Raw genomic sequence first — 45,864 nt, 5'->3', positions numbered from 1 at the left:
CGAGAAGCGGGAGTCGCCGCCTGAGCAAGAAGCGTGATCCGATCGCAGATCCGTAGATCTGCAGAGGGTCGCGCGACGCAGCGCAGGCGGATGCATCGCGCTTCGCAGCCGCAGCCTCCCTGTGCAGAGGTTCCCTAGCCCTGACGGCGGTGAGCGTCTCAGGCGGCGCGGTGGTCGGTATCCGCCCTCACCGGCGCAGCCTCGGCAGCGGCGCTATCGGACGGCACCGCGGCGGAATTTCGCCGGATCAGAGCGCTGCTCCCCAACAGCACCAGCAACACGAGGGGCGGGACGAGAGCCTCGTTCTCGCCGTGATTCGCGTGGACGTAGACGGCCCCGCACATGAGCACCATCAGGCAACACGCGGCCAGCGACGAAAGCCTGGGAATCAACAATCCCAAAGCCCCCAACAGTTCGGCCGCACCGATCGCCGTCATGGCCCAGAGGGGGTACTGCCAGCGCTCGAAGTCAGCCAGCAGATCCGAAGCGGCCTCCGCACCGAGCAGACCGGTCTTCGCGCCCCCGGCGATTGCAAACGCAAAAGCGAGAAGGGCACAGAGGAACCAGCCGGCGAGATTCTGAACCGAACTGAGTCGCGACACACCAGCCATTCGCTGTCTCCTTCGATTTCACGGGATAGGATCTCACGCGTTGTTCGGCTTTTCAATGCCGTCTTGCTAGTTCGGCAGGCGGACTGCGGATCGCGCTCGCGAGAGATTCACCTTCTTTAGCGTTCTTCCAGGCGTTGCAAGATGAAGTCGAGCAGAGCACTGGCTTCGTTGACGTGCACCGACTCCTCCAGAGTCACCAGGCGAGGCGGCGCCCAGCTGACGGGAATCTTGACCGCGTCCTTTTCCGTCGTCACCCAGAGCAGAGTCTCGGACAGGCCCGCGAGATCGGAGCGCCGGTAGCGATGATGATCGGGAAATACGCAGCGTTCGAGCACGCGAGCACCGAGTCGTTCCAGACTCGCTGCGAGACGGTCGGGCCGCGCGATCGCGGCGAGCATGCCAACCGATTTCCCTTGCAACTGATCCGTCGATTCTCGGTCTCCGCTCGCGACCCAGCGAATATGGCTGGGTTCGATGGCAACTCGAAACTGCGGCGCCCGGGCCGGTAGCGATGGCACGCTCGGGAGTTCCTGATCTTCGGACACGCGTGTCCAGAGGATCGCGTCGGCGTGGGAAAGCGCTCCGGGGGGTTCCCTCAGTGGACCTCGGGGCAGAACGTGACCGTTGCCAAGCCCCAGGTTGGCGTCGATACAGACCAGCTCGATGTCGCGCTTCAATCGGTGATGCTGAAAGCCGTCGTCGAGGATCAACACCTCGGCGCTGAGCGCCGAGGCCGCGCGCAAACCGAGAGCTATGCGATTGCGTCCGGCGAGCACAGGTACTCCGCGCAGCCGCCCGGCCAACATGACGGGTTCGTCCCCTACGTCGGCGGGGGAGAGCAACACGTGCTCGCCATCTGAAACCACGTTGACTCGTGCGCCGAGACGTCCTCCGACTCCGCGACTCAATACGGCGACCTTGCGGCCGCGGGCGTGCAGTTGCGCGGCGAGCCAACCGACAACTGGCGATTTTCCCGAACCGCCGACACTCAGATTGCCGACCGAGATTACGCAGGGATCGAGCCGGACGGACTTCCACAAACCCCATGCGTACAGCTTGCGGTGCATAACGGCCCCGAGTCGATAGACGCCCTCGAGAAGCAGGAGCGGCGAGAGCGCGGCCTTTCGCGGCGCAGATTCGTCGATCTTCCAGAGGTAATCAGGCACCGTCGGTCTCGGAACCGAGCACGATCTGCAGACAGCGCTCACTGGCGCCGCGATGCGCATCCAAGACCGGACCCGCTGTTTTCGCGAACGCGTGCCGCTCGGGATCCAACCACAATCGCTCCAGCGTTTCGGCCAGTTCGCGCGCGTTCTCGATCGGATTCAAGACCCCCAGCGGGTCGAGGAGAGTTCGTTGGGCGCGTTGATTGCCCGTGTGCGGTCCATGTACAACGACGCGGCCGGCGCGCACGGGTTCCACCAGGTTATGGCCACCGATGCGCGCGAGCGTACCTCCGACGAAAACCAGATCTGCCAGACCGTAGATGGCGCCGAGTTCACCCACGGTGTCGACGACCACGACATCGGCTCGGCCTGCGCCAGCCGAACGCATTTCGGCCTCCGCGCCGTAGCGTTTCGCGGTCTTGAGGACTTCGGGAACGCGTTCGGGATGGCGCGGAACGAGGACCAGACGCATCCCGGGAGCCGCGCGTTCTCGCAATGACTGCCACGCGGACAGCAGGGCCTCCTCTTCGCCCGGATGCGTGCTACCGGCGACGAGTAGCGGTCCCTCGCCCAGCGCGTTGCGCAGTTCTTCGGACGCGGGGGGCGGTGTATCGCGATCGAGCTTCAAGTCCCCGACCACGCGGGTCGTTTCCGGGTTCGCCCCCAGTGCGAGCAGGCGGTCGCGGTCTTCCTCGCTACGGGCTCCGATCCGGGCAATTCGCGCAAGGGCCGGTGCGAACAACCAGCGCATCCGCCGGTAGCGAGGCAGGCTTCGATCGGAGATGCGACCACTCACCATGACCACACGACCGCCCGCAGCGCGGGTTGCGTGAATCAGATTCGGCCAGATCTCGGTCTCGACGAGCACCAGGATCTTGACCCGAACCCGCCGAACCGAAACCTGCACCAGGCCGGGAAAGTCCAGGGGCGCCAGGCGCACGGCGAGTCCGGGAAATAGCGCGCGCATTCGATCGCGCCCGGTCGTCGTGGACGTCGTTGCAACCATCGCCACGCGGCGCTCGAGTAGTGCGGCCACCAGCGGTGCCGCCGCTTCGACTTCACCCACACTCGCCGCATGCAACCAGATGTTCTGCCCCGGCGCGCCGGGCAATGGGTAGAGCCTTTCGAGGAACCCGTGCCGAAGACGCTTCGAGAAAAGCGAAGCGATGAGCGCCAATGGCAACCCGAGTACGAGCACCGGCAGGAGCAGAATATTGTAAACGACGATCACGGTCGCCTCACCCGCGCCCCGCCACCTCGAGTGCGAGGTCTGCCGCCCGATCGGCGGCCCCGCGCTCTCCCAGTTGTGCGGAAACCTTGGCCAACTCCAACTGCATCTGCTGGCGGGTATCCTCGTCGCGCAGCAGTTTCAACACGAGCGGAACCAATGCTGCAGGCCGCGATTGCCACTGAATGCGCTCGGGAACGACTCCGGAACCGGCGAGCAGATTGACCATGCAACTGGAAGGGACCCGCGCCAGCCGGCGTGCTAGTTCGAAACTGAGCGGATTCACGCGATGTGTGACAACCATCGGTGTACCGAGCAACGCGGCTTCGACAGTCACCGTACCGGGCGCGGCGATCACGCAGGTCGACAACGCAATCATCTCGTGTGAATGACCTTCAACGGGCTTCACGTAATCCGGAAGATCGAGACTCTTCGAGTCGATGGTGGGTGCGACGATCAGGCGGATCTGCACCCGTGGCTCGGCCTCGTGGACGATCCGTGAAGTCTCGAGAAAACACGGCAGATTCTCGGCAAACTCGTTGCGGCGGCTGCCTGGCAAAAGGCCGAGAACAGGCCGCACCAGATCGAGCTCGAGTTCTCGCGCAACGACTTCGGGGCGCAATGACTTGCGCACGTCAGCCATGCGATCGACGAGCGGATGGCCCACGAAACTCGCATTGACGCCGGCCCTGCGCAAAAAGCCCTCTTCAAACGGAAAGATCACCCCGACGCGATCGGTCGAGCGCTGCAACTGCCGGACCCGTCCGGAGCGCCACGCCCAGACCTGTGGTGCGATGTAGTACAGAACAGGAATACCGGCGCGCTTCGCAATCGGCGCCAGCCGCAGATTCAGGTCGGGTGAATCGACCAGGACCACCAGATCGGGGCGGTCCGTGCGCAGGCTGCGACGCAGCGAAAGGAAGGCACGCAAGATCGCGGGAACACTGCTGGCGATTTCGAGCAGCCCGGCAACCGCGAGTTCGGATTGCTCCACGACCGGCGTCATACCGGCTGCGCGTAGCGCATCCCCACCGAGCCCCGTGACCTCCAGGTCGGGAACCCGCTCGCGCAGCGCAGCGACCAGCGCAGCACCGTGCAGATCTCCAGAGGCATCGGCCGTCGAAAGGAAGAGCTTCACGTCAGTTCCTCGAGAGGCGGAATGCTGTCTTCGATGCGCAGCGCGAGAGCGAGTGCGCGGTAACCGTCTTCACCCGTGACATCGGGCTCCCCGCGCTCGCTCACGGCCTTTGCGAAGGCGCGATTCTGCAGGAGCAGAGCATCTCCGGAGTCGAGTTCGAGCGTTTCGACATTGATCTTGGGCTGCTCCTCACCACCGGGCAGCCCTTCCCTGCGCACGATCGTGATCTTGCTCGTGCCAAAATCGATCGATACGTAGGCGTCAGACTGGAAGAGTCGCAGCTTGCGAATCTTCTCCTGCGAAACCCGACTTGCAGTCAAATTGAGGATGCAGCCGTTGGCATAACGGACGCGCGCGTTCGCAATATCGACGGTCGTCGAGAGTACCGGCACCCCCACAGCCTCGACGCGCTCGACCTCGGCACCGGCTAACGTGCCGACGATATCGAGATCGTGGATCATCAGATCGAGCACGACGCTCACATCTGTGGCTCGCGCCGGATACGGGCCAAGGCGGTGAACCTCGATGAAGCGCGGCCGATGCAGAACGGGCAGGATCGCGCGAAAGGCGCGTGAGAATCGCTCGATATGCCCCACCTGCAGAATGCGCTGGCGCTGTCCGGCCAGTTCGATCAACTGTCGCGCCTCGTCCAGCGTGGTCGCGATCGGCTTTTCTACCAGAACGTCGAGTCCGCCCTCGAGCAGAGTCCCCGCGACAGAAAAGTGCTCGGTGGTCGGCACCGCAATACACGCCGCATCGGCCGCCGCGATCACCGCGTCGAGGTTGTCGAGCGCGCGGGAGCCGATCTTCGCGGCAACCTCGGCCGCCTGCGCTGAGTTCGCATCGCATACCCCCACGAACTCGACGACTCCTTCGTCTTGTAGTTGCGCGAGTTTCTGCGCGTGAAAAGATCCCATGTGCCCCGAACCCACGACTGCGATTCGGGGCGTGCTCACGAAGCGTCGATCCGCATTCCGATCACGGTGACCTGGGCGGCATCGGCGAGATCCAGTGTCTTTTCGCGCTCGAGCACGAGTGTGCGCCGCGCCTCGAGACCGATCGCCGCCAACGAGCACTCCTGCGCGAGTTCGATGGTCGCCGGACCGATCACGGGCACGTCGAAACGCATGTCCTGGCCGGGCTTGGAAGCCTTTGCGAGTACGGCCCCCTTGCCGAAAGAGGAACCGCGTCGGACCATCGCGTCGGTTCCTTCGATGGCTTCCACCGCGAGCACCGCGCGATCCTTGACCAGCGCGGCTTGCCCCACATCGAGGGGCCCCAGGCTGCGAATGACGCTCATGCCCAGTTGGAGGTCTTCGAGTACTTCGGGCGAAGGTTCGGGTCCCGCCAGGCGACCTTCTGCCGTCATGCGCTCGCCCAGATAACGCGCCGAGTCGACCACCTGCAGGCCGTCCCTTTCAAACTCCCCGGCCAGTGCGCGAAGAATCGCATCGTCGCCGCGTTCGGCCAGTTTCGAAAGCAGGCCCAGAGCGCGCTCGTCGGGCTTGAGAAGGCTGGGGTTTTGCAAGATGCGTCGCTTCGAAACGGCGCCCGCCAGGATCACCTCCCGGACTCCCGAGGTCTTGAAGAAGTCGATCAGCGCACCGAGTTGACCGGCGTTGAACCAGGAAATCGGCCCCGGGATGAGCCGTTCGATTTCGGGATCGGTGTTGTTCTCGATAGCCGCGATCGCGACCTCCATCGCCTGATCGCGAGCCGCTCGGGCAACCTCGAAGGGCAGAGGGCCACTGCCGGCGATGAGTCCTAGGACAGCCACGAATCCGGTGACCTACCGCCTGCGCGCGAAGCCGCGCTCCGACTTTTCCAGGAAAGCGACCATGCGCTCGGCCTCCTGTGAATCCGGAAGATCCTCGCGGACCTTGGCAAAGGCTTCGTGGGCGCGCAGCCCGGAGCGAAAGATCACTCGAAAAGCCGTTTCGGCCCCTTCGATCTGCTCTTTGCTCATGCCACGGCGTTCCATATTGATGCGATTGATCTTGAAGACCCGCGCCGGGTAGCCCTGCACGATCAGAAAAGGTGCGGCGTCGTTCATCAAACCCGACATACCGGCAACCATGGCCGACTCGCCTACCCGCACGAACTGCTGTACGCCCGAAGCACCGGCCAGGTAGGCGTAGTCGCCGACACTGACATGTCCGGCCAGAAGCACGTTATTTGCCATGATCGTGTGACTGCCTACCTGACAGTCGTGCGCTACATGCACGCCCACCATAAGCAGGTTGTCGTCTCCGATCGTCGTCAAGCCACCGGCCTGCTCGATCCCGGCGTGAATCGTCACGTGTTCGCGAATCGTGTTGCGAGCGCCGATCACGACGCGCGTGTCGCCGCCCGCATATTTCAAGTCCTGAGGAATCTCACCGACGCTGGCAAAGGGGAAAATCTGGGTTTCGGCGCCGACCTCGGTGCGCCCGGTGACCACTGCGTGAGAGTGCACCACGACGCCTTCGGCAAGCCGCACCTTCGGACCGATGACCGAAAAAGGACCGACTTCTGCGGCGGGATCGATTTCGGCCTTCGGATCGACGACGGCGGTGGGATGGATACTCATGAGAGCGCCGACCATTCGACGAACGCGGCCATGATGACGGCCTCGGCCACCGGTTCCCCGTCCACGCGCGCGACGCCTTCGACCTTGAGGAGACGACCCCGGGAATTGACGACGTTGGCGTGCAGACGGAGCACGTCCCCGGGTTGGACCGGTTTCCGGAAGCGCGCCTTGTCGATTCCGGCGAGCGCGGTTGCCAGACCCCGGTTCTCGGGCGAATGAGTGATCGCCCAGACTCCTGCAGTCTGTGCCAGAGCTTCGAGAATCAGCACACCGGGCATGATCGGATGATCCGGGAAATGCCCCTGAAAGAAGGGCTCATTCGCCGTGATCAGCTTTTCGGCAATCACATCCTTGTCGCCAATCTCGACCACGCGATCGATCATCAGCATCGGGTAGCGATGCGGGAGCAGTTCCCGGATTTCTTTGGCCGTAAGGACTGTCTTCGACATGCCGCTCAGCTCTTGCCTCCATTTCCAGAATGGCAAACCCGATCACCGGATCCTCAAACGCCATTCAGCGGAAAAAACGGACCTGGCTGTCGACGGACCGGGCTCAGCCCCCGTTGAGTTGCTTGATCACCAGGTCGGTGATGTCGAGTGCGTCGGGAAAGTATAGGACGCCGGGACTGGATCGATCGAGGATCAGGTCAAATTTGTTCTTCTTGCCGATCGAACGGACCGATTCCTCCAACTGCTTGATCAGGGGAGCCATGTACTTCCGCTCCTGGATCGAGAGTTCGTCCTGCGCCGCCTGTACGCTGCGCTCGAGGTCCCGCGTGCAGCGCTGAAACTCGATCCCCCGCTCCTGCAGGACTTCCTTGGACAGCACGAACTTCTGGGCTTCGAGTTCTTCCTGCATGCGCTTGCACTCTTCGCGCAACGGGTTGACCTCGTCCATTTTCGCCTTCTGAAGGCCCGTCAGGGTCTTCTCAGCTTCCTTGCCTGCCGTCGAACTCATCACGGCCCGCTGCTGATCTACGAAACCGATCTTCACCTCGGCGGCTGCGTCCGAAACCGGCGCAAGCAGACCCAGGAAAGTCCCCAGGAGGACCCAGGTTCGGAAATTGAGAATTCTCATGCGATCTCCTTTGCTCAGAACTGTGATCCGCCCAGCGAAAACTCGAAGACAGATGACTTTTCATCCTCGAGGCGGTCGAGGGGTACCCCCAACACAACCATGATGGGCCCAAAGGGGCTGAACCACTGCACTCCAGCCCCCGTACCAAAGCGCAAATCTGCCGGATTGATGGACTCGTTTTCCGAAAACGCATTGCCCATGTCCATGAACAGGATTCCGGTCAGACCGAGATCCTCAGAGATCGGAAACTGGAGCTCGAGATTCAAGAGAAACATCTTGTTTCCGCCGATGACATCCGTCAAATCGAGGTCGGCAAAATCGTCGACGTCGGTCTCGTCGGCATCGTTGCAACCCTTGGCACTGATGCAGGTGGGGGTCTTACTGGTCTTGTCGTTATAGCCCGACGGGATGTAGAGACGTTCGTCGGGATCGGGCGGAAAACCGATCTGGTCGAGGATCGTACGTCGCGGTCCGAGCGAACGCTGCTTGAAACCGCGCACCTGAAATGATCCGAGACCGCCCAGGAAATAGCGCTCTGTCAATGGTAGTTTGAGATCCCGATCGATCGTCTCCAGAGGCCGGTGCACACCAGAAGAACCGGCGAGCCAGGTCTGGCAGTCGTTGGGGCCGGTGCCGGTGCATTGAGGCAGGTCGAAATCACTGAGGTCGTTGAGCGGGATCGCCCAGCCGATGCGACTGTTGATGATGAAGGTGGAGTCGGAGAACAGCCTGTTCCGCAACGGCAGGAACCAGGTCGTGCGCGCTTCCAGGCGCAGGAACTGATTCAGGCCTCCAATACCCGCGTATTCCATCGCCACGGCCGACACCTGTCCGTCCTTGGGAAAGCGGATATCGTCGCGCGTGTCGCGGCGAAGCGAGAACGTGATCATCGACGTCGTCGAGTCACCCTGGAATTCCTCGCGTTGCAAGAGGGACGACGCCTGGAACTGATCGACGCCCTCGACCTCGCGTCCGGTAAACGAGTAGCCGCTTCCGAACACGGTCTGGCTCTCGTCGAGTGGATAGCTGGTATTGAAGTTCAGGCCCCGGATCTGCTCGCGAAAGTCGAGGAACTCGCGCTCGGTCTGCGAGAGCGTGCCGGAAAACGAGGCGGCCGTCCCAAAGATATAGGGCTCGACGAAGCGCAAGAAAAAGCGAGAGTTATTCGATCCGAGATCGGCATTGGTCGTCAATGCGCGTCCGGTCCCGAATAGATTGTCCTGGCGAATCGCCGCATTCAGGACGAAGCCGTCGGTCGAACCCACACCAGCGCCGAAGCTGAAGCTGCCGGTCGGGCGTTCGACCACTTCGACGCCGAGGGCCACCCGGTTCGGTTTGGCGAGACGTTTGGCCTCAATCCCCACTTCTTCGAAGAATCCCAGACGACGAACTCGTGCCCTGCTGCGCTTGACTGCGGCGGCGGAAAAGAGCTCGCCTTCTGCAATCGACATTTCGCGACGAACCACGGGATCGCGCGTACGGGTGTTGCCGTGCACTTCGATACGATCGACGAAGTACAGATCCTTCTTCTCGACCTCGAACGCGCAATCGACCTTGAGTGCCTCATCGTCGACCCGGGTACGAGGAAGGACGTCCGCATCGAAGAAACCCCGGTCCGCGTAGAAACCCTTTACGCGTTCGACATCGTCCGACAGAACGCCGCGACTGAAAATACTGCCCGGAGTCAACCCGACCATGCCCAGGAGTTGCTCCCGATCCATGCTCTCGTCGCCGATCACGTCGACCTGGCCGACAGAAAACTGTGCCCCCTCACTGATGTCCACGATAACGTCGATCCCGTCTTCCGTGATCGACACCTCGGGCTCGCCAACCTTCACGCGAATGAAGCCTTCGTCCATGTAGAGGCGGTTTATGCTATCGAGGTCCTGGTAGAAGATTGGCTCCGCGTACAGTCCGGAATTGTCCCAGTACTGCGTCATATACGAGGTCCAACGCCAGGGTTTGGTCTGAATGACATTCGCCAGATCGTCGGGGTCCAGTTTCTCGGCGCCCCGGAAAACCACGTTGCGCAACCAGAGCTTCTCGCCTTCGACGATCGAGAAGTTGATTCCAGCCGCGCCGTCGGCGAGCGGTTCGATTTCGTGGCTGACCTCGGCCAGGTAGTAGCCCTTCGCCTGATACAGGGCCTTGACGCGTTCCTGGTTCTCGACGATCAAGGGCCGGTCGACGGTCGAACCCACGGTCAGGGTCAGTACATCCGTGACCTCCTCTGCGCCCATCGACGAGTTGCCGGTGACCGTCACCCGGCGAATGACGGGATTCTCTTCGACGACGAAGCTGATGATCTGTCCACCCGGCGCGTCCTTGCTCACAACGGTGACGTTCCGGAAGAAACCCAGCTTGTAGATCTCGCGAACGTCGGCCGCGATCACCGAGCGACTCAGAACGGTATCTGGACGAGTCCCCAGAACGGCGAGAATCGCGTCCGCTTCGATGCGCCGATTGCCCTGGATCTCGACGCCTACGACGGGGATTCCAGGCGCAGTGGCAGGATTATTCCCCGCCAGGTCGGGAAACTGGGCGCCAGCCGTCGTGGGCCCGAAGAGTGCCCCCCCTAGAAAAAGGGCGACCAGCGGTGCGAGCCGGGCGGCCCGCCCTGGGCGGTTTCGCTTGATCACAGCGGGCCCTCCTTCACGGCCGCGAGAATTCCGGGAGTTTCCGGACAGTTGGAGCAATCGCATGGAGGGGCCGGGAGTGTACGAACCCGATGCCGGGGCGGCAATCCACCTCCGGACCCACATCCACCAGACCTCCGGCCAGGAAGCGGCCGGTAGCGGAAAAGCCGGGAGACTGTACAGCGGGGTACTGCCGTGCACTCACTACGACTCCAGGCGTCCCTCCACCAGGTAGCACTTCTTGTCCAGCCGATTCGCGAGTTTCTCGTTGTGGGTTACGAGCACCAGTGCCGTCCCTACCTGAGCGTTCAGACGCAGGAAACCGTCGACGACTTCATCCGCCGTACCTGCATCCAGATTGCCGGTCGGCTCGTCGGCCAGCACGACCGGCGGCGCCATCACGAGCGCGCGAGCGATCGCGACCCGCTGGCGTTCGCCACCGGAGAGCTTCCCAGGACTGTGCTTGCGCCGATCTGCGAGCCCCACGGAATCGAGCAACTCCTCTGCGCGTGCGCGGGCCTTCTTGCGCGGCCAGCCTGCGAGCAGGCACGGCATCATGACGTTCTCGAGCGCATCGAACTCGGGGAGCAGATGGTGGAACTGAAACACGAAACCGAGGCACTCGTTGCGAAAGCGCGCCAGTTCCGGCGAATCCATCGAGTAGATATCGCGCTCGTCGTAGAGCACTCGGCCTTCGGTTGGACGTTCCAGGCCACCCAGGATGTGCAGTAGCGTCGACTTTCCGGCACCGGACACACCGAGAATCGCAACCGACTCTCCGGCTCCAACGGCGAAGTTCACCTTGCCCAGGATCTCGAGTGTCTCCGCGCCCAGCGAAAAACGTTTGATCACGTTCTCGGCGCGCAGCTCACTCATATCGCAGCGCCTCGGCGGGATCGAGCTTGGCGGCTTGCCACGATGGGAACAGTGTCGCGCCTGTAGAAAGCACCATGGCAATCAAGGCGATGTAGGCGAGTTGCTCCCCCTGGATCAGGTAGGGCAACGATTGAAGCTGATACACATTTGCCGGCAGAACGTCGACGCCGATCAAGCGTTCCACTCCGTACTGGATCGCGTCGAGATTGAACGTGATCACAAGACCCATGCCCAGCCCCACGGCCAACCCGGCGATTCCGATCAAAAAGCCCTGGATCGCGAAGACCCGCAGTATGCCGTCATCCGGGCAACCCATCGTCTTGAGGATCGCGATATCGCGGGACTTCTCCATGATCATCATCATCAACGTGGCGATGATGATGAAACCGGCCACCACCATGATGAAACTGAGAAGCACGAACATCATCACGCGCTCGTGTTTGAGTGCTTGAAAGAAGCCCGGATAGAAAGTCTTCCAGTCTCGCGCGACGAACAGCTGGCCCAGTAACGCTTCAGAGGCCCGGGCGACTTCGAGTGAGCGATACGCATCATCCGTGCGCACCTCTATTCCACTCACCACGTTCTCCAGGCGCATGAAATCCTGCACCGCGGCCAGGCTCGAGTAGACATAGCTTTCGTCGAACTGGAAGAAATTCGAACGGAACACACCAGCAATCCTGAAGCGCTCCAGTCGGGGGGCCGGACCCAGCGGCGTGGGTTTGCCGCCGAGTGGAGAGATCAGCACGAGCGGATCGCCGATGCGCAGAAAGAAACGGTCTGCGAGTTCGCCGCCGATGATCACACCGTGCAGAGCGTCGAGACCTTCGGCTCCAGGTACGGGCGCCATGTCGTCGAGCGAACCGAGGCGCATATCCTGTACGAGCTGAGTGACGTCGGCGACAGTGGATGGATCGATCCCTTTCAGGTAGACCGCCTGGATCTGGCCGGAGTCCCCGCGCAGTATCGCCTCGGTTGCGACGTAGGGTGTCGCACCGAGTACGCCCGGCAGTTTCACGACTTCGTCGCGGATCGGGCCGTAGTCGGCAAACTCGCCGAGTCGCGACATGACGGAGAAGTGCGCTCGCGCGCCGATGATCTTCGATTCCCACATATGCGAGAACCCGTTCATCACCGAGAGTACGACCGTGATCACCGCCACACCGAGTGCCACCCCGACTACACAGATCACGCTGATGACGGAAATGAATGCCTGGCGGCGTCGGGCGACCAGGTAGCGCAGCGAAAGGAACCATTCGACCGGGCGCTCGCGCCAGTGCGTGACCATTCCGGCGACGATCAACGGCCACAGCCCGATTGCGACTACGGCCAGGAGCGCCTGGATAGCGGCGGCGGCCTGGAAACCGATTTCGCCCGCGTCGGCGGAAAACAGGGAAACGGCAAACGCGCCCGCACCTATCAGCAACAGGACGCCGAAAGTAATCAAGACGAAGCGATGGGCCCGCCTCCAGCACACCAACCCGTAGAAAACCGTCACCCAGAACGCCTGGATTGTCGGGAGCGCCCAGACGGGCTCGAGACCCGCAGCCAGCGACACGACCCACACCAGCACAACGGCGAGCAGGCCCGCACACAGCGCGACGATCGGTCGGTGCGCAAAGCCCAGGAACTGCCCGAAGACCAGAGCCGCCGAAGCGGAAAAGAAAACGAACATCAGCCCGAACGCGAGCGCGATGAGCGCGACGAGGCTCGCGGAGACCAGGCCGAGCCCAGCCGACAGGACTTCAATCATTGCGTGGCCGGAGGTGCGGGAAGAGCTTGACCTCTCGCAGATGGGCGGCCCCCGTAAGAATCATCACGAGCCGACCGATGCCCAGCCCCATACCTCCGGTAGGCGGCATGCCGTGCTCCATGGCGAGCAGGAAGTCTTCATCGAACGGTTGTGCGTCCTGATCGCCCTGTGCACGCGCGAGTTGCTGTGCTTCGAAACGCACGCGTTGCACATCGGGATCGTTTAGTTCGGAAAAAGCATTGGCGAGCTCCATGCCACCCGCAAACGCTTCGAAACGCTCGACGGTCTGTGTCGAATCTTCCGAACCTTTTGCGAGTGGTGACAGTTCCACCGGGTAGTCGATAACGAAAGTCGGCGACTGCAAGCCGGGCTCGACGGTTTCGGAAAAGATTTCGTCGACCAGCGCGCCCCAGCTCTTGGACTTGTCGGGCTCCACGCCACCCGCCGAGCTTTGCTTGACGGCCGCGCGCAAGCTCTCGAGATCGGTGGCCTGCTCGATGTCGATACCCGACGCTTCGCGGATCAATTGCGCCATTGGGAGACGCGGCCAGGGTGGCGCGAGATCAATCTCGACGCCATTGCGCTCGAGCCGCGTCGTTCCCAGGACCCGCTCCGCCAACTGCGACACGAGCGACTCCAGCAGATCCATCATGTCGCCGTAGTCCGCGTACGCCTGATAGACCTCGAGCATGGAGAACTCCGGATTGTGCTTCTTGGAAATGCCTTCGTTGCGGAAGTCGCGCCCGATCTCGTAGACGCGATCGATGCCTCCGATAATCAAGCGCTTCAGATACAACTCAAAAGAAATGCGCAGATAGAGTTCCTGATCGTAGATATTGTGGCGCGTGGTGAACGGACGGGCGTGGGCGCCGCCGTAGATCGGCTGAAGGATCGGTGTTTCGACCTCGAGGAATCCGCGCTCGTCCAAAAGTTGTCGCAATACGGATACGGCACGGGCTCGAACGAGTGCGAGGTTGCGCGAGTCGGGATTGGCGATCAGGTCGAGGTAGCGCTGGCGGTAACGTGCCTCGACGTCCTGAAGTCCGTGAAACTTCTCGGGCAAGGGACGGTAACTCTTGGCCAGGAAACCAAACTCCACGGCTTCGATCGTGAGCGCGCCGGTCTTTGTGCGAATCAATCGACCCCTGCCCCACATGAAGTCGCCGATCTCGTAGAGCTTGAACTCGTCGTAGCGCTGTTCTTCGACCAGATCGCGCTTCATCCAGATCTGGATGCGCTCCCCGTCGGCTTGCACCGTGACAAAGGCCGCCTTTCCGAACGAGCGCAAGCCGACAATCCGACCCGCGACGCAGAACTTCAGCTCCTCACTTTCAAATTCTTCGGCCGAGGTCTCACCGTATCGCTCAACCAGTTTCGGGACGTTTTCGAGGTCGCGCGGAACGCGTGCGGGAAAGAGATTCACTCCGCGCTCGGTCAGTTTTTCGGCGCGCGTGCGGCGCGCGGCGAGGATTTCGGCTTCGGTCGCCAACTCTATGCCTCCGGTGTGCTCAGAAGATACTCGCGAATCAATCGATCGATCGCCCCGTCGAGCACACCCTGAGCGTTGCCGATTTCGAGATTCGTTCGGTGGTCCTTCACGCGTTGCGTCGGATGTAGCGTATACGAGCGGATCTGACTGCCGAAGTCGATCTTCTTCTTCTCTCCGGCGAGCTTTTCCACCTGCGCGTCGTGCTCAATCCGCGCTCTGGCGAACAGACGGGCCTTCAGCACTTTCATCGCGGACGCCTTGTTCTTGTGCTGGCTGCGTTCGTTCTGGCACTGCACGACGATTCCGGACGGCTCGTGGGTGATGCGCACGGCCGAGTCCGTCCGGTTCACGTGCTGCCCACCCGCACCACCCGCGCGATAGGTATCGATGCGCAGATCCTTCTCGTCGATCTCCACTTCTACGTCATCGCCGATATCCGGCACCATCGAGAACGAAGCGAAGCTCGTGTGCCGACGCTTCTGGGCGTCGAAAGGCGAGATCCGCACGAGACGGTGAATGCCGATCTCACTGCGCAGATAGCCGTAGGCGTAGTCGCCCTCGACGATGAGCGTCACACTCTTGATTCCGGCTTCCTCACCGGCTGCGATATCGAGAATCTCTGCCTTGAAACCGCGTTCTTCGCACCAGCGCAGGTACATGCGTAGCAGCATCTCGGCCCAGTCGCAGGATTCGGTCCCCCCGGCACCCGCGTTGATCGAAACGATCGTCGCGCTCGCGTCGTGGGGCCCCGAGAGCATGTGCCGCAGCTCCGCCTCATCGAGGCGCTGCGTCAACTGGACCAGATTGGTTTCGGCCTCGGCAACGGAATCGGCATCGGCCTCTTCCTCAGCCAGTTCGAGTAGCACGTCGGTTTCGGACAGCAACGTTTCAGCGTCGTCGCTAAAGCCGACTTCGCGTTCCAAAGAACGCTTTTCCTTGAGAACCTTCTCGGCGCGCTCCCGGTTGTTCCACAACTCGGGATCCTCAGAGATCTTCTCCAGCTCTTCTATTCGCGCTCGCTTCGTATCGAGGTCAAAGATGCCTCCGAAGCTCAGCGGCGCGCTTGCCGAGAGCCTCGAGTTCTTCGCGGGACTCCCTCGCCTTCGCGACCGGATCCTGACTGTCTGTTTCGTTGGACAAGACCAATCCCCCCCATTCCGATCAAGAACGACCCGCTCAGCCAGACGACCCAGTCGCCAAGCATCGTGTAGAGGGTCGTTTGTTTGCGAGCCAGAGGGACATCCACGGGCAGTGCCCATTGCTCGAAGATCGGTGTGTGTTTGAGAACCACTCCTCCCGGATCGACCACTGCGCTCACACCCGTATTGGCAGCCCGCAACATCGGGATGCCGTGCTCCGCAGAGCGCGTCGCCGCAATCGCCAGGAACTGGTGCGGCGCGCTGCTGCGACCGTACCAGGCATCATTCGTCAAATTGAGAAAAAGGCGAGCGCCGTCTCGAACCGCAGCGCGAACCAGATCGGGATAGATCACTTCATAACAAATGAGTGCCGCCGGAGCATGGTTTTGCTGCAAGGACGGCAGGTTGTTCAACACGCGGGGGCCCGGGCCCGGTGCCAGGTCGGAGGTCCCGGCCAGGCCCGGAGCGAGCCAGGACAGGAAGTTGAGCACCGCGCGCAGCGGAATGTACTCGCCGAAGGGCACCAATTGGGCCTTGTCGTATCGATCGACGATACCGGCCTCTGGTGTCACGGCGAAGACGCTATTGGAGAAGGAGGGGTCGGCTGGAGGATCGGACCAGTTGATCCCCACACCCCCGATCACCAGTACCGCTCCGGTTTCGCGAGCCAGCGCCTGCAACTCCAGTGCGTAGTGCGGCTGGTTTTCGACCAGGATTCCGGCAGCACTCTCCGGCCACAAAATCAGCTCGACGCCTTCGGCGGCGACCATCCGCGAGGTGGCGAGGTGTAGCTTGAAATGATCCTCGGCGAGCTTCGGATCCCATTTCATATTCTGCGCGATGTTCCCTTGCACCAACGCGGCTTTCAGCAGCGGAGCGTCGGCTTCGGGCAGTTGCCAGAGGCGCAGCCCCAGACCGACGAGATGCGCGACACACAGGAGCGCGATCGCGGCGGTCGCACGAGCGCGGGCGAGCAGGCCGGCGAAGAAGGCCAGCAGGAACGACAGCCCCCAGACACCCCCCAGAGATGCCAGTTCCAGGATCGGCCCATCGGCGTGGGGTGCATAGCCGAGAAACGCCCAGGGGAAACCACCGAACACATCGAAGGTCCGAAGGTATTCACTGGCAACCCAGGCGGCCGGAAGAACCACCAGCCCGAAGCGACCGGCGATCGGTTCCAACCACGCACTCAACGCTCCGGCCAATCCGACGTGCAGCCCGACGTACAGGGCCATGATCAGCACCGCCAGGAACCCGACGAGGCCGGGTGCACCGCCGAACCGATAGACGACGATGTACAGCCAGAACACGATGAAGCAATACGCGGCCGCACCGGATAGCGTGCCCCAGCGAAAAGCAGCCCGCGGCGCGAGGCCGTGGATCATCCAGGCGAAAGGCACGAGCGCGAGCCAGCCCGCGACGCCGCCGATATCGAATTGCACATCGCCCATGCGGAACGGGAACGAGAGCCCGAGCAGCACGGCAAAGGCGATCGCCCAGAGCCAACGCGGTAAACCGTGAACCCGGCCGAGGAACGCCTCCCTCATGATGCTCGTGCGATCTCCCATCTCAGGTGCGCCTCGAGTTCGCGCATGCTCCGCGTGTCCGGGCCGTACTCGTGATCCATCCCGACCAGGTGGAGAGTCCCGTGAATCAGCAGATCGCGCAGTTCGAAAGCCAGGGAGCGCCGGTTTTCGCGCGCCTGGCGCTCCGCTGTCGGCAGTGAAATGACCACGTCCCCGAGGCACTCGGCTCGATGCTCGCTGCCGGGCCCTTCGAGCATCGAAAAAGCCAGGACATCGGTCGGTCGCGGCTGGCGGCCGAAGCGGCCGGCGATCTCGGCCATCTCTGCGTCAGCTACGAGGGTGATCGAGAGTTCGGCGTCAAGGAAGCCCAAGGCGCTTAAGGTCGTCGTCGCGCTTCTCACCAGAGCGCTCCGATCGATCTTTCTGCCTTGGCTCGACCCGTTCAACCAGACCCTCATCCGGGACATCTTCCAGCTTTTTCCCTTCGGCGTCCGTGGCGTCTGGGTAGTCGATACGTTCGTGTCGGATCGCGCTCAGCGTTTCGATGAAGCTGCGCGCAATCGCGTGCAAATCGCGCAGCGTCAGACTGCATTCATCCAGCTGACCATCGCGAAAGTAGTTGTTGATGATCCGTTGGACAAGCTGTTGCACCCGAGATGGAGATGTATCGGCCAGAGTTCGCGATGCCGCCTCGACCGAATCCGAGAGCATCAGGATGCCGGATTCGCGCGTCTGCGGGCGCGGACCCGGGTAGCGGTAATCGTGCTCGGCGACCAGATCACCCTTCTCGGGATCGGCCAGCTCCTTTGCCTTCTCGTAGAAGAAGCGGATGATGCTCGTGCCGTGGTGCTCGCGAATACCGCGCATGATGGGTGGCGCGAGTTTGTTCTTCTCGCCCATTTCTGCGCCATCCTTCACGTGTGCCTGGATGATGCGCGCCGACATCGATGGAGACAGACGGTCGTGGCGATTTTCTCCGTGGTGAATCGTGACGTTCTCCACGAAAAAGTGCGGGCGGCGCATCTTGCCGATGTCATGGTAGTACCCGGCCACTTTGACGAGCAGCGCATTCGCACCGATGGCCTCAGCCGCCTTCTCGGCGAGGTGCCCCACCATCATGCTGTGGTGGTAGGTACCGGGTGCGCGCATCTCGAGTTCCCGCAAGAGCGGTTGCTCGCGATTCGCCATCTCGAGCAACTTCACATCGGTGGTATAGAAAAACACGCTCTCGGCTATTGGAGCGAAGCCTGTGACGAGCACGCCGGACAGCAATCCACCGACCATGCCGAGTGCCATCGAGATCAGCAGCGACACGGGATGAATCTGTCCCTCGAGCAGTCCGAGCGCGACGATCACCAGCGCGTTCGCCATGCCGACGCGAACACCTGCCCGCAGTAGCGTGCCACGTTGCTTGACGTGCGCAGCACCCAGAGCCGCAGTCAAAGATCCCGCCAATGTGTAGAACGCGAAGGGCAGTTCCTGTCTCACCTGAAGCCCGGCCAGAAGCGACACCATGATCGCGAACAGAGCCGCGGTCTCGGCGTTGTGAACCATGCGCACCAGCATCGTTGCTGTGGCCACCGGGATGACGAAGTACATGAGTCCGGGGTTTTCCTCGACCAGAGCCGAGAAGTACGGAGTCTGGCCGGCCGCATCGCATAGAAAGAGCCCCAGGCCGATACCGATGGTGTTGAAGACGAGTGCCGAAAGGATGAAGAGCGCGTCCTTGTTCTGGCGCGGGAAGCGCGGCAGGCTGCGCGTGCCGAAACGCCAGACCACCGCCATCGTGATCATGAGCAGGAGAGCCACGCCCACGAATACCTCGGCGCGACTGCTCGCCCGCATCTGCTCGCGGATTCCGTTGAACACGAGCTCGTGGCGCTTGGTGATTTCAACGCCATCGCGCACGATGATCTCGCCTTTGCGCAGCGAAATCGTCGCCTCCTTCACTCCCTCTTCCGCAGCCTGCTTGCGCCCGTTACTCGCGCGCAGGTTGAAATTGAGATTGGCGTGCAAGAGAACGCGGGCGATCGACAACATCGCCTTGCGCGTCTTGCTGTCGACATCCGCCAGATGCCGCGTGGCAGCCTTTTGCACCAGCTCCTGCGCCGACTCGATCGTGAGTACGGCATCCTGCTCCGTCAACCGGCGCTCGTTCCCAGAACCGAGTTCGCGCACCACGACCAGACGCTTCTCGCGCTGTCTCTTGAACTCGACGGGATCGCCGACGATCATGCGCGAAACGACAGGCTGCACGAGCTGAAGGATCAGGCGCTCGTCTTCTGCGCCGAAGCGGTTCGACATCAGATACTCGAAGGATCGGTCTGGCACCACGATCTCTTCGCCGAGCGCCTCGCGAAACGCGACACCCGGCTCGGCCGCCTGGGCCGACTCCTCCTCGGCTTCCGCGACCAGGCTTGCGCGCCCGGCATTGAATGCCTCGCCAAGCCGGCTTTCGAGCGATTGACGGCGACGTTCGTCGAAATCGTAGACGACCGGTGCGCCCTCGGTCGCCTCGCGGCGCAATTCCGCTGTGGCCTCCTGATCGACGATCGTGATCTCGGCGGGTGCCTTGTAGTCGCGATCCGAAATATCGCCGAGCTGGGGCTGGCGGCCACCAAAACCGACCGCCGAGACGGGCAGTAGATCCAGAGTGAGCAGCGCGGACAGCAGAAGGCTCGCACCCAGAGCCGCACTGATCAGAGCACGTCGCTTCCACAAACTGCGGCCGCGACGCCGTGCCGACCCGGGAAATCCGGTCCTCTTTTCGTTTTTGGCCACGTTTCGTACTGCCCTATTCCGGAGGCTCGTAGCGGTCGTAGGCGCGAATCACTTCCTGCACGAGTGGATGGCGCACGACGTCCTTTTCATCGAATTCGACAAAGGCCAGCCCCTCGATACCGGCCAATACGCTGACCGCCTCGACCAGGCCCGAGGTCGAGCCACGAGGCAGATCGATCTGGGTGGTATCCCCGTTGATCACGGCCTTGGAATCGAAGCCCATCCGGGTCAGGAACATTCGCATCTGCTCGGGTGTCGTATTCTGCGCTTCATCCAGAATGATGAACGCGTCATTGAGGGTGCGGCCGCGCATGTATGCGAGAGGAGCGATCTCGATGCTACCGCGCTCCATGCGCCGCGCGACCTCGTCACCATCGAGCATATCGTGCAGCGCGTCCATCAGCGGGCGGAGGTACGGATCCACTTTCTCGAACACCGTGCCCGGTAGAAAACCGAGTTTCTCGCCAGCTTCAACTGCGGGGCGCGTCAAGATGATGCGGCCGACGTCGCGACGTCGCAGGGCCGACACAGCCATCGCAACCGCCAGATAAGTCTTGCCCGTGCCCGCCGGACCGATTCCGAACGTCAGATCGTGTTCGCGAATCGTTTCGAGATAGATGCGCTGATTCTCGGTACGAGGAACGATGCGCTTGCGTCGACCTACCTCGACCGTGTGCCCATCCACGATCGCCTGTGAGGCCGGTGAGGTGCCCTCTTCGGCGCGACGCGCCACGTGTCGGACATCACCCTCTTCGACCGGCACGCCGGCATTCGCCATGTCGTAGAGATCCTGGAGTACGCGGCGCGCGACCTTGCACTCGAGGTTGGGCCCGTTGACCCGCACGCGATTGCCGCGCGCCTGGATCTGGACCCCAACCAGCTCTTCGAGCGAACGCAGGTTCCTGTCGTTCTGCCCGTAGACGACTTGTGCGACCGCGTTGTCTTCGAATATCAGCGGTTCTTCGCCGGCCAATCGACCCTCGTGCTCGGCCCGATCCTCGGAGCCAGAGGTTGCGTGAGATTCCCCTCGAATTCCGAGACTAGGGCAGAATTCGGCGGAGGCGAAACCCCGTCTCGGAGCGGGCGTAACTGTAGTGATCCAGTTGGACGGTCGCCAAGCTCTGGCGGCCGCGCCCGCGCAAGGCCGTCAACGACTGCGGGTAGGCCCCTTCCGCCCAGCGGTAGGACTCCAGCTCGGCTTCCAGACGCAATGTGGTTGCCGCGATGCGAGCGTTGCGGAGCGAATCCGCCGGTATCGGATGAGTTCGTTCCAGCAGCTCTGGCACGGTCCACAGAATCCCGGCGAGGATGGCCGCGAGGCCCAGAACCGCAACTGTGAGGAGAGGGCGTTCACTCACAGAGTGCTCGACGCGCCCGGCTCGGGCTTTCGCAGAGGTGCTGTCGATACGGATGACCTGCTGGCGCAGGAGCGCCACCAACGCGCGTGCGCCGGTAAACGTCCCGAGTCGCGAAAGATCGATCAGACGCCGCGCAGTGTTCGGCACATTGGCCAGGTTGAAGAGTTTCTCGAGTTGGCCGGCGGTCATGCCGGACGACTGCTCAACACTGGCGCGCTTCAGACGGAATTCATCGATGTCGACGGCTTGCGAAATCCTCACCGAGAGATCGGAAAGCTGACTGCGCACATTCGCCCACTCGTCGCGCATGCGCAGTGCGTCGAGCAGGACCATCTCCGCACCAATCGGGGAATCCCCAGGAGAAGAAGCGACTTCTTCGGGACGGAAGGAGAAGCTGCCTTCGTCCCATAGGAAGAGCTCGAAGATCGACTCGTCGGTCGTCAGGCGTTGGACCTGTTCCAGATCGGACTCTCGTACCAGATTCTTCGAGAGCAGCGCCTGGGCCAACGATTCGAGTGTCTCTTCCTGATGGCTGCGCGCAGTGGCCAGTTCAGCCTCGGACAGAACGCCTGTGCGCAACAAGAAGCCCGCGAGCGCTCCGCCGGGCCGCGCTTCGGCCGGACGCGCCGAGAGTACGGCACCTTCGAGGAAAAGAACCTGGAGTCTCCGATCCCCCTGAGCGACCTCGAGCACACCGGTCTTGCGTTGATGCCCGATCAGCTGGAAGACATCGGCAACCGGGAAGTCGGTCAGGGATCCCTGAAGACTCATCAGATTGCCCTTGCTTCAGCGAGCGATTGGACCGCGCGCAGAACCGAGTTCAGATAGAGCGGCACCAGGACGAGCAATCCGAACCCAGTGGGTAGCCAGAATCCGAGTTCACCCACGTCCCAGGGCGTTGGCAGGAGATCGGCCATCAGGAGCAGGAATGCCGCGACCGCAAGGAACCAGAGCCTTGCGAAACCCGCTCCGAGGCGTCCGTTGTAGACCTCGGGCGTGCCTGGGACCAGCAGACCGGCCAGCGCCAGGCCGTACAACTCGTGTTTCTGTCGGCGACGCTCGTGACGCAATTGCTCACGGTGCACTCGGGGATCCCTGATCGTCGAACGGCCGAACAACGCTTCGCATCGAACACAGGTATCTCGTGTGTTGGACTCGGTCTCACAGGCCGCGCAGATTGCGCGGGAACAGCGTCGGCAGTGCCCGATATCCGAGCGACGCAGGAGTACGCCCAGGATGCCGAGCACGGGCAACGCGATCCAGCCGAGGTCCGAAAAGCGCGGGCCGAGAGCGCGCATGCGCATCTCGCGGGCGAGCGCATTTGAGCTGACATCGCTGCTCGTGGCTTCCTCTAGATAGGTCAAAAGCGGCAGGCGGGCGTGAATCAGATGATCGTGAATAGTGCGCCCATCGAGCGAGGATACGCGACTGATGAGACCGGGATCGAGTGCGCGCGCAGCGCTGAACAACGGTTGCTGTTCCGCTAGACGCAAAGCTCTTCCATAGGCCTGGGATAGATTGAACAGGACCGCAGCAGATTCATGCGCCGAGCGCGCCGATTGAAACTCGTGAATGCCATCCTGCGCCCTGCCCTGAGCGAGCGCGATGATTCCGCGCAGATTGAACATCGCACTCAACATCGACCCGTTCGCATTCGCCGGGGGTCGACCGAGAATCTGGATCGCGCGATCCAGATTTCCCTCGCGTTCGTACAGAGTGGCCAGGGCCAGACGCACCAGGATGTCGTCGGGGCTGCGCTCGTGAGCAGCCGTCAGACGCGCGAGATCCCCCGGTAGAGGCTGTGCGCGTTCCACCCGCCAGGCCGCCAGAACATGCGCGTTGCCTTCCTGGATCGCGGCCACGCGGGACCAGCCGTCGAGCAGGGGTCCGAGGCACAGACCCGAAACGAGCAGCGCGAAACCGACCCCGCAGGCCTCGCGGCGAGACAGGCGCAACGCCGCAAAAGCTCCGGCGACCGCGAGCACCAGAGCGGGACCAAAGCCCGCCAGCGGGAGCAACCCGAGCAGAGCCAGTATCGTGACGAAACCGGGAAGACCGGGCAGGTCCTTCGAGTTTCCCAGGTGTCCGAGTGCGTGGGTGTGCTGGGGCGCGCTGCGCACCAGCGCCACCACGATCATCAATGAGGTGGCCAGCGCGAGGCCGATGCAGAACATGGCACCGACCAACTGCAAGAGCCAGAGCAATCCTGGAAGCCGAGTCATCAACGCCCAGAGAGCCGCGAAAAGATCCATCGGACTATGCGCGAGCCGAGCGGCCTCGAAGCGAACTGCGGGAGAATTCGGGGCGAGTACAACCGCCTTGTCCACGAGGAGCAGATTCGAGCGCTGGCGGGCCTCGTCGAGCAAGGCGAGAGCGAGGACGGGCAGCTGATCGTAGCCGTGTTCCCGATAGCGCTCGGATGCCATCAGGATGCGCCCCGCCACGCTGGACTTGACCACGGCCTCGGGCACCGGGAGAGGTTCCGAAGGAACGAGTAGCGGGTCGGAGTGCTCCGTTGCCGCCTCCGTCGAGCCGACGGACGGGTGTAGCGTCAGCGCCGAAAAGGCGATGAGCGCGAACGTTCCAATTCGTATAAGAGCGCGCAGATGGATCCCCTCATGACACTTCCCGCGCGGGACTCGGTTCCTTCATTTTTCGGCTCCATGTATGGGCCACTGAAGGCATCGTTTCGCAATCGGCGTTCAGGTCGATGAAGTTCGGCGTCGCACGATCGCGAGCAATGCGCGTAGCTCCGGCGCGCGCAGGACGAATAGCGACAGGAGGTAGATCCCGGCACCGAATGCGACGCTCGTGAACAGGAAGAGCACGCCGGACAGAGATGCCGTCTGGGTATCCACCGGGATGCGCTGGGTCAGCATCCAGATGGCGAGAGCCATGAAAGAGCTTGCGACGACCAGACGCAGCCAGTCAAAAACCTGACGCGCATCGACCAGCGCACCGTAACGAGAGCGGGTGGCGACAATCACGTAGAACATGTTCACGAGGGCCGCGATCGACGCTGCGAGAGCCAGACCGGAATACCCCAGATCGGCGACCACGATCGCGTGCTGCCAGCCGATCCACGGCTCCGGCAAGCTGGCCAGCGGCAGCGGACCGATCAACGCCAGCGAGGCAAAGAAATTCACGACGAGGCTGAGCAGCGCTGCGCGCGCCCCGGTCTTCGTGTTCTCGTGGGCAACACACAGGTTCACGTAGATGCGAGAGACCGCAATCGGCACCAGACCCAGAGCTGCCAGCGCCAGGACCGGAGTACACGAACGAACGGCTTCAGCTCCGAATACGGAGGGATTCCAGGCGAAGAGTTGCGAGATCAAGAGTTCGCGCAGGAGGATCAACCCGATCGCGGACGGCAGAGCGAGAGCCAGTGCCATGCCCAGTGTGGAGCAGAACGTCTGACGCAACAGCGCGCGGTCCGCGGACTTCGCCAGGTGCGCGAAGCGGGTGAGCCCGACCATCCCCAGCGCGAAAATAAAGACACCCAACGGGAACTCGATCAAGCGATTCGCGTAGTACAGATACGAGACGGCTCCGTCTCCTTGAAAGGAAGCCAGGAAGCGAGAGACCAGCAGATTCAACTGATAGACCGAAGCCCCGAGCGCGGCCGGGAGCATCAACCCGCCCAGTCGCCGGATCGCCGGATGGCCGGGCGCCATGACTGGTTTCGGTGTCAAGCCTCGACGCGCGAGCGCTGGAATCTGGACCGCGACCTGCAACACACCCGCGACGATAACCGCGTAGCCGAGCACCAGGATCGGCGTGTCGAACCAGGCCACACCGAGAGCGGCTCCAGCAACCAGGCAGACGTTGAGCAGTACCGGCGAGATCGCCGGTGTAAAGAAGTGCCCCAGCGCGTTGAGAGCGCCCATGGCGATGGCCACGAGCGTCAGCATGGCAATGTACGGAAAGCACAACTGGAGCAGTTGCACGGCCAGATCGTGCTTGCCGGGTTCGAGTGCGAAGCCGGGTGCAAACAGGCTGATCAGCTGATCCGAGAACAGCACGCCCAGAACCGCAATGACCAGCCCGGCGATCGCGGCCAGAGTCCAGGTGGCATTGAAGACCCGACGCGCTTCCTCGCGCCCCTCGCGAAGCGAGCCGGTAAAGACCGGCACGAAGCTGATCGTGAGAGAACCCTCGCCCACCAGCCGGCGGAAGAGATTGGGAATCATGAAGGCGACGAAGAAGGCATCGGTCGAAGCGACGGCGAAAAGGCTGGCCAGAACGACGTCGCGAACCAGTCCCAGAACGCGGCTGGCCAGGGTCGCCGCCCCCACCACACCGGCCGAACGGGCGACCTCTTCGCCCGTGGCCGTTGACACGCCGCTCTCATCGGGGTATCTACCGCTCGGCTCGTAGTTACCCATGGCAAATCACAAATCCGCAGCAAAACGTCATCGTCAGTCGCTCAAGAGGGCGGACCGGAACAACCATATCCGGGCCACCGTCCGCGGCGCAGTCCGTAAACTCCGCCAGGCGGCAGCGGACGATTCGCCCGATCGGGCCGAACTCTTCCAGCAGGCCGAACGCTTGCTGCGCAGAGCCACGACCAAGGGCGTTTTTCACCCCAGAACGACCTCTCGCACCGTTTCCCGGCTCAGCAAGCTCGTCTAGCTGACTGCGGAGAGAGTCCACCCCGTCCTTCTGGCCTTCCCGGAGAACGGCTGGACGCGGCCGTGATTTCACGAGCAGACGGCCAGAACCAGCCGTTCGATCGCCAGTCCCGGCGTCAGCGGCAGGCGACCTTTGAGAGCTTCATCCGTGCGCCGCACGGCTTCCAGACAGACGCGCAAGCGCCTCAAATCGAAGCCTCGCGCCTGCTCCACCAGCATACGCGCCGCGTAGGGGTGAACGGAGAGACGGGCCTCGACTTCGCGGGCTTCCAGAGGCCGGCACTCCCGGGCTCTCAGGAGGCGTCGAAAGTGATTCGCCAGCGCTCCCAGAATCGCCAGCGGCGCCTCACCGTGCTCTGTGAGCTGGCGTAAGATCTTCAGCGCCTCGGCAAGCTTGCGGCGCCCGATCGCGTCTGTGAGCTCGTAGAGGGCCGTGGGCCGCAGGTGGCCGGTCACCTCGGCGACATCATCCGCACCGGCCTCCTGTCGATCGCCGAGGTACAGCACGAGCTTCTCGATCTCCATATGGAGTCGATCGAGGTCGGGACCGACCAGTTCCACGAGGGCGGAGGCCGTACCCTGTCCGGGCTTCTTGCCCAGCGTCTTGAGGCGCCTTTCGACGAACTGTTTGGCCTCGGCGGGGCGCTTGGGGCCGGCGCAATCGAGCAGTTTTCCGAGCTTGGCCACCCGCTTGACCCACTTCAGGCGCTTGTCGAGTTTTTCAGCTTCCAGGATCAGACAGGTGGTGCCCACCGGATCTTCCAGATACGGAATCAGGGCCTGCTCGATGAATTTCGCAGCTTTCTTTGCGCCGAGCCCGCGCACGATCAACAGGCGCCCGGGGGCCATGACCGGATGCGTGCGCGCCACGGAAATGACGCTCCCGGGATCGACCTTTGGGCCCGCGAGATCGAAGCGGTCCTCGTTGAAGTCGCGGGGTCCCTCGCCGATCACCTGTTCGCGCAATTCGGCGATCGCCGCATCCCGCAACGTGTTCGAATCTCCCGTTACCAGCACGACAGGGGGGTGGGCCGTCTCAGAAGCGCTGGAAGAGCTCATCGTGAATTCTCTCCGAGAGCAGGGCTGACACGCGTCGCATGGCCTGCTCCTTGTTGGACTCGTACACCTGCGGTTCGGGGCTCGATTGGAACAGTTCACTCACATTCAGATCCGGATGTTCCCAGACCAGATCGCCGGAACCGGCTTGCCGGACCTCGACGTCGACGCTGATTTCGATTCGATCCTCGAGTGCAAGTGCCACCGACGAATACGAACTCGGTCGCACGTGGACGCGCTGCACGACACCAACAAGGATCAGGTCGCCGGGTGCGGCCCCTTTGGAGTAGACGGGCGTCAACCAGTCGCGCCGCGCAAACTCCTCGGTCAAAGCCGAAGCCAGCATCTGTTCCAGACCCGGCTCGGACGTGCGATTTTCGAATGCCCGGATCTCGATGCGATCGAAGTCGACCCCCAGCCCACCTCGACCGTCGATCACGCGGTATCCGCAGGCGAAACAGACACACGAGAGAAGCAGGGCCGCAATGGCGCGTTTGAAGGAATCCTGGTGCATGAGCGCAAGCATCAAAAGTACCGCAACTGAACCATCATGAGCCGTTCCACGTCGGGAATCGCGCTCTTGAGCGCGAAGATCACGACGTGATCCCCCACTTCGATGATGTCCTCGCCCGAAGGGATGTGTACTTCGTCGCCGCGCACGATCGCGCCGACGATCGCGTTCTTGAAGCCGCCTTCTTTCAGCGGCTTGCCGACCAGTTCCGATGTCTCGAGAGCGACGACCTCGAGCGCCTCGGCCGCCTCCTCGCCCACGGTCGTAACCGACACCACTTTACCCTTGCGAATGAAGTGCAAGATGGCGGAGACCGCTGCGGCGTTCGGACTGATCACCGCATCCACTCCGATGGTCATGACGAGCGACGCATAGGAAGGTTTATTGACCAACGCCATCACGCGGGCCGCTCCGGCCCGCTTGGCGAGTAGCGCGGCCAGGATGTTGTCTTCTTCGTCCTTCGTAAACGCGAGAAAAGCGTCGGTGCTACCGACGTTTTCCTCGCGCAGCAGATCGGGATCCGTCGCGGCGCCGTGCAGGATCACGCTGCGACCCAGGCGTTCAGCCAGGTACTTGCACCGGCCGGCATCGGCTTCGATGATCTTGCAGGAGATTTCCTCGTCCTCGAGCATCTGCGCCAGGTGATAGGTGATGTTCCCGCCACCGGCGATCACGATACGGCGCGTGTCTACATTGGGCTTTCCCAGTAGAGACGCCAGTTCGCTGAGGGCTTCGGGTGAACCCGCCGCGTAGATCTTGTCGCCAATTTCGATCTGAGAGCGACCGTCGGGAATGAACGCTGGACCGCGACGCGAGATCGCGACGATATTGAAATCGAAATCGAACTTGTTCGCGAGTTCGAACAACGGCACGCCGACGGTGGCGCAGTCTTGATCGACGGTGAAGGCCCCGACCTGCACGCGGCCGTCCGCGAAGTCGAAGACACCGGCTGCTCCGGGAACACGCAGCGTCTTGAGGATGTTGCGGGCCGCCACCTCTTCGGGATTGATATTCAGATCGAGTGGATCGTCTTCGAACAAGGCGGGTACCGCCGCCGCCAGGTCCGGATCGCGCACGCGCGCGATATTCGTGCGAATGACACTCTGCTTGGTGGCAACCAGACTGGCGACGATGTTCACCTCGTCGGAGTTGGTTACGGCAATCAGCATCTCGGCCTCGTCGAGACCGGCCGCCTTGAGGACTTCGGGATTGGAGCCGTTGCCGTGTACGACGCTCACATCGGCGGCATCGCGAAGCTCGCGGACGCGAGCCTCATCGGCCTCGATCACGATGACGTCCTTGCTCTCGCGAGACAGATGCTCTGCGAGAGTAGCGCCGATTTCTCCACCCCCGACGATCACGATGCTCACGGCGCGAAGTATAGCCACTCCGGGCTGGCAGCGCGCCAGGCTCCGAGGGACCGGGCCTGGAGGCGGTTACGCGCTTGCGGCGATCGACGCGCGGCGTTCCAGCTCTTCGATCAGATAGTCCTTCTTGGACCGGACTTCTTCGGGAATGCGCTGGTTGAAATGGTGGCGCGCTTCCTGAATATCGGCGGCCATGCTGTCGGCGACGTTTCCCTGCTTCACGGCGTCCGCGAACTTCTCCTCGTTGTAGAGGATCACGTCCGAAACTGCGATCCGAGCCAGCCGTTCCGCCGCCGCGATCTCGGGATCGTCAGAAAGCGGCGGCGGGCGACGACGTCGTCTCGGTTTCGCTTCCGCTTCGGGAGCCGTCGGGGAGCCGGGCATCGGAGCCTGCTGACCCGGACTGCTCTTTTCAGATACAGCAGGTGTTTCTGGGGCCGGAGTCGGGGCTACGGCAACGGGCTCGGAGGGCGGCTCGGGTGCGGGAGCCACCGGCCGTTCGAGTTCGGGTTCTGGTGTCGGCCTGGCTCCAAGCCCATGAGTCTCGAGCAGGGCAGCGAGGCCGTCCGGCAGATCACCTGGCTCCAGAGTGTGGTTCGCGTCGAACTCGGGTGCACCTGCAGGCTCGTCCATCGGTGCAACACGAATCAGAGTCATGTCCTGCAGGTCTGCACTGCGACGCAACACCTCGGCCAGGACGACCGAAGAAACGCCCGGCAAGTGACCGCCCAGAACCGCCAATTTGGGACGGTTGCGGAACAGGCGCAGCAGGGCTTCGCCACCGTCGTGAACGACTTCCGGGTCCAGTCCCCAGTCGGTCAGAAAGGTGGCGAGCTTTTTCGCGACGTCAGAATCACCCTCGGCCACGAGCACGCGCGTCTTGGGACGTGCGGGCACCGGTGGTGTTGGAGCCGTCGGAACCGTGGCCGGCGATTGCTGAAGCGATGGATCAGCCGGTGCCTCAGCTTGGCCCGGAGAAGAAATTGCGGGTGCCTCAGCTTGGCTCGGAGAAGGAAATGCGGGCGCCTCGGTCTGGGGCGCTGCCGGAACCTGCGCGGGGACTGGCTGGGGCGCAGCGGGTTGTGCGACGGGCGGATCACTTTCGACGGGTCGAGGCCCCGGCGACTCGACGCGAAAAATCGTCTCGCAGCGACTGCAGCGAATTCGAGCGCCGGCCGCACTGATCTTTTCACGCGCGATTCGGTAGCGGCTATTGCATTGTGGACAACTGGCGATCAAATGCGACATCTCCTGCTCAGGTCGCAAGCTGGGTCAAGTGGACTATCGGACGGCTATGCGCCGGCCTTTACGCATTCATACCCAGTACGTCCCCGAGAGAACTGAGAAAGTCGACTACGTCGACTTCTGTCGCAAAGCGCGGATCGGGCTTCACGACTTCCTCGAGCCCGGAATCAGACCCATCTTCACCGTCTCGCAGCAGCACCAGGCGTATGCTTGGTGCAAGACTGCGCAGGCGCGCCACAAAACGGCGCCAGCCCAGACCGCGCCGGGCGTCCAGTGGATCCTCGATGGCAGTACTCAAAACGAAGACGGGAAAATCCCCGCTGATGATGTACTGCTTCAATCGTGTGAGTGCGTCATTGCCATCCTGGAAGATGTGCACGCGGTTGCTGTCACGCGCGAGCAATTCCTTCATGCGTTCGAGCAGTGAGAGATCCGGATCGACGCAGATGATCACGCCTGGCGCGGATTTCCCCGAAGGCACCGGGACCGGCGGGACAACAGGGGGCGTTTCGAGCACCCCGGCGGGACCCTCGTTGAGATCCGACCAGTCCATGCCCGGATCAACCGGGACTGCATTGAAGGGTTCGGGCTTCAGCTCCGGGCTGTGGCGCTCGTCTTCGAGTCGCGCACCCTCGAGCGCCAGGAACTCGGGTGCCACAGGAGCGGGTAGTCGCAGGCCCTCGGGACCTCGCCAGTCCATCTCGGCATTCCCGACGGGTTCGAACATGAACTCTCCCTCGCGCCAGTCGAAAATCTCTAGGATCGCGTGAACGGCGGAGTCCCAGAGCGCAGATTCGATCTGCGCCTGATCGCTTTCAGGTGTCAGGTTCTGGGATTTGAGCACCGACTCGCGATCCAGAACATCGCCGTCTCGCGCAACGCGCACGATTCCGCCGTCTTCCAGACCCAGCCAGGCCACCCCCTGCTCCGAACAGATCTCGAGCGCGCCGGTCTTCTTCGCCAGCGCCACGATCTGCAGCAGCTCCGGAAGGCTGAGTGCATTGAGATTTCCGCGGAGGCTCATCAGAAGGAGTCCGATCCTCTGGGTAGACACATGATTCTCGAGTCTGAATCGGACGGGAGCCGAGCTGACCTTACGCCTGCTGTAGAACGGGCTCCGGGTCTTCGGCCGTCCCGACCCAGCTGAGCTCGATCGACACACCACAGCCGTGCGCATCAGGAACGACACTCGCCAATGCGGACAAGAGCGCCTTCTCGCATTGCTGACCGTCGGCCAGCACGATGTTCAGCCTGGAATCCTCGGGTGCCTCGGAGAGTCCCTGGACCACGCCACTCAGGAGGCTGGCGGCTTCGGACTGCAAATCGATGCTGCCCGGACACGCCAGCAGTGCCGCACCACATTGCAGCGCCAGAAGCTTGCTCACGGCGCCGCGCATCGCGTTCGCGAGCGGCCCCCCGGCGAGCAGAGCGCTGGGCCCAACCCCCACCAAGAGGATCCGGCTGATGTGCAACGGTACGCCTCCGGGCAGTAGCGCCGCCTCACCCGGCATTCCAGAGACGTAACCCGAACGGAGCTGCTCCGAAATCCGACCGCAGAGCCGCCAATCGATCCATCCTGCGTCACCGCGCAGCGGACGCTCGTCTTCGGGAACGGGGACCAGGCAGGTTTCGGCCTGCGCTAGCGTCGCCGGTCCCGGGAACAACGACAGTGCGAGCTGACTCATGCTTCCCGGCGCCTGTGGCGTCGCGCGAGTTCATCGAGCACACCATTGACGAAGGACGGCGAGGAATCGCCTCCAAAGCGGCGCGCAACCTCGACCGCCTCGTCCAGAACCACTTCGACAGGCGTCTGGGGTTCGTGCAAGAGCTCATACGCAGAAATGCGCAGGAGATTGCGCTCGACGGTCGCAAGCCGGTTCAGGCTCCAGTTTGCGCTCACCAGCGAGATCGCCTCGTCCAGCTGCTTCAAGTTCTGCGACACGCCGGACACGAGTTCACGGGCGCGTTCTCGAGCGCGCGTGGGTAGCGAGAATTCCTGCTCTACCTCTGCGTAGGCGGACAGAACGGATTCGGGCAGGATCCCGCCGGTGGAATCGGCCGCGTACAGCACCTGAAGTGCCGCTTCGCGAGCCATTCTGCGTTCACCGTGAATTCCCACGTTCTCTAGTTTCCCTTGCGGATTTGCCCTAGCAAGCTGCACATCTCGGCCACGCAGTCGGCCGCCTCTGCGCCCTTGTTCGTGCCCGACTCGCCCTCTCGCACCGCGCGTTCGAGCGCCTGATGGACGTTATCGGTGGTAAGCACGCAGAACGCAATCGGAATGCGCGCGCTCATGCCGACCTCGCGGACGCCGTCAGTCACCGCGCGGCACACGTAGTCAAAATGCGGCGTGCCGCCGCGAATCACCACTCCGATCGCGACCAGGGCATCATAGCGCCCGCTCACGGCGGCCTCCTGGGCGGCCAGCGGGATCTCAAAAGCCCCGGGCACCCAGATTTCGTCCATCTCGGTCGCACCGAGTTCATTCAACCGCTCGCGACACCCGTTGAGCAGGCGGAGCGTGATCATGTGGTTGAAGCGCGCGACGATGATGCCGACGCGAAGCCCCTGGCCCGAGAGTCGAGTTTCGCTGTTTTCCATCAGAGCGAGATTACCATTCCGCCACGAAGAGGAAATCCGCTCCGAGGCGGCGTACCTGCATGTCGCGGGGCCGGAGCGCTGCACCCAGCCGCCCCACTCCGAGCTCCTGGAGCACGGGACGACCGTCTGAGCCGATCAGCAGCGGTGCGCTGAACCAGAGCAGGCGATCGACCAGCCCCGCGCGAAGCAGCGCCGCGGCCAGGCCGCCCCCGCCCTCCACCAGCAGATCGTTCACGCCGAGCGCTCCGAGCCTTTTCCAGGCCGCCCGCAGATCGAGTTGACCGGCGCGCTGGCGCACTTCGAGCAGCCTGACCCCCGCGCGCTCCAGACGGCGGCGCCGCGCAGCCGGTGCGGACTTCGAGGTCAGCAGCCAGGTGCGTTCGGGAGCCTCGGGATCGATCGCGCGAGCCCCCGGCGGCGTCTTCAGCTTCGAGTCCACGACGATGCGGGTGGGCACGTGCACGATCTTGTTGCGCGCCCGGGCACATAGCTGGGGATCGTCGGCCAGTAGCGTGCCCGAGCCGACGGCGACCGCATCACAACTCGCGCGAATGCGATGCACGTATGCGCGTGCCTTGGGCCCGGTGATCCAGCGCGACTCCCCGGTGCGCGTGGCGATACGACCATCGAGGCTGGCCGCCAGCTTCAGAGTGGTGAATGGTCGACCGCGCTCGACTCGGGAAACGAATCCTTCGTGCAACTCGCGACACGCTGCTTCTTCCACGCCGAGGTCGACGCGAATTCCAGCTCGTCGCAGCTTCGCCAGACCCTTCCCGTTCGTGTTCGGATTCGGGTCGCGCTGACCGACGACCACGCGCGCGATCTTCGCTGCGATCAGCGCGTCGACGCAGGGCGGATTGTTGCCGTGATGGGCGCACGGTTCGAGCGTCACGTACAGCGTGGCCCCTCGAGCGGACTGGCCCGCCCGAACCAGCGCAACGGCCTCGGCGTGGGCGCCGGGAAAGGGTCGCGTGCTGCCCGCAGCAATGCGCTGGCCTCGGTGCACGATCATCGCGCCTACAGCCGGATTGGGCGCCGTTGCACCGCGCGCACGGCGAGCCAGACTCAGTGCAGCTCGCATCCAACGCGCATCGTCGGAGCTACTTCGAGCCAAGGTCGGTTTCGGGTCCGATCTCATCGAGCGCCTTGCGGAAGTCCTCGATCGTCTTGAAGTTCAAGTAGACCGAGGTGAAACGCAGCCATGCGACGGGATCGAGCGCCCGCAACTCCATGCGCACTTCTTCGCCGATGCGCGGGCTCGGCAGTTCGCGCAGACCCAGGTCGAGCAACACGCGCTCGATACGCTGCGTGGCGTCTTCGATTGCATCGACCGAAACGGGGCGCTTCTCACAGGCTTTTTGCAGTCCGGAGACGATCTTCAAGCGATCCAGTGGCTCCCTGCGCCCGTCGCGCTTCACCACCATCGGCAGCAGATCTTCGATCCGCTCGTAGGTCGTGAAACGACGCGCACACTCGGAGCACTCCCGTCGGCGCCGTTTGACCGGTGCGTCGCGCTGATTTCGCGCATCGACCACCTTGGTGTCGGGGTGATCGCAGAAGGGACAGCGCAAGGATCAGCCTATGCGGGGCGCGTGTACGGCAGCGGGAAGCCGCCGGTGAACTCCTCGACCTCGGAGCGGATTCGCTGGGTCAGGGACTCATCGTCGGGATTCCCGAGTACATCACACATCCAGTCGGCCACGCGCACCATCTCGGCTTCCGCCATGCCGCGCGTCGTGAGCGCCGGCGTGCCGATGCGCAGGCCGCTGGTCACCCAGGGCGAGCGCGTGTCTCCGGGAACGGTGCTCTTCGAGGTGGTGATCGCCGCGCGATCCAACGCGCGCTGAGCCTTCAAACCCGAAATCTCCCGGTCGCTGAAGTCGATCACAAAGAGGTGGTTGTCCGTTCCACCGGTGAACAGCTTGAAACCGCGCTCCTTCACCCGTTCTGCCATGGCTCGCGCGTTCTTCACGATCTGTGCGGCGTACTCCTTGAAGTCCGGCCGAGCCGCTTCTTCGAAGGCCACCGCCTTGGCTGCGATCACATGCTCCAGCGGGCCGCCCTGTGTGTGCGGAAAGATCGCCTTGTCGATCGCGCTGGCGTGAGCTTCGTCGCATAGAATCAAGCCGCCGCGCGGACCGCGTAACGTCTTGTGGGTCGTCGTACTGACGATCTGCGCATGCCCCATTGGCGAGGGATGCACTCCGGCCGCCACGAGCCCCGCAATGTGCGCGATGTCGGCGAACAGCACCGCATCGACTTCCCGAGCAATCTCGCCAAAGGCCTTGAAGTCGATCGTGCGCGGATAGGCGCTATAGCCGGTCTGGATCATCTTGGGGCGATGCTCGCGCGCCAGCCTGCGCACCTGGTCGTAGTCGATCACCTGCTCCGGACCATTCACGCCGTAGCGCACGAATTCGAAGAAACGCGCCGAGAAATTGACGGGGGACCCGTGGGTCAGATGCCCACCGTGCGAGAGTTCCATGCCCAGGATCTTGTCGCCGGTTTCCAGCGCGCCGAAGTACACCGCCATGTTCGCACCCGAACCCGAGTGCGGTTGTACGTTGGCGTGCTCGGCTCCGAACAAGCGCTTGGCGCGTTCGATGGCCAGGGTCTCGACCACGTCGATGAACTCGCACCCACCGTAGTAGCGCTTGCCGGAATAACCTTCGGCGTACTTGTTGGTCAGTGCAGTGCCCATCGCTTCGAGTACTGCGGGCGACGTAAAGTTCTCGCTCGCAATCAGTTCGAGGCCGGACTGCTGTCGTTCGACCTCGCTGTCGATCGCGCGAGCGATCTCGGGATCGGTTTCTCTAAGAGTCACGACTGTCCCTCCTCGATCTGATCGTAGCGCGCGAAGGCCAGCGTGCCGTTGGTGCCGCCGAAACCGAACGAGTTGCTTAGCGCAACTGAAATGGCGGATTCGCGCATCTCGTCCGGCACGTAGTCCAGATCACAATCGGGATCCGGATCGGTCAAGTTGACCGTCGGAGGCAGCTTGCCTTCCGCGAGCGCGAGGGCCGTGAAGATGGCTTCGATACCCCCGGCACCGCCGAGCGTGTGACCGGTCATCGACTTCGTCGAGGAGACGGCGAGTTTTGACGCGTGTTCGCCAAAGACCGCGCGGATGGCCTGGCTTTCGATACGATCGTTGAGTGGCGTGCTCGTGCCATGGGCGTTGATGTAGTCGACGTCTTCGGGCCGAAGACCCGCGTCGTTCAACGCGTTGCGCATACACAGCTGGGCGCCGCCGCCGTCATCGGGCGGAGCCGTCATGTGATGGGCATCAGAAGACATGCCGTAACCGACCACTTCCGCGACAATCTTCGCGCCGCGGTTCAGCGCGTGCTCGAGCGACTCGAGCACCACCACGCCCGCGCCTTCGGCGATGACGAAGCCGTCGCGACCTGCGTCGAAGGGACGACTCGCACGCTGAGGATCGTCATTGCGTGTCGAGAGTGCCTTCATCGAGGAGAAACCCGCGATCGCCAGTCGATTGACGGGTGCCTCGCCGCCACCGGCGATCATGGCATCGGCGTCGCCACGCTGGATGATGCGGTACGCGTCTCCGACCGCATGCGTCCCCGTCGTGCACGCCGTGACCACACAGGTGTTGGGGCCACGCGCGCCGTGGCGAATCGAGACCAGGCCCGAGGCCATGTTCGCAATCGATGAGGGAATGAAGAAAGGCGAGACCTTGCCCTTTTCCACCAGCGACATGGAGTTGTCGAAGATCGTGTTCAATCCGGCAATGCCCGAACCGATCAGTACGCCCACGCGTTCCGCACGCGCCGGATCGACCACGAGGCCAGATCGCGCGACGGCTTCTTCGGCCGCCACGATCGAGTACTGCAGATAGGGATCGAGACGCCGGACTTCTTTCTTGTCGAGCGCGACGGTCGGATCGAAACCCTTGAGCTGCCCGCCAATACGCACTCGCAGACTGGAGGCGTCAAGACCCTCGAGCGGTCCGACACCGGACACGCCCTTGAGCAGAGCATTCCAGCTGGTGGGCACGTCATTGCCGAGCGGATTCACCGTACCCATGCCGGTGATCACCACGCGGCGCAAGTCGATGGTTCGGGTCGTCAGGCGAGGGGGCATCTGCGCTCAGTCCTTCGTGGTTCGTTCCTCGACGTAGCTGATCGCGTCGCCGATGCTCTGAATCTTCTCCGCGTCATCGTCCGGAATTTCGAGACCGAACTCCTCCTCGATCGCCATCACCAGTTCGACGATGTCGAGCGAGTCCGCGCCGAGATCGTCGATGAACGACGCCTCCGGCACGACTTCCGTTGCTGCAACTGCGAGTTGCTCGACGATGAGATCCTTGATCTTTGCTTCGATGGACATGCTTTCCCTCCAGCCTCGAGGCGGCCTCAGTCCAACCCGCCGTTCACTTGAATGACCTGACCCGTGATGTAGCTCGCGTCGTCGGTCGCCAAGAACCGCACCGCGTGAGCCACATCCGCAACTGTACCCAAACGGCCCAGGGGAATGCGATCCTGCAGGCCCGCCCGGACCTCCTCGCCCAGCCCCTGGGTCATTTCAGTGTCGATGAAGCCCGGAGCCACCGCATTGACGGTAATTCCCCGGCTACCCAGTTCTCGCGCCAGCGAGCGCGTCAGTGACTCGATTCCGCCCTTGCTGGCCGCGTAATTCGTCTGACCCGGATTGCCCATCTGGGCGACCACCGAAGACAGGTTGATCACCCGCCCCCGCCGCGCCTTGAGCATGGGCCGCGTGACCGCCCGACAGATGTTCCAGGTGCCCCTCAGATTCGTCGCGATCACATCGTCGAAGTCCGCTGGCTTCATACGCATGATCAGCTGGTCGCGCGTGACGCCGGCGTTGTTGACTGCGATGTCGAGCCGGCCGAACTCCTGCAGGGTCTTGGCGACCAGGGCTTCGACGGCCTCGAAATCCGACACATCGCACTCCAGCGCGAGTGCGCGCCCCCCGTGCTCTTCGATGCTCTTGACGGTTTCGCGCGCTCCGTCGGGTGAGCTGCGATAGGTGATGGCCACGCTCGCACCGGCGCGCGCAAGCTCGCGGGCGATTTCCTGTCCGATACCGCGCGAACCGCCGGTGACCAGTGCAACCCGTTCGTGAAGTGGCCGGCTCAAGCGCCCTCCTCCAGTGTCTTCGCCACCCGTTCAAGGGCTCCGTCGAGGTCTTCGAGCTTCTCGATGCTTGCGCGGGCCAGCCCGCGATCCGTCTTGGCAGCCAATCCGGACAGAACGCGTCCGGGCCCGACCTCGAGTTGTACCGTCGCACCGGCGGCGACCATGGTCTGAATGCACTCCGTCCAGCGCACCGGCGCACAAACCTGCTCGCGAAGCAGGCGGCGCGCGGTCTCGGCATCGCCGTTGGGCTGGGCTGTGACGTTCGCGACTACTGGAATGCGCAGATCGCGCAACGCCACCTCCGCGAGTTCCGGCGTGAGCTTCTCCATCGCGGGCGCCATTAGTTTGCAGTGAAACGGCGCGGATACCGCGAGTAGCACCACGCGCTTTGCGCCGGCTTCCTCCGCCGCTTTCGACGCGCTCGCGACCGGCGCGCGCTCACCGGCGATCACCGTCTGAACGGGCGAATTGTAGTTGGCCGGCGAAACGACTCCCGACGTCGCCGCGCAGATCTCGCTGACCTGCTCGCCCGAAAGCCCCAGGATCGCGGCCATCGCTCCCGTCCCCTCGGGAACGGCCTGTTGCATGAGCGCCCCGCGGCGTCGCACCAGACGCACGGCGTCGGCCAGGTCCAGACCGCCCGCCGCCACGAGTGCCGAGTATTCACCGAGGCTATGCCCGGCGAACACCCCTGGGGGTACGGGAAGACGCGGCTCGACCTCGCGGTAGATGGCGATGCTCGCCGCCAGTACCGCGGGCTGGGTGATTTCGGTGCGCAGCAGTTCTTCTTCGGGGCCGTGGGTGATCAGGTCGATCAAGCCACCGCCATACGCGGCGTCCGCTTCTTCGAGTGCGGCGCGCGCGCGCGGATGGGCGCGCACGAAGTCCATGCTCATTCCAACGGCCTGGGAACCCTGCCCAGGGAATACGACGCTCAACATTATCGAGGTAAGGGGAGGTGTTGGGCCGGGAAGACCTAAACCTCGTCTTCCTTCTCGACCTGGAATACCTGTCGGCCGCGGTAGTGGCCGCACTCCGGACAGACCCGATGGGGCTGCTTCGTGGCTCCGCACTGCGGGCACTTCGACAGTCCGGGTGCTGCGAGCGAATCGTGGGCGCGTCGCATGCGAGTCCGCGATTTCGACGTCTTCTTCTTTGGTTCCGCCATCTGCCTGTCCTTCTTTTCCGAGAATCAGCGTCCCTTGGACCGGGACCGCTCCAGTAACTTATCGAGTCCCGCGAAAGGGCGGTTCTTTTCGCCCGTCTCGCAGGTGCAGCCTTCTTTGCTTCGGTTGCGACCACAGACCGGGCACAGACCGAGACAAGATTTCGAGCACAGCGGCTGCATGGGCCACTCGAGCGCCAGAATCTCCAGGATAATCGGCCCGAAGTCTAGCTCGTCGCCGCCATAGTGCCCGAGTTGGAGATCTTCGGGGTCCAGGGCGATGCCACTTTCGGGCAGCTCCTGGGTTCTGGACGCCGGCTCCAGCAGCAACTCGACGGGTTCTTCGAAAATCCGGCGAAAGACCGAAGTGCAGCGTCCACACACCAATTCGATGGCCCCGCGCAGATGGCCGCGAACCAACAGCCGCGCACCGATGCGATACGCCTCCAGATGCAGCTCGAACGGCTCAGCCAGCGAGAGTTCGGAATCGCCCAGAACCCGACGGGCTTCCTCCCACCACCCGGGATCGGAAACCAGTTCGAAGGAAAGCGGGCTTTCCAAGACGTCTTCGGGGCGCAGGCTGAATCCGGCCACGTCGAAAACCCCAAATAGTTCAAATAGTTGAGCGAATGCTCTATCTAGACCGGAAGACTTGGGCTGTCAACCCGAGGCTCGGGGAACGGGCTGCTATCATGCGCCGCTATGTCCGTCATCACCCGCTACGCGCCGAGCCCGACCGGCGCTCTCCACATCGGAGGCGCTCGCACCGCGCTGTACAACTGGGCGCTGGCCCGCCACGAGGGCGGCTCGTTCCTCTTGCGCTTCGAAGACACCGACCGCGAACGTTCGAGCGAGGAGTCCGAACAGCTGCTGCTGGAGGCCATGGAGTGGCTGGGCATCGACTTCGACCCTGTCCCAGGGTTCGAGGGCATCCCGCGTCAGAGCGAGCGCTCTCGACGCTACCAGGAGGCCGTCAACCAGCTCCTGGAGGGCGGTCACGCCTACCGCTGCACCTGCACTCCCGACCAGGTCAACGCCATGCGCGAGGCAGCCAGGGCGGCCGGACGCAATCCAGGCTACGACCGAAGGTGCCGCGACAAGAACATCCCCGCGAACTGCAGCGAGAGTTTTTGCGTGCGCATCAAGGTGCCCGACGAAGGCGCAGTGACGCGCTGGAACGATCTGATCGCGGGGTCCAGCGGCCAGGATGCAGCGGAACTGGACGACTTCATCGTCGCACGGACCGACGGTACGGCAATCTACCACTTGGCCGTGGTGATCGACGATCACGACATGCACGTGAGCCACGTCGTGCGCGGCCGGGAGCACATGACGAGCACCTCGCGCCAGTTGCTGCTCTACACCGCCCTGGAATTGCCGCCTCCGCAGTTCGCTCACGTGCCGCTACTCGTCGAGTCCGGCGGCAAGAAACTTTCGAAGCGGGTCGAATCGGTATCGGTGCAGGCCTACCGCGACCGCGGTTTCCTGCCTCAGGCAGTACTCAACTATATTTCCCGTCTGGGCTGGAGCCACGGTGATCTGGAGATCTTCGATGCCGACAAACTCGTCGAGTTGTTCACACTCGAAGGCTGTGGTCGCTCCCCTTCCCAGGTACACGACGACAAACTCATCTGGCTCAACCAGCAGTACATCAAGTCTTTGCCCCGCGAGGAGTTGCTGAGACACCTGAGCCGCTTCGTATCCGACGAGTTGAACGACGACACCAGCTTCCAGTCGCTGGTCGATCTTCTGCGCGAGCGCAGCAAGACCCTGGTCGAGATGGCCGAGAAGGCCAGCAGCTATTTCGTCGACCCACTCGAATACGAGCCCAAGGCGGTACGCAAGTTCCTCAAGCCGGGCGCCGCCGAACCACTGACGCAGCTGGCGGCGTTGTTCGAGAAACTGCCGGACTGGGATGAGGCCGGACTGGAAGGGGCCTTCAACGCCGTGCTCGAGAAGTGCGAGTTGAAGATGGGAGCGCTGGCGCAGCCGGTCCGCGTGGCCGTATCGGGCACCTCGGTCAGCCCGGGAATCTTCGAGACCCTGGTGGCCCTGGGCCGCGAGCGCACACTGCGCCGCCTGGCCGAGGTTCAGGAGCAAATCCCACAGACCGATTGAAGCTCAGGATCGGGGATCTATACTCCCGACTCACGTAGACGCCGCTTCACCGGGGCGTCTTCCGCTGGCGGATCGTCTAATGGTAGGACGGTGGGTTCTGGTCCCATTGATCTAGGTTCAAATCCTAGTCCGCCAGCCATCGGTTTCTCCAAACCCGAGGCTCGGGCCGCGGCTTCGAACTCAGTCGGGCGGCGGAACGCGGCGTACGCGCGGATGGCTCAGCAGGTGCTGGCACTGCGCCCGCGACAGGCGTTGCGCGGGCGCCGCCTTGCGACAGGGCGCGTACTTCAACAGCGCCTTGCCGTAGCTCATCATCGTGCAGGCGTCCTCGGGTCCGTCGACCACGATATGCCCGAGGCCCAGGGTGTGGCCGATCTCGTGCGCGATTCGCCAGCTGGTGCCGTATTTCTTGTGCAGCAATGCCGGTCCGGTCCACACATAGGCTTTGGGCAGGCCGAGAAGCGACCAAGCCGGGCCGGGTCCGGTCGCCAGGTAGAGCCCCGGCTTCTTGCCCATGCCGCCGCGCCGGCGCTGAAGCTTCGGGTCCCGGCCGTCGAAGACCTCGAGCTTCTTGATATGGATCTCGAACGGGCAGGGAAAGTCGGGGGTTGGGTACGCGGGATCCGAAACCTGCACCGCCTGATAGCGCCGGTTCGCGTGCTCGATCAGGGTGCGGACGTCCTCTCGCCAGTTCGGATTGTCCACGACCAGATCGTTCATTACGTAGACGTCCATCGGAACCTGATGCGTGGCAATTGCCGCGGCCAGAAGCAGCGTCTTGAGCATCAGGTCGCGCTCGGGGTGATGGTGTGGTGATCGACGGACATCTGGGCTCCCACTGGATGGGTCTTCGTGGAGACTATCGCGCGCGGACTGCGGACCCCAGGTTCATCGGACTGGCGGGAGCCCGGACGCAGTTCGTGTGCAACTCGGCGGGCTCGGCCGCTGCTCCGCGAAAGAGGTCTCCGATCCGAGAGTTTTTTTGGGGGCATTGAAGATTTCCCCGGCGCCCCCGTCATAACCAGTGCAACCGATAGCACCCAACCCGAGACCCGTGGGGGTTTGAGACATCGCAAGAGAGATCGCGTCCGGAATGGCTGTACTCCCTCCGTCCAACGCAGAGATCGCCTCTTGCCCCCGCGGGTCGCTTTCGGAAATCGGGTGCTGACCGGTTCAACGAGTTTTGCTCATCGCTTCTTCATCCACCCTTCCCTTCCCAGGATGACCGGGGGGCCAGCCGAAAGGCTCGGCCCCCCGGTTTTTCTTTAACGATCGACCGAAGAGACCAGCGCCAGACGCGCGAAAGCCATCGCAGTCCGAAGACCGCGATGGCTCTCTGTGCTTCCTGTGGGTAGAAGCGAGTGAATCAGTAGGCGACGGTCACGCCCGAGCACTCACCGAGTGGGCGCTTGAACGTGAAACGCGCAGGCGAAACGACCAGCGCTTCCGCGACTTCACCGAACTGTTGCGGCGCAGTGACGCCTGCAATCGGGCCAACCGGAAAGACGAGCACCACGGCGCCGGCCACCATCGTAACGAAGGAAAGCGGGCGCATGACGGCAACGTCGAAAACCTTCGGATACGCACAATCGTCCAGCGAATCCTCATATCCGACTGCGGATGCCGGGCCCGCCATACCGAGTAGCCCCGCGAGTACAAGTCCAACTAGCAGGTTACGACCGAGATTGCGCATGAAAGTCTCCTCGCAGGGAACATCCGTCCCGAAAGATCTCTTGGTGCCAATCGGCCCCGTGTCGTACAACTTGACTTGCGGGAGCTACCCAGAAGCACCTGGCCGGACTTTTCCAGTCACCACTGGCGCCCCGGCGCGGTACAGTGCGCGGACTTCGAGGCGCTCATTCAGGAGCAAGAGATCCGCGTCACAGCCCGTCGCCAAACGGCCTTTTCGCTGGGCACCGATCAGGCTCGCCGGTCCCTCGCTGGCCATGTGAAGCGCGTCGGGCAGAGGGATCCCGGCCTCGTCCACCCCAATACGCACGGCGTCGAGCAGGGTGATCGTACTGCCGGCCAGGCCCTGACCGGCGGTCGCATAGCCTTCGGAATGCACGGTCGCGCGCAGCGCGCCCATCGGATACTCCCCCGGAGGCAGACCCGCGGCGGGTGTGGCATCGGAAACGAGTAGCAACGCGCGCTTGCGCAACCGGTAGAGCGCCGCAGCCAGTTGCGGGTGCAGATGCCGACCGTCGAGAATCACGCTCCCGCGCAGGCGCTCATCGACCATGAAGGCGCCGATCAGACCGGGCTCCGAGCGCCGGTAGCCGAGAGCTTCGTCATAGGGTCGGGAAGGCCAGTCGCTGGCATTGCCCACGTGCGTCACGAAGGAAAGACCGCGATCGATCGCGGCCCGAAGCTGCTCGAAGCTGGCCAGGGAGTGACCGGCGGCGGTGACGACCCCGGCCTTGGCCAAGCGCTCAATCGCGTCGAGCGCGCCCTCGCGTTCGGGCGCCAGGGTGAGCATGCGCAAAGAAGGACCGGCAGCGTCGAGCAGGCCTGAAAGCGCACCGGGCGTCGGATCGCATAGGTTGCGACTGGCATGTGCACCGCTCTTGGCCTCGGAAAGGAATGGGCCTTCGAGGTGTACGCCGAGCACCGGCCCGTCTTCGCTGACCTCGGGAGCGAGCCGCCGAAGCGCTGCCTCCAAGTGGTCCAGCGGCGCGGTCACCAGAGTGGCCAGCAGACTCGTGGTACCCGAGCGCAGGTGGTAGTCGGTTGCGCGCCGACGAGCCGCGGGATCGGGATCGTCATAGGAACCGCCGTCAGCGCCGTTCACCTGAAGATCGACCAGACCGGCCACCAGTGTGGCGTCGTCGAAGCGTTCGTCGTCGGGTCCAGGGTCGGTGTCCGCCAGAAGCTCGGCGATGCGACCCGAACGCACCTCCAGGCGGACCCGCTCGAGCACCCCCTGAGGCGTGATCGCGCGCGCGGCCCAGATGCTGCGATCGCTCAATTCTTCGCGAGATGCAGCATCGCCGCCAGCGCGACGGAAATGGCGGAGTCCATGTTTTTGTCGATGTCGAGTTCAGCCGGGCCCGGCCACGGAGCGCGATCCGATACGACACACACACAACCCGCTGAAAGCCCGTAGAGATTTGCCAGCGTGAGCAGGATGCCGCTTTCCATTTCGGCGTTGAGCACGCGAGCGGCTCGCAATTGCTCGATACGACTGGACAGCTCGGGCGGACGGTAGCCGCCGTAGCTCATGGGTTCGATCGCTCCACCTTCGCCGAGTACGGCGTTGCGCGCGTAGAACGCATCCATGGACCAGGTGATGCCCACCTGGTGGTGCACGCCGAGCGATCGCGCTGCTGACACCAGTGCACTGACGACGTCGTAACTGGCCACTGCCGGATACTCGGTCGTGATATAGCTTCGCGAAGTTCCGTCGTCGCGCACCGAACCAGTGGTGATCACCAGGTCGCCCAGATCGAGATCAGGTGCGAGTCCGCCGGAGTTGCCGATGCGGATGAAGCGCTTCCCCCCGACCTTGGCAAGCTCCTCGACCAGGATCGCGGTACTCGGTGCGCCAATACCGGTGGAGGCGGCGGCCATCGTCACGCCTTCGTGCTCTCCGACCACGACGCGGTACTCGCGCACATTGCAGACCTCGCGCGTGTTCGACCAGTTCTTCGATATTCGCGCGACCCTCGCCGGATCCCCGGCGAGGAAAACGTTCTCGGGCATTTGCCCGCTCTTCAGACCCGTGATCGGCTGTCCCGGCTCGTCACTCATCTCACTCACTTCGGAATTCTCCTCTATTTCCGGGTGCTTCCGTTCCCACACGCAATCGCGTCACCGGGCGCAACGAGCGCTCACCATCGCGCAGTCCACTCGAACTCGCCAACAGCAGAACCCCGTGCGCCGAGATTTTCAAGCGCGAAAAAGCAGCACCGATCGGCAGCTTCACGGGCTGGCCGAAAGTAAAAGCTAACGCTTTCGTGAATTTCGTCCGAAACCGGGTTCATTGAAAATCGTGGGGAGTACAACCACATGGCAATCAAGGTCGCAAAAAGAGTTTGGCACACGTCGAAGATGAACAACGATTGGCAGCGATTCGCCAATTACTTCAGCAAGCACTATCCCATGGACAAGCAGATGGCGAAGTATTTTCGCGAAGCCATGAAGTCCACTGAGAACGCAGCTGCGAAGCTCAAGACAGCGTCGAAGCCGAAGCCGGCGATGAAGCGCAAGACGACGGCGAAGAAGCGGACCACGCCGAAGCGTCGCACGACGGCGAAGCGCCGCACCACGGCGAAGCGTCGAACTCCGGCGAAGACGACTCGCTGGACCGCTTCCAAGAAGCGGCGCACGATGAAGCGACGGCAGGGCTGAACCAAACAGGTTTGACCGTCTCAGCGTAGACCCCCGGTCTGCTGCGGAAACGCGGCGGGCCGGGGGTCTCGTACGTCGTGGCCTCGCGGGGCCAAACGCGCGGATCGCCCGGGCCCCGGTTTGACGAGCCGGGGCGCCCCCCCTACCTTGCCGCCTTCCGACTGGTCCCATCGTCTAGCGGTCTAGGATGTCAGGTTCTCACCCTGGAGACACGGGTTCGATTCCCGTTGGGACCACCAGTCTTCTAGGACTCACTGCCCCAGGTCCAGACCCAGGAATACGAACGCGCGCGGCGGCGCTGTCCGGCTGGTGCCGAAAACGCGCCTACTCCCCGGCCTCCGGAGATGAGCCTT

The 45,864-nt window shown here is 63.1% G+C and carries 45 protein-coding genes and 2 tRNA genes; 5 read left to right on the top strand and 42 right to left on the bottom strand.

The annotated features are described in order from the left end of the window. Positions 1-158 precede the first annotated feature (158 nt). The 21 genes from GY725_03860 to murJ form a co-directional block, all read right to left on the bottom strand. A complete protein-coding gene (locus GY725_03860; GenBank protein ID MCP4003310.1) occupies positions 159-611 on the bottom strand; it encodes a DoxX family protein in 453 nt (150 codons plus the stop codon). A gap of 116 nt (positions 612-727) precedes the next feature. Beyond that, a complete protein-coding gene (gene lpxK / locus GY725_03855) occupies positions 728-1,777 on the bottom strand; it encodes a tetraacyldisaccharide 4'-kinase (protein MCP4003309.1) in 1,050 nt (349 codons plus the stop codon). Then, the gene (locus GY725_03850; protein ID MCP4003308.1) at positions 1,770-3,008 is read right to left on the bottom strand and encodes a 3-deoxy-D-manno-octulosonic acid transferase; all 1,239 of its coding nucleotides are present in this window, start codon (positions 3,006-3,008) and stop codon (positions 1,770-1,772) included. Before GY725_03850 ends, lpxK begins: the two co-directional genes overlap by 8 nt. Positions 3,009-3,015: 7 nt before the next feature. Beyond that, a complete protein-coding gene (lpxB, locus tag GY725_03845; protein MCP4003307.1) occupies positions 3,016-4,143 on the bottom strand; it encodes a lipid-A-disaccharide synthase in 1,128 nt (375 codons plus the stop codon). Continuing rightward, positions 4,140-5,099 carry a Gfo/Idh/MocA family oxidoreductase gene (locus GY725_03840; GenBank protein MCP4003306.1) on the bottom strand — a complete coding sequence of 320 codons (960 nt, stop codon included), beginning with the start codon at positions 5,097-5,099 and terminating at the stop codon, positions 4,140-4,142. Before GY725_03840 ends, lpxB begins: the two co-directional genes overlap by 4 nt. Next, positions 5,096-5,920, bottom strand: coding sequence for an LpxI family protein (locus tag GY725_03835; protein MCP4003305.1), 825 nt, complete (start codon positions 5,918-5,920; stop codon positions 5,096-5,098). The genes GY725_03840 and GY725_03835 overlap by 4 nt, the downstream gene beginning before the upstream one ends. Positions 5,921-5,932: 12 nt before the next feature. Next, positions 5,933-6,712, bottom strand: coding sequence for an acyl-ACP--UDP-N-acetylglucosamine O-acyltransferase (gene lpxA, locus GY725_03830; GenBank protein ID MCP4003304.1), 780 nt, complete (start codon positions 6,710-6,712; stop codon positions 5,933-5,935). Then, the gene (gene fabZ / locus GY725_03825; GenBank protein ID MCP4003303.1) at positions 6,709-7,161 is read right to left on the bottom strand and encodes a 3-hydroxyacyl-ACP dehydratase FabZ; all 453 of its coding nucleotides are present in this window, start codon (positions 7,159-7,161) and stop codon (positions 6,709-6,711) included. Before fabZ ends, lpxA begins: the two co-directional genes overlap by 4 nt. A gap of 103 nt (positions 7,162-7,264) precedes the next feature. Next, the gene (locus tag GY725_03820; protein ID MCP4003302.1) at positions 7,265-7,789 is read right to left on the bottom strand and encodes an OmpH family outer membrane protein; all 525 of its coding nucleotides are present in this window, start codon (positions 7,787-7,789) and stop codon (positions 7,265-7,267) included. A gap of 14 nt (positions 7,790-7,803) precedes the next feature. Next, positions 7,804-10,428 carry an outer membrane protein assembly factor BamA gene (bamA, locus tag GY725_03815; protein ID MCP4003301.1) on the bottom strand — a complete coding sequence of 875 codons (2,625 nt, stop codon included), beginning with the start codon at positions 10,426-10,428 and terminating at the stop codon, positions 7,804-7,806. Positions 10,429-10,629: 201 nt separating this feature from the next. Next, on the bottom strand, positions 10,630-11,301 hold the full coding sequence (locus tag GY725_03810) for an ABC transporter ATP-binding protein (protein ID MCP4003300.1): 672 nt from the start codon (positions 11,299-11,301) through the stop codon (positions 10,630-10,632). Continuing rightward, the gene (locus GY725_03805; protein ID MCP4003299.1) at positions 11,294-13,051 is read right to left on the bottom strand and encodes a lipoprotein-releasing ABC transporter permease subunit; all 1,758 of its coding nucleotides are present in this window, start codon (positions 13,049-13,051) and stop codon (positions 11,294-11,296) included. The genes GY725_03810 and GY725_03805 overlap by 8 nt, the downstream gene beginning before the upstream one ends. Continuing rightward, positions 13,044-14,540, bottom strand: a complete 1,497-nt coding sequence (gene lysS, locus GY725_03800; protein ID MCP4003298.1) for a lysine--tRNA ligase — start codon at positions 14,538-14,540, stop codon at positions 13,044-13,046. The genes GY725_03805 and lysS overlap by 8 nt, the downstream gene beginning before the upstream one ends. Before the next feature lie 2 nt (positions 14,541-14,542). After that, the gene (locus GY725_03795) at positions 14,543-15,799 is read right to left on the bottom strand and encodes a peptide chain release factor 2 (protein ID MCP4003297.1); all 1,257 of its coding nucleotides are present in this window, start codon (positions 15,797-15,799) and stop codon (positions 14,543-14,545) included. Then, entirely contained in the window at positions 15,592-17,226 is a 1,635-nt protein-coding gene (gene lnt, locus GY725_03790; protein ID MCP4003296.1) for an apolipoprotein N-acyltransferase, read from the bottom strand. Before lnt ends, GY725_03795 begins: the two co-directional genes overlap by 208 nt. Next, positions 17,223-17,576: an rRNA maturation RNase YbeY gene (ybeY, locus tag GY725_03785; GenBank protein MCP4003295.1), complete on the bottom strand. Its 354-nt coding sequence runs from the start codon at positions 17,574-17,576 to the stop codon at positions 17,223-17,225. The genes lnt and ybeY overlap by 4 nt, the downstream gene beginning before the upstream one ends. Continuing rightward, on the bottom strand, positions 17,563-19,986 hold the full coding sequence (locus tag GY725_03780; GenBank protein ID MCP4003294.1) for an HDIG domain-containing protein: 2,424 nt from the start codon (positions 19,984-19,986) through the stop codon (positions 17,563-17,565). The genes ybeY and GY725_03780 overlap by 14 nt, the downstream gene beginning before the upstream one ends. Before the next feature lie 13 nt (positions 19,987-19,999). Continuing rightward, positions 20,000-20,959 carry a PhoH family protein gene (locus GY725_03775; protein MCP4003293.1) on the bottom strand — a complete coding sequence of 320 codons (960 nt, stop codon included), beginning with the start codon at positions 20,957-20,959 and terminating at the stop codon, positions 20,000-20,002. Positions 20,960-21,026: 67 nt separating this feature from the next. After that, positions 21,027-22,115 (bottom strand): DUF4388 domain-containing protein, encoded by a 1,089-nt coding sequence (locus GY725_03770; protein ID MCP4003292.1) that lies wholly within the window; start codon positions 22,113-22,115, stop codon positions 21,027-21,029. Beyond that, entirely contained in the window at positions 22,115-23,815 is a 1,701-nt protein-coding gene (locus tag GY725_03765; GenBank protein ID MCP4003291.1) for a hypothetical protein, read from the bottom strand. Before GY725_03765 ends, GY725_03770 begins: the two co-directional genes overlap by 1 nt. A gap of 231 nt (positions 23,816-24,046) precedes the next feature. After that, a complete protein-coding gene (gene murJ, locus GY725_03760; GenBank protein MCP4003290.1) occupies positions 24,047-25,729 on the bottom strand; it encodes a murein biosynthesis integral membrane protein MurJ in 1,683 nt (560 codons plus the stop codon). Here murJ and rpsT point away from each other — a divergent pair. Then, positions 25,728-25,976: a 30S ribosomal protein S20 gene (gene rpsT, locus GY725_03755; GenBank protein MCP4003289.1), complete on the top strand. Its 249-nt coding sequence runs from the start codon at positions 25,728-25,730 to the stop codon at positions 25,974-25,976. The two genes, murJ and rpsT, sit on opposite strands and share 2 nt — an antisense overlap. Positions 25,977-26,044: 68 nt before the next feature. On the opposite strand, the gene holA is transcribed toward rpsT, so the two are convergent. From holA to GY725_03670, 17 genes are all read right to left on the bottom strand, one after another. Continuing rightward, the gene (holA, locus tag GY725_03750) at positions 26,045-27,034 is read right to left on the bottom strand and encodes a DNA polymerase III subunit delta (protein ID MCP4003288.1); all 990 of its coding nucleotides are present in this window, start codon (positions 27,032-27,034) and stop codon (positions 26,045-26,047) included. Further along, positions 27,012-27,545, bottom strand: coding sequence for a hypothetical protein (locus GY725_03745; GenBank protein ID MCP4003287.1), 534 nt, complete (start codon positions 27,543-27,545; stop codon positions 27,012-27,014). The genes holA and GY725_03745 overlap by 23 nt, the downstream gene beginning before the upstream one ends. 11 nt (positions 27,546-27,556) lie before the next feature. Continuing rightward, positions 27,557-28,912 (bottom strand): Trk system potassium transporter TrkA, encoded by a 1,356-nt coding sequence (gene trkA, locus GY725_03740; protein ID MCP4003286.1) that lies wholly within the window; start codon positions 28,910-28,912, stop codon positions 27,557-27,559. Between the two features lie 66 nt (positions 28,913-28,978). Next, positions 28,979-30,157: a hypothetical protein gene (locus GY725_03735; GenBank protein ID MCP4003285.1), complete on the bottom strand. Its 1,179-nt coding sequence runs from the start codon at positions 30,155-30,157 to the stop codon at positions 28,979-28,981. Between the two features lie 58 nt (positions 30,158-30,215). Continuing rightward, a complete protein-coding gene (locus GY725_03730; protein MCP4003284.1) occupies positions 30,216-31,178 on the bottom strand; it encodes a DUF4388 domain-containing protein in 963 nt (320 codons plus the stop codon). A 70-nt stretch (positions 31,179-31,248) separates the two neighbouring features. Further along, a complete protein-coding gene (locus tag GY725_03725) occupies positions 31,249-31,839 on the bottom strand; it encodes a hypothetical protein (protein ID MCP4003283.1) in 591 nt (196 codons plus the stop codon). Further along, positions 31,836-32,273 (bottom strand): transcription antitermination factor NusB, encoded by a 438-nt coding sequence (nusB, locus tag GY725_03720; protein ID MCP4003282.1) that lies wholly within the window; start codon positions 32,271-32,273, stop codon positions 31,836-31,838. Before nusB ends, GY725_03725 begins: the two co-directional genes overlap by 4 nt. A 5-nt stretch (positions 32,274-32,278) precedes the next feature. Next, entirely contained in the window at positions 32,279-32,755 is a 477-nt protein-coding gene (locus tag GY725_03715; protein MCP4003281.1) for a 6,7-dimethyl-8-ribityllumazine synthase, read from the bottom strand. A gap of 10 nt (positions 32,756-32,765) precedes the next feature. Continuing rightward, the gene (ribD, locus tag GY725_03710; protein MCP4003280.1) at positions 32,766-33,893 is read right to left on the bottom strand and encodes a bifunctional diaminohydroxyphosphoribosylaminopyrimidine deaminase/5-amino-6-(5-phosphoribosylamino)uracil reductase RibD; all 1,128 of its coding nucleotides are present in this window, start codon (positions 33,891-33,893) and stop codon (positions 32,766-32,768) included. After that, entirely contained in the window at positions 33,856-34,326 is a 471-nt protein-coding gene (gene nrdR, locus GY725_03705) for a transcriptional repressor NrdR (GenBank protein MCP4003279.1), read from the bottom strand. Before nrdR ends, ribD begins: the two co-directional genes overlap by 38 nt. An 8-nt stretch (positions 34,327-34,334) precedes the next feature. Then, positions 34,335-35,579, bottom strand: coding sequence for a serine hydroxymethyltransferase (locus GY725_03700; GenBank protein ID MCP4003278.1), 1,245 nt, complete (start codon positions 35,577-35,579; stop codon positions 34,335-34,337). After that, positions 35,576-36,859 carry a beta-ketoacyl-ACP synthase II gene (gene fabF / locus GY725_03695; GenBank protein MCP4003277.1) on the bottom strand — a complete coding sequence of 428 codons (1,284 nt, stop codon included), beginning with the start codon at positions 36,857-36,859 and terminating at the stop codon, positions 35,576-35,578. The genes GY725_03700 and fabF overlap by 4 nt, the downstream gene beginning before the upstream one ends. Before the next feature lie 6 nt (positions 36,860-36,865). After that, the gene (locus GY725_03690) at positions 36,866-37,105 is read right to left on the bottom strand and encodes an acyl carrier protein (protein MCP4003276.1); all 240 of its coding nucleotides are present in this window, start codon (positions 37,103-37,105) and stop codon (positions 36,866-36,868) included. A 26-nt stretch (positions 37,106-37,131) separates the two neighbouring features. Next, the gene (gene fabG, locus GY725_03685) at positions 37,132-37,878 is read right to left on the bottom strand and encodes a 3-oxoacyl-[acyl-carrier-protein] reductase (protein MCP4003275.1); all 747 of its coding nucleotides are present in this window, start codon (positions 37,876-37,878) and stop codon (positions 37,132-37,134) included. Next, entirely contained in the window at positions 37,875-38,819 is a 945-nt protein-coding gene (gene fabD / locus GY725_03680; GenBank protein MCP4003274.1) for an ACP S-malonyltransferase, read from the bottom strand. The genes fabG and fabD overlap by 4 nt, the downstream gene beginning before the upstream one ends. 35 nt (positions 38,820-38,854) lie before the next feature. Then, a complete protein-coding gene (gene rpmF / locus GY725_03675) occupies positions 38,855-39,046 on the bottom strand; it encodes a 50S ribosomal protein L32 (protein MCP4003273.1) in 192 nt (63 codons plus the stop codon). A 24-nt stretch (positions 39,047-39,070) separates the two neighbouring features. Continuing rightward, positions 39,071-39,637: a DUF177 domain-containing protein gene (locus GY725_03670; protein ID MCP4003272.1), complete on the bottom strand. Its 567-nt coding sequence runs from the start codon at positions 39,635-39,637 to the stop codon at positions 39,071-39,073. A 108-nt stretch (positions 39,638-39,745) separates the two neighbouring features. On the opposite strand from GY725_03670, the gene GY725_03665 reads away from it, so the two are divergent. Together GY725_03665 and GY725_03660 are read left to right on the top strand one after the other, a co-directional pair. Next, positions 39,746-41,161 carry a glutamate--tRNA ligase gene (locus GY725_03665; GenBank protein MCP4003271.1) on the top strand — a complete coding sequence of 472 codons (1,416 nt, stop codon included), beginning with the start codon at positions 39,746-39,748 and terminating at the stop codon, positions 41,159-41,161. Between the two features lie 65 nt (positions 41,162-41,226). Then, positions 41,227-41,300 (top strand) — tRNA-Gln (locus GY725_03660). A 41-nt stretch (positions 41,301-41,341) separates the two neighbouring features. Here GY725_03660 and GY725_03655 read toward each other — a convergent pair. The 4 genes from GY725_03655 to GY725_03640 all read right to left on the bottom strand — a co-directional run bounded on the left by GY725_03655 (position 41,342) and on the right by GY725_03640 (position 44,920). Further along, the gene (locus tag GY725_03655; protein ID MCP4003270.1) at positions 41,342-41,947 is read right to left on the bottom strand and encodes a hypothetical protein; all 606 of its coding nucleotides are present in this window, start codon (positions 41,945-41,947) and stop codon (positions 41,342-41,344) included. Between the two features lie 580 nt (positions 41,948-42,527). Further along, positions 42,528-42,854: a hypothetical protein gene (locus GY725_03650; GenBank protein MCP4003269.1), complete on the bottom strand. Its 327-nt coding sequence runs from the start codon at positions 42,852-42,854 to the stop codon at positions 42,528-42,530. 84 nt (positions 42,855-42,938) lie between these two features. Further along, on the bottom strand, positions 42,939-44,129 hold the full coding sequence (locus GY725_03645) for an amidohydrolase family protein (protein ID MCP4003268.1): 1,191 nt from the start codon (positions 44,127-44,129) through the stop codon (positions 42,939-42,941). Next, positions 44,126-44,920: a nucleoside phosphorylase gene (locus tag GY725_03640; GenBank protein ID MCP4003267.1), complete on the bottom strand. Its 795-nt coding sequence runs from the start codon at positions 44,918-44,920 to the stop codon at positions 44,126-44,128. Before GY725_03640 ends, GY725_03645 begins: the two co-directional genes overlap by 4 nt. 249 nt (positions 44,921-45,169) lie before the next feature. Here GY725_03640 and GY725_03635 point away from each other — a divergent pair, with 249 nt between their 5' ends. Beyond that, positions 45,170-45,511, top strand: a complete 342-nt coding sequence (locus tag GY725_03635) for a hypothetical protein (protein ID MCP4003266.1) — start codon at positions 45,170-45,172, stop codon at positions 45,509-45,511. Positions 45,512-45,674: 163 nt separating this feature from the next. Beyond that, positions 45,675-45,750 (top strand) — tRNA-Glu (locus GY725_03630). The last annotated feature ends 114 nt before the right edge of the window (positions 45,751-45,864 follow it).

This window comes from bacterium (assembly GCA_024226335.1).
Taxonomy (GTDB): domain Bacteria; phylum Myxococcota_A; class UBA9160; order SZUA-336; family SZUA-336; genus JAAELY01.
This window is presented reverse-complemented; position numbering and strand designations above follow the sequence as displayed.

Coding starts and splice junctions, on each gene's coding strand:
- GY725_03650 (MCP4003269.1), bottom strand. CDS start 42,854: ATGCGCAATCTCGGTCGTAACCTGCTAGTTGGACTTGTACTCGCGGGG.
- GY725_03795 (MCP4003297.1), bottom strand. CDS start 15,799: ATGGGCACTGCCCGTGGATGTCCCTCTGGCTCGCAAACAAACGACCCT.
- GY725_03810 (MCP4003300.1), bottom strand. CDS start 11,301: ATGAGTGAGCTGCGCGCCGAGAACGTGATCAAACGTTTTTCGCTGGGC.
- GY725_03735 (MCP4003285.1), bottom strand. CDS start 30,157: ATGTCGCATTTGATCGCCAGTTGTCCACAATGCAATAGCCGCTACCGA.
- GY725_03820 (MCP4003302.1), bottom strand. CDS start 7,789: ATGAGAATTCTCAATTTCCGAACCTGGGTCCTCCTGGGGACTTTCCTG.
- holA (MCP4003288.1), bottom strand. CDS start 27,034: ATGAGCTCTTCCAGCGCTTCTGAGACGGCCCACCCCCCTGTCGTGCTG.
- GY725_03730 (MCP4003284.1), bottom strand. CDS start 31,178: ATGAGCCTCCGCGGAAATCTCAATGCACTCAGCCTTCCGGAGCTGCTG.
- GY725_03690 (MCP4003276.1), bottom strand. CDS start 37,105: ATGTCCATCGAAGCAAAGATCAAGGATCTCATCGTCGAGCAACTCGCA.
- ribD (MCP4003280.1), bottom strand. CDS start 33,893: ATGAGATCGGACCCGAAACCGACCTTGGCTCGAAGTAGCTCCGACGAT.
- rpsT (MCP4003289.1), top strand. CDS start 25,728: ATGGCAAATCACAAATCCGCAGCAAAACGTCATCGTCAGTCGCTCAAG.
- fabD (MCP4003274.1), bottom strand. CDS start 38,819: ATGTTGAGCGTCGTATTCCCTGGGCAGGGTTCCCAGGCCGTTGGAATG.
- GY725_03860 (MCP4003310.1), bottom strand. CDS start 611: ATGGCTGGTGTGTCGCGACTCAGTTCGGTTCAGAATCTCGCCGGCTGG.
- GY725_03805 (MCP4003299.1), bottom strand. CDS start 13,051: ATGATTGAAGTCCTGTCGGCTGGGCTCGGCCTGGTCTCCGCGAGCCTC.
- GY725_03655 (MCP4003270.1), bottom strand. CDS start 41,947: ATGCTCAAGACGCTGCTTCTGGCCGCGGCAATTGCCACGCATCAGGTT.
- murJ (MCP4003290.1), bottom strand. CDS start 25,729: ATGGGTAACTACGAGCCGAGCGGTAGATACCCCGATGAGAGCGGCGTG.
- GY725_03725 (MCP4003283.1), bottom strand. CDS start 31,839: ATGAGTCAGCTCGCACTGTCGTTGTTCCCGGGACCGGCGACGCTAGCG.
- GY725_03665 (MCP4003271.1), top strand. CDS start 39,746: ATGTCCGTCATCACCCGCTACGCGCCGAGCCCGACCGGCGCTCTCCAC.
- fabZ (MCP4003303.1), bottom strand. CDS start 7,161: ATGTCGAAGACAGTCCTTACGGCCAAAGAAATCCGGGAACTGCTCCCG.
- GY725_03745 (MCP4003287.1), bottom strand. CDS start 27,545: ATGCACCAGGATTCCTTCAAACGCGCCATTGCGGCCCTGCTTCTCTCG.
- GY725_03770 (MCP4003292.1), bottom strand. CDS start 22,115: ATGAGTCTTCAGGGATCCCTGACCGACTTCCCGGTTGCCGATGTCTTC.
- rpmF (MCP4003273.1), bottom strand. CDS start 39,046: ATGGCGGAACCAAAGAAGAAGACGTCGAAATCGCGGACTCGCATGCGA.
- GY725_03715 (MCP4003281.1), bottom strand. CDS start 32,755: ATGGAAAACAGCGAAACTCGACTCTCGGGCCAGGGGCTTCGCGTCGGC.
- lpxA (MCP4003304.1), bottom strand. CDS start 6,712: ATGAGTATCCATCCCACCGCCGTCGTCGATCCGAAGGCCGAAATCGAT.
- lnt (MCP4003296.1), bottom strand. CDS start 17,226: ATGAGGGAGGCGTTCCTCGGCCGGGTTCACGGTTTACCGCGTTGGCTC.
- fabF (MCP4003277.1), bottom strand. CDS start 36,859: ATGCCCCCTCGCCTGACGACCCGAACCATCGACTTGCGCCGCGTGGTG.
- GY725_03635 (MCP4003266.1), top strand. CDS start 45,170: ATGGCAATCAAGGTCGCAAAAAGAGTTTGGCACACGTCGAAGATGAAC.